67 protein-coding genes and 1 rRNA gene (1 of these 68 running past the window's edge) are annotated in these 57,671 nt (G+C 37.1%); 4 read left to right on the top strand and 64 right to left on the bottom strand.

The annotated features are described in order from the left end of the window. Both EFD62_RS13375 and EFD62_RS13370 read left to right on the top strand, forming a co-directional pair. Window positions 1–1,261, top strand: partial view of a pectinesterase family protein gene (locus tag EFD62_RS13375; protein ID WP_128706271.1) — the 3' portion only. It extends 434 nt beyond the left edge of the window; the window shows 1,261 of its 1,695 coding nt (coding positions 435–1,695); its start codon lies beyond the left edge, outside the window; its stop codon occupies window positions 1,259–1,261. A 161-nt stretch (window positions 1,262–1,422) separates the two neighbouring features. Continuing rightward, window positions 1,423–3,075: a pectate lyase family protein gene (locus EFD62_RS13370; protein ID WP_128706270.1), complete on the top strand. Its 1,653-nt coding sequence runs from the start codon at window positions 1,423–1,425 to the stop codon at window positions 3,073–3,075. Window positions 3,076–3,258: 183 nt separating this feature from the next. Here EFD62_RS13370 and EFD62_RS13365 read toward each other — a convergent pair whose 3' ends face one another. Continuing rightward, window positions 3,259–4,104 (bottom strand): CAP domain-containing protein, encoded by an 846-nt coding sequence (locus tag EFD62_RS13365; RefSeq protein ID WP_069194955.1) that lies wholly within the window; start codon window positions 4,102–4,104, stop codon window positions 3,259–3,261. Between the two features lie 226 nt (window positions 4,105–4,330). Beyond that, window positions 4,331–6,049, bottom strand: coding sequence for a proline--tRNA ligase (locus EFD62_RS13360; RefSeq protein ID WP_128706269.1), 1,719 nt, complete (start codon window positions 6,047–6,049; stop codon window positions 4,331–4,333). 536 nt (window positions 6,050–6,585) lie between these two features. Here EFD62_RS13360 and ispF point away from each other — a divergent pair. Further along, window positions 6,586–7,056: a 2-C-methyl-D-erythritol 2,4-cyclodiphosphate synthase gene (ispF, locus tag EFD62_RS13355; protein WP_069194957.1), complete on the top strand. Its 471-nt coding sequence runs from the start codon at window positions 6,586–6,588 to the stop codon at window positions 7,054–7,056. 7 nt (window positions 7,057–7,063) lie between these two features. On the opposite strand, the gene EFD62_RS13350 is transcribed toward ispF, so the two are convergent. From EFD62_RS13350 to EFD62_RS13210, 28 genes are all read right to left on the bottom strand, one after another. Then, window positions 7,064–8,896 (bottom strand): sensor histidine kinase, encoded by a 1,833-nt coding sequence (locus tag EFD62_RS13350; RefSeq protein ID WP_128706268.1) that lies wholly within the window; start codon window positions 8,894–8,896, stop codon window positions 7,064–7,066. A gap of 22 nt (window positions 8,897–8,918) precedes the next feature. Beyond that, window positions 8,919–10,745, bottom strand: a complete 1,827-nt coding sequence (locus EFD62_RS13345) for a sensor histidine kinase (protein WP_128706267.1) — start codon at window positions 10,743–10,745, stop codon at window positions 8,919–8,921. A gap of 223 nt (window positions 10,746–10,968) precedes the next feature. Further along, window positions 10,969–12,186, bottom strand: coding sequence for an ABC transporter permease (locus EFD62_RS13340; RefSeq protein ID WP_128706266.1), 1,218 nt, complete (start codon window positions 12,184–12,186; stop codon window positions 10,969–10,971). Next, the gene (locus tag EFD62_RS13335; RefSeq protein ID WP_128706265.1) at window positions 12,176–12,907 is read right to left on the bottom strand and encodes an ABC transporter ATP-binding protein; all 732 of its coding nucleotides are present in this window, start codon (window positions 12,905–12,907) and stop codon (window positions 12,176–12,178) included. Before EFD62_RS13335 ends, EFD62_RS13340 begins: the two co-directional genes overlap by 11 nt. Before the next feature lie 34 nt (window positions 12,908–12,941). Beyond that, complete coding sequence (gene ispD / locus EFD62_RS13330; RefSeq protein WP_069194962.1) at window positions 12,942–13,655, bottom strand: 2-C-methyl-D-erythritol 4-phosphate cytidylyltransferase; 714 nt, start codon at window positions 13,653–13,655, stop codon at window positions 12,942–12,944. 140 nt (window positions 13,656–13,795) lie between these two features. Further along, a complete protein-coding gene (locus EFD62_RS13325; protein WP_069194963.1) occupies window positions 13,796–14,275 on the bottom strand; it encodes a CarD family transcriptional regulator in 480 nt (159 codons plus the stop codon). Between the two features lie 282 nt (window positions 14,276–14,557). After that, window positions 14,558–15,292 (bottom strand): tRNA pseudouridine(38-40) synthase TruA, encoded by a 735-nt coding sequence (truA, locus tag EFD62_RS13320; protein ID WP_069196346.1) that lies wholly within the window; start codon window positions 15,290–15,292, stop codon window positions 14,558–14,560. 143 nt (window positions 15,293–15,435) lie between these two features. Next, a complete protein-coding gene (locus EFD62_RS13315; protein WP_069194964.1) occupies window positions 15,436–16,389 on the bottom strand; it encodes an ROK family protein in 954 nt (317 codons plus the stop codon). Window positions 16,390–16,684: 295 nt separating this feature from the next. Next, the gene (locus tag EFD62_RS13310; RefSeq protein ID WP_172406050.1) at window positions 16,685–17,755 is read right to left on the bottom strand and encodes a bifunctional 3-deoxy-7-phosphoheptulonate synthase/chorismate mutase; all 1,071 of its coding nucleotides are present in this window, start codon (window positions 17,753–17,755) and stop codon (window positions 16,685–16,687) included. Between the two features lie 138 nt (window positions 17,756–17,893). Next, a complete protein-coding gene (locus EFD62_RS13305; RefSeq protein ID WP_128706264.1) occupies window positions 17,894–18,631 on the bottom strand; it encodes an SDR family NAD(P)-dependent oxidoreductase in 738 nt (245 codons plus the stop codon). A gap of 65 nt (window positions 18,632–18,696) precedes the next feature. Continuing rightward, a complete protein-coding gene (locus EFD62_RS13300) occupies window positions 18,697–18,945 on the bottom strand; it encodes an acyl carrier protein (protein WP_069194966.1) in 249 nt (82 codons plus the stop codon). Between the two features lie 36 nt (window positions 18,946–18,981). Beyond that, complete coding sequence (locus tag EFD62_RS13295) at window positions 18,982–19,881, bottom strand: GNAT family N-acetyltransferase (RefSeq protein ID WP_128706263.1); 900 nt, start codon at window positions 19,879–19,881, stop codon at window positions 18,982–18,984. Between the two features lie 31 nt (window positions 19,882–19,912). Next, window positions 19,913–21,370 carry a class I adenylate-forming enzyme family protein gene (locus tag EFD62_RS13290; RefSeq protein WP_069194968.1) on the bottom strand — a complete coding sequence of 486 codons (1,458 nt, stop codon included), beginning with the start codon at window positions 21,368–21,370 and terminating at the stop codon, window positions 19,913–19,915. A gap of 57 nt (window positions 21,371–21,427) precedes the next feature. Next, a complete protein-coding gene (locus EFD62_RS13285; RefSeq protein ID WP_069194969.1) occupies window positions 21,428–23,644 on the bottom strand; it encodes a DUF4082 domain-containing protein in 2,217 nt (738 codons plus the stop codon). 50 nt (window positions 23,645–23,694) lie between these two features. After that, window positions 23,695–24,786 carry an aldo/keto reductase gene (locus EFD62_RS13280; protein ID WP_069194970.1) on the bottom strand — a complete coding sequence of 364 codons (1,092 nt, stop codon included), beginning with the start codon at window positions 24,784–24,786 and terminating at the stop codon, window positions 23,695–23,697. A gap of 68 nt (window positions 24,787–24,854) precedes the next feature. Next, entirely contained in the window at window positions 24,855–25,283 is a 429-nt protein-coding gene (locus EFD62_RS13275; RefSeq protein WP_235832654.1) for a GNAT family N-acetyltransferase, read from the bottom strand. A 112-nt stretch (window positions 25,284–25,395) separates the two neighbouring features. After that, a complete protein-coding gene (gene lysA / locus EFD62_RS13270; protein ID WP_069194971.1) occupies window positions 25,396–26,619 on the bottom strand; it encodes a diaminopimelate decarboxylase in 1,224 nt (407 codons plus the stop codon). A 117-nt stretch (window positions 26,620–26,736) separates the two neighbouring features. Further along, window positions 26,737–27,762, bottom strand: a complete 1,026-nt coding sequence (locus EFD62_RS13265; RefSeq protein ID WP_069194972.1) for an adenine nucleotide alpha hydrolase family protein — start codon at window positions 27,760–27,762, stop codon at window positions 26,737–26,739. Window positions 27,763–27,805: 43 nt separating this feature from the next. Next, window positions 27,806–28,687, bottom strand: coding sequence for a 2,3,4,5-tetrahydropyridine-2,6-dicarboxylate N-succinyltransferase (locus EFD62_RS13260; protein WP_083225178.1), 882 nt, complete (start codon window positions 28,685–28,687; stop codon window positions 27,806–27,808). A 34-nt stretch (window positions 28,688–28,721) separates the two neighbouring features. Next, window positions 28,722–29,864, bottom strand: coding sequence for a M20 metallopeptidase family protein (locus EFD62_RS13255; RefSeq protein ID WP_069194973.1), 1,143 nt, complete (start codon window positions 29,862–29,864; stop codon window positions 28,722–28,724). A gap of 15 nt (window positions 29,865–29,879) precedes the next feature. Further along, window positions 29,880–30,848, bottom strand: coding sequence for a radical SAM/SPASM domain-containing protein (locus tag EFD62_RS13250; protein WP_128706262.1), 969 nt, complete (start codon window positions 30,846–30,848; stop codon window positions 29,880–29,882). 13 nt (window positions 30,849–30,861) lie between these two features. Beyond that, window positions 30,862–32,145 (bottom strand): prephenate dehydratase domain-containing protein, encoded by a 1,284-nt coding sequence (locus EFD62_RS13245; RefSeq protein WP_162302515.1) that lies wholly within the window; start codon window positions 32,143–32,145, stop codon window positions 30,862–30,864. Between the two features lie 120 nt (window positions 32,146–32,265). Beyond that, window positions 32,266–33,252, bottom strand: a complete 987-nt coding sequence (locus EFD62_RS13240) for a hypothetical protein (protein ID WP_069194976.1) — start codon at window positions 33,250–33,252, stop codon at window positions 32,266–32,268. Further along, window positions 33,246–34,058, bottom strand: a complete 813-nt coding sequence (locus tag EFD62_RS13235) for a class I SAM-dependent methyltransferase (RefSeq protein ID WP_128706260.1) — start codon at window positions 34,056–34,058, stop codon at window positions 33,246–33,248. Before EFD62_RS13235 ends, EFD62_RS13240 begins: the two co-directional genes overlap by 7 nt. 28 nt (window positions 34,059–34,086) lie before the next feature. After that, the gene (locus EFD62_RS13230) at window positions 34,087–35,067 is read right to left on the bottom strand and encodes a hypothetical protein (protein WP_069194978.1); all 981 of its coding nucleotides are present in this window, start codon (window positions 35,065–35,067) and stop codon (window positions 34,087–34,089) included. Window positions 35,068–35,126: 59 nt separating this feature from the next. After that, window positions 35,127–35,465 (bottom strand): cupin domain-containing protein, encoded by a 339-nt coding sequence (locus tag EFD62_RS13225; protein WP_069194979.1) that lies wholly within the window; start codon window positions 35,463–35,465, stop codon window positions 35,127–35,129. Window positions 35,466–37,035: 1,570 nt separating this feature from the next. Further along, window positions 37,036–37,845 carry an energy-coupling factor transporter transmembrane component T family protein gene (locus tag EFD62_RS13215; RefSeq protein ID WP_128706258.1) on the bottom strand — a complete coding sequence of 270 codons (810 nt, stop codon included), beginning with the start codon at window positions 37,843–37,845 and terminating at the stop codon, window positions 37,036–37,038. A gap of 8 nt (window positions 37,846–37,853) precedes the next feature. Next, window positions 37,854–38,699 carry an energy-coupling factor transporter ATPase gene (locus EFD62_RS13210; RefSeq protein ID WP_128706257.1) on the bottom strand — a complete coding sequence of 282 codons (846 nt, stop codon included), beginning with the start codon at window positions 38,697–38,699 and terminating at the stop codon, window positions 37,854–37,856. Window positions 38,700–38,912: 213 nt separating this feature from the next. Between EFD62_RS13210 and EFD62_RS13205 the strand changes: the two genes are divergently transcribed. Then, window positions 38,913–39,503 carry a class I SAM-dependent methyltransferase gene (locus EFD62_RS13205; protein ID WP_069194981.1) on the top strand — a complete coding sequence of 197 codons (591 nt, stop codon included), beginning with the start codon at window positions 38,913–38,915 and terminating at the stop codon, window positions 39,501–39,503. Window positions 39,504–39,548: 45 nt separating this feature from the next. On the opposite strand, the gene EFD62_RS13200 is transcribed toward EFD62_RS13205, so the two are convergent. The 34 genes from EFD62_RS13200 to rrf form a co-directional block, all read right to left on the bottom strand. Beyond that, complete coding sequence (locus EFD62_RS13200) at window positions 39,549–40,406, bottom strand: energy-coupling factor transporter ATPase (protein ID WP_128706256.1); 858 nt, start codon at window positions 40,404–40,406, stop codon at window positions 39,549–39,551. An 81-nt stretch (window positions 40,407–40,487) separates the two neighbouring features. After that, entirely contained in the window at window positions 40,488–41,012 is a 525-nt protein-coding gene (locus EFD62_RS13195) for a bL17 family ribosomal protein (protein WP_069194983.1), read from the bottom strand. Between the two features lie 85 nt (window positions 41,013–41,097). After that, window positions 41,098–42,045 (bottom strand): DNA-directed RNA polymerase subunit alpha, encoded by a 948-nt coding sequence (locus EFD62_RS13190; protein ID WP_069194984.1) that lies wholly within the window; start codon window positions 42,043–42,045, stop codon window positions 41,098–41,100. Window positions 42,046–42,190: 145 nt separating this feature from the next. Then, entirely contained in the window at window positions 42,191–42,817 is a 627-nt protein-coding gene (gene rpsD / locus EFD62_RS13185) for a 30S ribosomal protein S4 (protein WP_069194985.1), read from the bottom strand. A 53-nt stretch (window positions 42,818–42,870) separates the two neighbouring features. Next, the gene (gene rpsK / locus EFD62_RS13180; RefSeq protein ID WP_069194986.1) at window positions 42,871–43,275 is read right to left on the bottom strand and encodes a 30S ribosomal protein S11; all 405 of its coding nucleotides are present in this window, start codon (window positions 43,273–43,275) and stop codon (window positions 42,871–42,873) included. A 21-nt stretch (window positions 43,276–43,296) separates the two neighbouring features. After that, window positions 43,297–43,668: a 30S ribosomal protein S13 gene (rpsM, locus tag EFD62_RS13175; protein ID WP_069194987.1), complete on the bottom strand. Its 372-nt coding sequence runs from the start codon at window positions 43,666–43,668 to the stop codon at window positions 43,297–43,299. 327 nt (window positions 43,669–43,995) lie between these two features. Next, entirely contained in the window at window positions 43,996–44,109 is a 114-nt protein-coding gene (gene rpmJ / locus EFD62_RS13170) for a 50S ribosomal protein L36 (protein WP_010246774.1), read from the bottom strand. 19 nt (window positions 44,110–44,128) lie between these two features. Next, window positions 44,129–44,347, bottom strand: a complete 219-nt coding sequence (gene infA, locus EFD62_RS13165) for a translation initiation factor IF-1 (RefSeq protein ID WP_069194988.1) — start codon at window positions 44,345–44,347, stop codon at window positions 44,129–44,131. 38 nt (window positions 44,348–44,385) lie between these two features. Next, on the bottom strand, window positions 44,386–44,667 hold the full coding sequence (locus tag EFD62_RS13160; protein ID WP_069194989.1) for a KOW domain-containing RNA-binding protein: 282 nt from the start codon (window positions 44,665–44,667) through the stop codon (window positions 44,386–44,388). Between the two features lie 27 nt (window positions 44,668–44,694). After that, entirely contained in the window at window positions 44,695–45,465 is a 771-nt protein-coding gene (gene map, locus EFD62_RS13155; RefSeq protein WP_069194990.1) for a type I methionyl aminopeptidase, read from the bottom strand. After that, window positions 45,462–46,115, bottom strand: a complete 654-nt coding sequence (locus tag EFD62_RS13150) for an adenylate kinase (protein WP_069194991.1) — start codon at window positions 46,113–46,115, stop codon at window positions 45,462–45,464. The genes map and EFD62_RS13150 overlap by 4 nt, the downstream gene beginning before the upstream one ends. Before the next feature lie 65 nt (window positions 46,116–46,180). Further along, on the bottom strand, window positions 46,181–47,464 hold the full coding sequence (gene secY, locus EFD62_RS13145) for a preprotein translocase subunit SecY (RefSeq protein ID WP_069194992.1): 1,284 nt from the start codon (window positions 47,462–47,464) through the stop codon (window positions 46,181–46,183). A 1-nt stretch (window position 47,465) separates the two neighbouring features. Then, a complete protein-coding gene (gene rplO / locus EFD62_RS13140; protein WP_069194993.1) occupies window positions 47,466–47,906 on the bottom strand; it encodes a 50S ribosomal protein L15 in 441 nt (146 codons plus the stop codon). 14 nt (window positions 47,907–47,920) lie between these two features. Continuing rightward, entirely contained in the window at window positions 47,921–48,100 is a 180-nt protein-coding gene (gene rpmD, locus EFD62_RS13135) for a 50S ribosomal protein L30 (protein ID WP_069194994.1), read from the bottom strand. A 12-nt stretch (window positions 48,101–48,112) separates the two neighbouring features. After that, the gene (gene rpsE / locus EFD62_RS13130) at window positions 48,113–48,613 is read right to left on the bottom strand and encodes a 30S ribosomal protein S5 (RefSeq protein WP_069194995.1); all 501 of its coding nucleotides are present in this window, start codon (window positions 48,611–48,613) and stop codon (window positions 48,113–48,115) included. A gap of 19 nt (window positions 48,614–48,632) precedes the next feature. After that, window positions 48,633–49,001 (bottom strand): 50S ribosomal protein L18, encoded by a 369-nt coding sequence (gene rplR, locus EFD62_RS13125; RefSeq protein ID WP_069194996.1) that lies wholly within the window; start codon window positions 48,999–49,001, stop codon window positions 48,633–48,635. A 15-nt stretch (window positions 49,002–49,016) separates the two neighbouring features. Further along, entirely contained in the window at window positions 49,017–49,568 is a 552-nt protein-coding gene (gene rplF / locus EFD62_RS13120) for a 50S ribosomal protein L6 (RefSeq protein WP_069194997.1), read from the bottom strand. 73 nt (window positions 49,569–49,641) lie between these two features. Then, window positions 49,642–50,040: a 30S ribosomal protein S8 gene (rpsH, locus tag EFD62_RS13115; RefSeq protein ID WP_069194998.1), complete on the bottom strand. Its 399-nt coding sequence runs from the start codon at window positions 50,038–50,040 to the stop codon at window positions 49,642–49,644. Between the two features lie 26 nt (window positions 50,041–50,066). Further along, window positions 50,067–50,252, bottom strand: coding sequence for a type Z 30S ribosomal protein S14 (locus tag EFD62_RS13110; RefSeq protein ID WP_069194999.1), 186 nt, complete (start codon window positions 50,250–50,252; stop codon window positions 50,067–50,069). Window positions 50,253–50,268: 16 nt separating this feature from the next. Then, window positions 50,269–50,811, bottom strand: a complete 543-nt coding sequence (gene rplE, locus EFD62_RS13105) for a 50S ribosomal protein L5 (protein ID WP_069195000.1) — start codon at window positions 50,809–50,811, stop codon at window positions 50,269–50,271. Window positions 50,812–50,843: 32 nt separating this feature from the next. After that, complete coding sequence (rplX, locus tag EFD62_RS13100; RefSeq protein ID WP_069195001.1) at window positions 50,844–51,188, bottom strand: 50S ribosomal protein L24; 345 nt, start codon at window positions 51,186–51,188, stop codon at window positions 50,844–50,846. Between the two features lie 18 nt (window positions 51,189–51,206). Continuing rightward, on the bottom strand, window positions 51,207–51,575 hold the full coding sequence (rplN, locus tag EFD62_RS13095) for a 50S ribosomal protein L14 (protein WP_069195002.1): 369 nt from the start codon (window positions 51,573–51,575) through the stop codon (window positions 51,207–51,209). Between the two features lie 24 nt (window positions 51,576–51,599). Next, complete coding sequence (gene rpsQ, locus EFD62_RS13090; protein ID WP_069195003.1) at window positions 51,600–51,857, bottom strand: 30S ribosomal protein S17; 258 nt, start codon at window positions 51,855–51,857, stop codon at window positions 51,600–51,602. 26 nt (window positions 51,858–51,883) lie between these two features. Next, a complete protein-coding gene (rpmC, locus tag EFD62_RS13085) occupies window positions 51,884–52,087 on the bottom strand; it encodes a 50S ribosomal protein L29 (protein ID WP_069195004.1) in 204 nt (67 codons plus the stop codon). Continuing rightward, a complete protein-coding gene (gene rplP / locus EFD62_RS13080; protein ID WP_069195005.1) occupies window positions 52,077–52,514 on the bottom strand; it encodes a 50S ribosomal protein L16 in 438 nt (145 codons plus the stop codon). Before rplP ends, rpmC begins: the two co-directional genes overlap by 11 nt. Beyond that, entirely contained in the window at window positions 52,514–53,182 is a 669-nt protein-coding gene (rpsC, locus tag EFD62_RS13075; protein WP_069195006.1) for a 30S ribosomal protein S3, read from the bottom strand. The genes rplP and rpsC overlap by 1 nt, the downstream gene beginning before the upstream one ends. Before the next feature lie 19 nt (window positions 53,183–53,201). Then, window positions 53,202–53,678, bottom strand: coding sequence for a 50S ribosomal protein L22 (rplV, locus tag EFD62_RS13070; RefSeq protein WP_083225179.1), 477 nt, complete (start codon window positions 53,676–53,678; stop codon window positions 53,202–53,204). Between the two features lie 30 nt (window positions 53,679–53,708). Further along, a complete protein-coding gene (gene rpsS / locus EFD62_RS13065; protein ID WP_069195007.1) occupies window positions 53,709–53,993 on the bottom strand; it encodes a 30S ribosomal protein S19 in 285 nt (94 codons plus the stop codon). Between the two features lie 57 nt (window positions 53,994–54,050). Then, window positions 54,051–54,878: a 50S ribosomal protein L2 gene (gene rplB, locus EFD62_RS13060; RefSeq protein ID WP_069195008.1), complete on the bottom strand. Its 828-nt coding sequence runs from the start codon at window positions 54,876–54,878 to the stop codon at window positions 54,051–54,053. Window positions 54,879–54,921: 43 nt separating this feature from the next. Then, window positions 54,922–55,275 carry a 50S ribosomal protein L23 gene (gene rplW / locus EFD62_RS13055; protein WP_069195009.1) on the bottom strand — a complete coding sequence of 118 codons (354 nt, stop codon included), beginning with the start codon at window positions 55,273–55,275 and terminating at the stop codon, window positions 54,922–54,924. Then, complete coding sequence (gene rplD / locus EFD62_RS13050) at window positions 55,275–55,898, bottom strand: 50S ribosomal protein L4 (RefSeq protein ID WP_069195010.1); 624 nt, start codon at window positions 55,896–55,898, stop codon at window positions 55,275–55,277. The genes rplW and rplD overlap by 1 nt, the downstream gene beginning before the upstream one ends. A 24-nt stretch (window positions 55,899–55,922) precedes the next feature. After that, window positions 55,923–56,561 (bottom strand): 50S ribosomal protein L3, encoded by a 639-nt coding sequence (rplC, locus tag EFD62_RS13045; protein WP_069195011.1) that lies wholly within the window; start codon window positions 56,559–56,561, stop codon window positions 55,923–55,925. Between the two features lie 90 nt (window positions 56,562–56,651). Further along, window positions 56,652–56,963 (bottom strand): 30S ribosomal protein S10, encoded by a 312-nt coding sequence (gene rpsJ / locus EFD62_RS13040; protein ID WP_038289980.1) that lies wholly within the window; start codon window positions 56,961–56,963, stop codon window positions 56,652–56,654. 584 nt (window positions 56,964–57,547) lie between these two features. Beyond that, a 5S ribosomal RNA gene (gene rrf / locus EFD62_RS13035) occupies window positions 57,548–57,664 on the bottom strand. Window positions 57,665–57,671: the final 7 nt, after the last annotated feature.

Genomic DNA, 57,671 nt, shown 5'->3' with positions numbered 1-57,671 from the left:
AAACGATAAACAAGCTGTAGCTGCTTATATTCGCGGTGACAGGCAAATAATCAAAAACTGTATTTTTATTGGAAATCAGGATACTTTGTATGCTCATTCAGGCAGACAGTATTATACGAACTGTAAGATTATAGGCGATACAGATTTTATATTTGGCGGTGCAACAGCTGTGTTTGACAATTGCGAAATTGTTTCAACACCAAAAGGCGGATATGTCACTGCTGCAAGCACTGATATCGCAGATTACGGATTTCTGTTTTTAAACTGCACATTAACAAGCAGTGCTCCCCAAAATTCAACATATCTTGGAAGACCTTGGCGTCCCAATGCATATGTAGTTTACAAAACATGTTATTTAGGAGCACATATAAGGCAGTCCGGTTGGACTAGCATGAGTGGTAACCCACCTGAAAATGCACGTTTTTTTGAGTACAAAAATACAGGTCCGGGGGCAGTAGTTAATTCATCCAGAAGACAGCTTTCAGATGCTGAAGCTGCAAAATTCACTCCAGAAAATCTATTAAAAGGTACTGACAATTGGAATCCGGTTGCGATTGTATCTCAAACACCCGTTCCGACACCACCTCCGACACCGGTACCAACGCCCATAGAGGGAGAACTCATAAAATCGTTAACAGTAAGGGATTCGGCAAATTCGTCCAATTGGTCTATACAATCGAATTTACAGGTTGGAGATAATGTGTTTGGCGACAGGACCTACAAGTTTGTCACAATCCCAAAGGAGCTTCTGGGCTCCGAACGGATCAGAACAGCCTGTGATTCAAAAACCTTCACAACAGACCTTGCATATTTCACAACCAAAGCTGATGTAACCGTATACGTAGGCCTAGACTCAAGAGTTGCAAATGTACCGTCATGGCTGAGCAATTGGACTAAAACCACTGAATCCATAACTGATGATGGCACACCATCAGTTACCTATAACCTTTATAAAAAGGATTTCAGTTCAAATACTGTTGTGACTCTTGGTGCCAATGGAACCTCATCTGGAGTCGTAAATTATATTGTGATAATTAAACAAAGCAATCAAAAAAGCATTATATATGGTGACTTGAACGGAAATGGAACTGTAGATTCAACTGACTATACATTATTAAAAAGATATATTCTTAAGCAAATAAATTTGCCCCAGGATAAAATTGAGGCAGCCGACTTAAACAGGAATGGCTCTGTTGACTCAATAGATTATTCTATACTAAAAAGATTCTTGTTGAAAATAATTACACAATTACCTTTATGAAGTAATTGCGTAATTATCCATACCCAAAGTGAATAAGAAATATTCTGCCCAGTTTCTAAAATTCCCGATGAAATATTATTTAAGGTTCGAATCTTAAATATTCTAGGTTCGAACCTAGAATATAAAGAATATCAAAAAAAGACAGAACGGGAGGATTAATCATGTCAAGAAGTTTCATAAAACATATGTCTTTACTGCTAATGGCTTCAATAATAATAACAGCCTTTTTGCTTACAACCGCTACGTATGCAGAGACCATATCACCTTTAGATAGGCCTATAGGATGGGCATCGGAAGCAGGAGGAACCACCGGTGGTGGAAATGCCACTCCTGTGATTGCAACGAGTTCAAGTGAGCTTCAAAAACTTGTTAGCGGAGACACCCCAAGGGTTATTTATGTGCAAGGAAATATCGGCGGCAACTATAATGTAGGATCCAACAAAACCATCATCGGTTTTCCTGGTGCAACCACAGGCAGTTGGTCCTTTAACGGCTCGTCCAACGTTATATTGAGGAACCTTATAATAAAAGGCAACGGTGCAGATGGTGATGCGATAGGAGTCTCGAATGGATCTCATCATATTTGGTTTGACCATCTTGATTTATGCGACTCAACTGACGAAAACCTTAGCATAAAACGCGGTAGTGATTACATAACCATATCCTGGTGCAAATACTGGTTTTCAAGAGACGGAGGCCACACATTCGGTGGACTGATTGGACACAGCGACAGCAACGCATCCCAAGATGCAGGAAAGCTTAGGGTAACTTATCATCACAACTGGTATTCAAAGGGAGTAACAGAGCGTATGCCCCGTGTTCGCTTCGGAAAGGTTCATATTTTCAACAACCTGTTCGATGCCCCCGGCAATAATTATGCCATTCGCTGCGGCTACGATGCAAACATCCGCTCCGAAGGCAATGTCTTTGTAAACACAAAAAAATGCTTTGACTTCAGTACTTCCTCCCCAGCCTCTGTGCTCCAGAGCATTAATGATCTGTTTATAGGAAACTGCACCGGAACAACTGGAAAGGGTACTGCTTTCACTCCTCCCTATAAATACAATGTTGAATCAACTTCAGGACTTAAGGAAAGGATTGAAGCAGGTGCAGGAGCAACATTAGGTAGACCGGAAACGCCCCCGCCTACAACACCTCCTACCAATACCCCTACAAATACTCCTTCAAATACTCCTACACCACAACCTACTCCAATAGACTTAGTATATGGGGATTTGAATAATGACGGTAAGGTAAATTCAACTGACTATTCTATAATGAAAAGGTTCCTCCTTAATGTTATCCGCCTAACAAATGATCAGCTTAGAGTTGCAGATCTAAATCTTGATACTAAAGTAAATTCAACTGATTTTGCAATATTGAAAAGATTCATACTGGGTTTGATTGACTCATTACCATATGGCGAAACCAAAACTTACCAAGCAGAAGATGCAGCTTTTAGCGGTGCTGTAACTGAAACAAAGAATGCAGGATATACAGGAACAGGCTATGTAAATTATGATAATGTAAGCGGTGGATATATTGAATGGACAATAAACGTGTCTAGTGCAGGGACAAAGTCATTGATCTTTACATATGCAAATGGAACTTCATCAAATAGAACGGTTGATATTAGTGTAAACGGTAATGTTGTTGCATCCGGCGTGGTGTTTGGAGGAACAGGGTCATGGACACAGTGGCAGACAAAGAGCATAACTGCTTCATTAAATCCTGGAATTAATAAGTTCAGGGCTACTGCCACATCATCAGATGGAGGTCCTAACATTGATAAACTCGAAGTAACTGGCAATTAATAAAGGTCAATCTCTGTGAAACCTTAGGAATGCATACAATGACTATAAGCACCAATATAAAACCCTATGCAAAGCTCTTCTTATTTAAATTACGGGAAAAAAGATTTTTTCGTCGGGAATACGCAAAAAACTGCAGGACTTACCTTCCTGCAGTTTTTTGTCTTCTCACCTTTATTTCTTACCTTATTTACCTATAAACATTTGCACAAACATCTTGCCATATTGAGGACTTTCCACAACACCGATTCCGGTGTAATTGAAATTGGCATTTAATATATTCTTTCTATGGCCTTCCGAGTTCATCCAAGCCTGAACAGCTCCCTCTACCGTACGATTTCCTGCAATATTTTCTCCTGCTGTCCTAAAGCTTACGTTAAACTGTCTCATCATATCAAAAGGAGAACCGTATGTCGGCGACTGATGGGAGAAATAGTTCTTTTCAACCATATCCTGCGCCTTGAGTCTTGCTACCTTCTGCAGCTCCATATCAATCTTAAGCGGCTCGAGGCCAGCTTTTGCTCTCTCCTTGTTGATGAGATCCAATGTCAGCTGTTCATCGGCACTTAAGCCTGTAACCGGTGTTGAAGGTGCCTGTGAAGTAGGACTTGGCTTAACTGCAGTAGTCGGTGCGGGTGAAGCCTTGACCGGTGTTGGTGCCGGTGCCTTAGGTGCAGAGGTTTTTTTCGGACTTTTTGTTGTTGGAGTACCGGTAGTAGTACCCTGCTGCTTGATATACTTTGAAGAAACTGCCCCCACACATCCGGTTGCGGGTTCATATACTGCGTACCAATCCCCCAATTTCCCAAATACATTAACAGTTTGTCCTTTCTTAAGTACACATACTACAGGAAATTTGGTAGATGGCCCCTGCCTTACATTTAAAGTGTCTGCAGTCACCACGCCAGTTACAAAGTTTACCTTTTGAAATGTTGTGGCTGCCGAAACATTTTGGAAGCTAAGTCCAGAAAGACCCATACCCCCTGTCAGAACAAGAGCGAGAACAATTAGTAAGACTATCTTCCTTTTCATGAAAATCCCTCCAAGTCATCAAATTAAACATGCAATAAAATAAGATTATATTTGGTTATACAGTGTTGATTATAGTATTGACAAATTTAAATGAATTATTTACATAAGCAAACTATAAAATTAAAAACTTTATATTTTATATAAAAAAAGGAGTACTGCATGGTCAACACGCAATACTCCTTTTTTAAGCATCAGAAACTAAGCCGTTAAGCTTATAATTCTTCTATTATTTTTTAAGGCCTTTGGCCACTTCCTCTTTAGCCTTTGCAATTGCTTCCTCATAAGGAATTGCAGCAAAGTCCTTCTCACATCTTAGCTTATATTCTACAATGCCATCCCCTGCTTTTTTACCTACAGTTATCCTTATTGGAATACCTGTAAGGTCGGCATCCTTGAATTTAACTCCCGGTCTTTCATCCCTGTCATCTAACATTACCTCAATGCCTAATTCCTCAAGCTGGGCATATATCTTTTCCGCCAGCTCCATCTGGACACTGTCGGTGGTGTTCACCGGTATTACGATTGCATGATATGGTGCAACAGATATAGGCCAAATTATACCGTTCTCATCGTTATTCTGTTCGATTACGGCAGCCATACTCCTGTTTACTCCTATGCCGTAGCAACCCATAATCATTGGATTTTCCTTGCCTGTCTCATCAAGATATACGCAGTTTAAAGCTTCTGAATACTTGGTTCCAAGCTTGAATATGTGACCAACCTCAATACCGAATTCAACCTTCACGCCAGCTCCGCATTTAGGACATGCATCTCCCTCTTTAATAGTCCTAATATCCTTCACATATTTGGCTTTGAAATCCCTGTTTATATTAACATTCTTGTAGTGAAAACCTGTCTCATTTGCTCCCACCACAAAGTTCTTCATGCCTTCAACCTCAAGGTCAACCACAACATCAATATCAAGGCCTATAGGACCTGCAAATCCCACTGCGGCACCTGTGACCTTCTCTACTGTTTCAGCATCTGCCATTTCAAGCTCTATGCAGCCCAAGAGATTCTGAAGCTTTGTCTCATTTAGCTCCCTGTCTCCCCTTACCATGGCAGCAACCACTTTATCGTCTGCTTTATATATAAGGGTCTTTGCAAATTCCTTTGCAGAACAGCCGAAGAACTCCATAAGCTCCTCAATGGTCCGGGCGTTCGGGGTGGCAACCTTCTCAAGTTCCAGTTCTTCGCAGCAGTTTTTGCCATCGCAGCACTTTTCAGGTATACACTCTGCCTTTTCATCATTGGCTGCATAACCGCAGGCATCACAATATGCAATACGGGATTCGCCGATTGCCGATTTTACCATAAACTCCTGGGAGCCCGAGCCTCCCATTGCTCCGGTATCTGCATCCACAATGATGTAATCTAGACCCAGACGGTCAAATATCCTGCAGTATGCATCATACATCTTTTTGTAGGATATATCGAGACCTGCCTCATCCCTGTCAAAGCTGTATGCATCCTTCATCACGAACTCTCTTGATCTCATGACGCCAAACCTTGGTCTTCTCTCATCCCTGTACTTTGTCTGAATTTGATAGAGGGTAAGGGGAAGAGACCTATATGACCTTGTGGCACTTTTAACAGTCTCAGTAAATATTTCTTCATGGGTTGGTCCAAGACAAAAATCCCTGCCGCCTCTGTCCTTGAGTCGGAACATTTCTGATCCAAATACCTCCCATCGGCCCGATGCCTGGTACGCTTCAGCAGGCAAAAGTGCCGACATTATCAATTCCTGAGCACCAGCTCTGTCCATTTCCTCCCTTACAATCTGCTCAACCTTTCTGAATACCCTGTAACCCAAGGGTAAAAAGGAATAAATTCCCGATGCCAGCTTCCTCATAAGACCAGCTCTCAGCATAAGCTGATGGCTTGCTATTTCAGCTTCCGCCGGCACTTCTCTCAATGTTTGAAAAAACATATTGGAAACTCTCATAAATAAAAACCTCCTTAAAAATCAAGAAATATATAACCGGAATAATTTCCTTAACATTAAAAAAACCCGTCCACTACTATGGGACGGAGTGTTGTTTTCCGCGGTACCACCCAAATTGGTAAAACCCTACTCTATATACCTATAACGGAGTATATCCGGCAGTCTCATAAACCGCATCTCCAGGGTGGGAAGAAAGTTTTATTGCTTAGGAACCCTCTCAGCCATGAGTATATCAGTCCTTTATGTAAGCAGTTTGATTACTCATGAAGCTCCTTCTCTAAAAGCCTGCCCTTTCGCAGCCCCTTCATAGACCATACAATCCTCTATTCATTTTGCTATTCGCCTTGCATATATTCGAATTACTATATTTTATATATTAATATACCTGCCATACTATGTCAATATACATAAAAAGCACAAAAAACTTGGTTCGTCTTGCCTGTTATTGATTAGTAAGATATAATCTTGAAAGAATACTAAAACTAAAATCTAATTAATAATAAAAGATAATAACAATATTAAAGGAATGATTATAGATGAGAGTTGGGATAGGACAGGACAGCCATAGATTCGATTTTGATGACAAGAATAAAAAGCTTGTGCTTGGAGGAGTAGTACTTGAAGGATACCCTCCCTTAGCCGGCAACAGCGATGCGGATGTTATACTGCATTCCATTACAAATGCGATTTCAGGAGTTACCTGCGTAAACATACTCGGAAAAATCAGCGATGAACTCTGTCTTGAAAAGGGTATAACAGACAGCAGAGTTTATCTTAAAGAAGCACTCAAGTATTTAAACGGCAAAAAAATAGTTCATGTATCAATATCCATAGAATGCCTTACCCCTAAAATCACTCCCCATATTCCCGCAATTAGAAGCAGTATTTCAGAGCTTTTAGATATACCGGAAGATTCCATAGGAATAACTGCCACCACCGGGGAGGGCCTTACCCAATTCGGCCAAGGCCAAGGTATTCAGGTATTTAGCTGTGTTACCGTAGAGTAAAAACCTTTTATCCTTTTAAGGGTATGCTGATATTTACGGAGGTTCCCATCCCTTTTTCGCTGTCAATTGTCATGGTTCCTCCAAACTTTCCTTTTATAGTTGAATACGACATATAGACACCTATTCCTGTACCACTTGCCCCCTTGGTTGTCACCATTTCTTTAAACAACTTGTCTTTTATGCTCTCAGGGATCCCGCATCCATAATCCCTAACATTAATTTCCAGGTTGTGTCCTTTTTTGCTGAAAATGATATCAATTTTTCCTCCACTTTCGTTATACGACTCAATAGCATTGGTAATTATGTTATTCATTACCTGAGTCATATTGTTTATTTCTCCCTTTATTGACGTATCTTCGCTCACCTTCATGTCCACGTTCATTTCGCAGTGGTGGCGTTCAACCTCATGGCTCATAAGTATTTTTACGTTCTTAAGCAATTCGCCAACAGTGAAGCTTCCATCGGTGGATTCATTGAAATTAACAGCCTGTCCCTTTACGGTAGATATTTCATCCGAAATATACGAACAATAGGGTTTTATGTTATCCACGCATTTTTTCATCCTTAAAGCAATTTCATGCTGCATCGAATCCGATACATTGCCGTCTTCAATAGATTTTTCATATTCGACTACAAGATTATTTAATTCATCCAATCCTTCAGATATTGACATAATAGGGGTCTTAAAATTCTGTGCTATTCCTCCCATAAGCTGCCCTAAGGATGCAAGTCTTTCTCTCTCCATAATAATAGAGTGTTTTTTGTCATAACTTTTTTCCAGATATGCATTATAAAAACGTGTAAACAATAAAGAAATCCCAAACCCGATAATAACGCATATTAAACCGATCTTATACAAACTGACTCTGGTACTGTCTATGCCCGATGTTACGACATCAATCGGAATCATTCCAAATACTGTCCACCCCAGTTCAATCCCGTTTATATTGTCAATTGTCTGGTAAGCCAGTATGTATTCTCTTCCGTTTATGTTTTTAATAGAGGTTCCGTTTTTTTGCTTTAATATTTCCTGAATGTATAATTCATACTTTACATAATCCACTTTTCCATTCTGAATTCTGTTTAATGGATTCATTACATAGTTGCCATCTTTTCCTACGATATACAGCTGCCCTTCATCAGGAATTTTTATATCGGATATGAGGCTATATATGTATGATTCCTTTATATTGAGCATAAGTATGCCAATTTCCTCATTGTTCTCGCCCTTAATGCTTTTCATATTTGATATAACCAGTTTGTTGCCTGTATGAGTACCTGTAGTTGCCACCTCAGTCTGATATGTATCAATCCACAATGAGTCTCTTTTGCTTTGTTTAAATCTCCGTACCGCATAATATGCAAGCGCATTGTCCGTGGTTAGCGGTTTTGTCTCTCCCGAAGTAATGTATTCCCCGATATTTGTAATCACTGCTATATCTGCTATATCTGTTCTTGTTTTTGTGAGTGTGTTCAGGATATCTTCTATATTTCTTCCGTTTGTCGCCCTTTTATGTTCATTATCCAGTTGTCCATGCATTTTTACAAGATTATCAAAGCCTTCATTCCTTAGAATCCCGTTTGAAATATCGTCAAATCCAATCATTATTGTTTCGATATTATTGCTGATTTGCTTTATAAGCTCAAGGGAATCCGCACTGGCATGGTTTATCATAGCATTGGATATCATATTAAAGGATAGGTAACCCAATAATGTAGTCAAAATCAATATAATCAAAGCAAAGGCAGCATTGAACCTCATCTGCTTTTTTATTATTAACATATTTAATTTCTTAAAAACACTTTTTATATATCTTGGCACTTTTATCACTTTTGACATTTTACACGCCTCCACCTGTTCGCTAAGCTTTAGCAATATAAGGAATGGAAATTAATATTTCGGTACCCTTCCCTTCCTCACTCTTTATTTTCATTGTCCCTCCAAACTTACCCTTAATCGTTGAGTGAGACATATATAGGCCAAGCCCTGTTCCGTTCTTTCCCTTGGTTGTAATCATTTCTTTTAAAAGCTTCTTTTTCACATTTTCCGGTATTCCGCTTCCATAATCCCTTACGACTATTTCCAATTCCTGGTCGTTTTTGCCGATTAACAGGTCGATTTTTCCTTCATTTCCGCTATAGGATTCAATAGAATTAGATATAAGATTGTTCAGTACTTGTATAAGATTATTTATTTCTCCTCTTATAAGTGTGTCCTTATCCACTTTTATATCCAGTCTCAACTCACAGGAAAACTTCTTTAGCTCGTGGTTCATTAGAATGTCAACTCTTTTTAATAGTTCTCCCACCGAAAAGCTTGCATTGTTTGATTCATTCATATTGCCGGCCTGTCCCTTTACTGTGGATATAATATCCGACATGTATCCGCAGTAGGGCTTTATCTTACCTATCCAATCCTTCATCTCAGCCGCAATTTCAAGATGGTCCTCACTGGTTACCTGAGGGTCTCCGATAGAAATATCATACTCTTCTATTAGATCCTTTAATGCCTCTAGTCCGCCTGCTATCGACATTATGGGCGTTTTGAAATTGTGGGCAATTCCTCCTATTAGCTGTCCTAGGGAAGCAAGCCTTTCTCTCTCTAGCGCAATGGAATGTCTTTCCGAATAGCTTCTATTAAGGTATCGGTTATAAAAGGCCGTTGCCATCCCTATAAGAATGAAGCCTATGACAACACATGCAATACCTATGAAAAACAGACGCGTACCCGCTTCGGTGACACTGGTCCTAATCTCCGAAACCGGTGTAATTTCAACTATTATCCATCCCAGTTCTGTGCCTTTTATATGTTGAATGGTATTATAAGTCACAAGGTACTCCTCACCGTCTATCTCCTCTATGTCTACATTGTTATCCCTGCCCAACATATCCTCAACGAATTCCAGATCCGCCCTTTTACCATTCTTAAGTCTTTCAAAGGGGTTTAAGACATAATTTCCATCGCTGCCAATTATATAGATTTTTCCGTTGTCACTGGGCTTAATGTCTGCAATAAGACTGTAAAGATACTCTTCCGTAATGTTTATAATCAGGGTTCCCTGACTCTTAAGGCTACTGGAAGCATATATTCCCTTTATTATTGAAAAAACCTGTACTTTTTCGGAATTTTTAAGATTTGAATCAATATCCAATGTATATGTATTTAGCCATAATGACTGCTTATTGCTTTCATTGAACGCTTTTACTGCATAGATGTTATTTATATTCTCATGAGCATCCGGTCTCACCGTTCCCGATGTTATGTAAGCTCCTCCATTTGATACCACTGCAATATTAGCGATATCTTTTCTTTCCCCCGCATAATTATTTAGAATATTCTCAATTCTTTGGACATTCTCGGCTCGTAACTGAATATCCTCTATGTTATCGTGCATACTTATATACTCTGCCAGTGTATTATCCCTTGACAGAGTCATCGCCATCTCGTCAAAACCTGTGAGAATCACCTCTATGTTATTGGATGTTTGCTTGATAAGCTCAGTAGAACTGACCTTTGCATGGCTTAGCATGGAATTTGAAATCATGCCGAAACAAGCTATACCCACCGCAAATATGGAAAGTATAACTATTACTGCGAACCCAAGGTTTAACCTCCATGCTGTACTGACTTTCTCCTTTTCAAGTCCATTTATAATATCGGGCATTCCCTTTTTGCGTCCAAAAAGCATAGAATAATCCCCCAATGCAGAATTATAGAGTCCGGTACACAGAAATATCAGATGCTGATTTAACATTTAGCGGAAATTGATTTGCATGTAAATAATTACGTGAATTCAATGGAATTATTAATGACTGTCAAATGAATATCATATTATAATTCTACATCAGATAAGGATATTCCTCTTTGATTGTTATTATTTGCATTGATAATTTTATGCTTATTCGTAGCTTTTAGCTTCTGAGAATCACATTCTCTTTTTTAAATAGCGTGGCCGCTAGACACAACGTAATAACAACATACACCACTGATGACCCTAAAGCCATGAGTAAATAAGCATAGTTGATGCTGCCTCCAAGCACTATTTTGAAGGCTGATAATGTGTTCATAACAGGTACAAGAAACATATATACCGGGATGTCATTTGGCTGCATAAGCATTGTGGCAAAAGCCGGTATCATAACTATTATCATTAGAAAAGACATATACGTCTGTGCCTCTTTAAAGGATTTGGCATAGCTGCTGAGGGCTATCTGCAGACCTGAAAAAGTCATTCCCAGGGTTATTGAAATTACAATGACCATAAAAAATGCCAACGGCTGTATGCTAAAACCGGTAATGTCAGTACCTACTCCCATACCCATGCTGGACGGATCAATCACAAATCCTATAATCGCACCTATCATTGTTGCAACAACTGATACAAAAGAAAATAGTGTTACTGCCAGATATTTGCCCAAAAGAAGAGAAGACCTGCCGGGTTTGGTGGTAAGCAAAGGTTCAAAGGTATTCCTTTCCTTTTCACCTGCCACAAGGTCTGTAGCCGCAGCAATGCCCCCGGATGCCATCAAGACCACAAGCATCATTGGAAGGGATACTGCTAGGATGCTTCCGCTGGTTTTTTCCTCATTGGCTATATTGCTTTCTTCTATCATCGCAGGTGTCAATATCTCCGGGTTCACTCCAAGAGAATCAAGCCTCTGCTTTACAATTCTATCATTGTAGTCTCCAATAGCATTCCACAATATACCAAGGCTTCCCTGGGATTTGGTTTGGGACTTGTCATATATGAGCTTTATAGCAAAGGGCTTTCCCTCAGCCAATTTGGAGGCATAATCCTTCTCAAAATCCAGTACCACCCTCACCTTTGATTCATTAATGGCCTTTATAGGGTCATCTGTATCAATAAGGCTTATGTTGGGATAGTCCTTGATTATCTGATTTTCTACTATATCCCTAATCTCATCGGTGTTCGATTCCTGTGTCAGGGCTATGGTAACGTTTTCATTTATATCCCTGCTAAGGTCCTCTATACTTCCCCCTACAAGCATGCTTAAAATGGGGATTAGCAACATTGGAACAAATATACTGGTAAGAAGCGTCTTTTTATCCCGTACAATATCCTTTACCTCTTTTTTGAATACAATCCAAACGTGCTTGCTAGCGTTCACTTCTGTCACCTACCAGTTTAATAAATATATCTTCAAGGCTCTGATTGCCATATCTTGACTTAATTTCATCAATATTACCGACTTCCACCAAATTCCCCTTGTGAATTATACCTACACGATCACAAAGTTTTTCTACCTCGCTCATGCTGTGACTTGAAAAAATCACCGTTTTCCCTTCTTTTCTGCAGCTTGCAATAAATTCATGCACATCTCTTATGGCACTGACATCAAGTCCTGAGGTGGGCTCATCCAAAAGCATTATTTTTGGGTCATGCACTATGGCTCTCGCAAACGCCACCTTCTGTTTCATCCCTTTCGAGAGCTTTCCTGCCCTTCTCGTCAAATACTCCTCCATATTGAAGACTTTTGCAAGCTCTTTAATTCTTTCTTTTATTTGAGCCCTGCTCATATCATTCAATTCTCCGAAATATGCTATGTTTTCTTCACATGTCAACCTATCATAAAGTCCGGTCTCTCCTCCAAAAAGGATTCCTATGCTACTCCTGACCTTTTGGGGCTCCTTTACAATATCCCAACCTGCCATTGTTGCAGTACCGGAAGTAGGTCTAAGCATGGTCGCAAGCATTCTTAGTGTCGTGGTTTTTCCAGCTCCGTTCTCCCCCAGTAATCCGAATACCTCGCCCTTTTTTACTTCAAAGCTGATGCCGCAGACTGCAGCAATATTGCCAAAATGCTTGGATAGACAATGTATTTTGATCACGCAAATTACCCTTACCTTTCTTTATTGGTTAAAGTCAGTATACTTCAGCATTGCCAATTACTGCTTCGGCAAATGTCAGGTCTTCCCTTGTTGTAATTTTTATGTTGTTGTAGCTTCCCATAACCAACTTAGTACGTATACCCATTCTCTCCGCAAGAACAGTATCGTCAGTGCCATAAAACCCGTCATCGGCAGCTTTTTCGTGAGCCTTTATTATGACATCCTTTAAAAAGGCCTGGGGCGTCTGAATAGCCCAGAGCGTGCTCCTTTCCAATGTTTCCTTTACAAAGCCCCCACTATCTGCCGACTTTATCGTATCCTTAACAGGCACTGCTACGGTAGAAGCCCCATATTCTTGCGCTGCCTCAATGCAGTTTTCGATAATTTCGTCATTTATAAACGGCCTTGCACCGTCATGTATAATAATAATGTCCGATTCGTTATTTACTTGTATAAGGCCATTATACACAGAATCCTGCCTTTGCTCCCCACCTGCCACCAGCATCTTTACCTTTTTTAGTTCATAGGCCTCTACAACATTTTGCTTGCAGTAAAACATGTCGCTATTGCTTACTACCAAAACCACCTCGTCAATCAAGGAGCAGTCTTCAAAAACCTTAAGGGTCCTAGCAAGTAAAGGTATTCCGCATACCTTTATGTACTGCTTGTTGATATCCATATTCATACGAGTCCCTTTTCCGGCTGCCACAACAACCGCACTTACCCAAAGCTTTCTACTCTTTTTCATTATCAAACTCTCCTGGCAGATGTTCTAATGTTTTTAAAATTATATCATATTATTCTTTTGATTGTAATAATTATGAAAAAAATTAGGGCAAAAAAAAAGCTGTGATAAACAGCTTTATTATGAGTTTTGAAGAATCTCGATTAAATCTTTATAAACTTGTTTATGATGCCCTCTATCTCCATTGCATTCATATTTTTCGCCAGTACCAGCTCACTAATGAGAATCTGCTTTGCACTGTTTAGCATTTTCCTCTCGCCGGTCGAAAGTCCTTTTTCCCTATCCCTCAGCATCAGGCAGCGAACAACGTCTGCCACTTCATAAATATTACCGCTTTTAATCTTACCCATGTTTTCCCGGTATCGCTTATTCCAGTTTGAATTTGAAGGAATAGCTTTATTTCTCAGTATTAAAAAAACCTTTTCTGCATCCTCTTCACTTATTACTTCCCTTATGCCAATACCATCCACATTTTGAGTTGGTATCATTACTTTCATTTCTCCAATAGGAATTTTTACTACGTAATAGCTTTGTTTGTTTCCTAAAATTTCCTTTTCCTCGATAGATTCTATTACACCTGCACCATGCATTGGATACACAATTTTATCACCGATATTATACATATACACTCCTCCAATAAAACAAAAAAACAAAATAGTATCAGAATTTCTAATATATCTTCTAATTTTGATTTCATTTGTGAAATTTTGATATTAAAATTAAGAATAATGATGTTCTATCAAATGGTACATCCCTATATATTTAGTATACTACAAAGTCATTTTATTGTCAAAATATTTTATTGTAGCATGGGACAGAGCGTGTGTCAATAATATTTTTTTGCCATATAACAAAGTATACCAAAAATGGGGGAGTATATATTATTGGTGTTACCATATATTAATTCAGTAATAGACCTCTACCAGATACAAACCTTCTGCCGGAGCTGTTCTTCCTGCTCTCTTTCTATCCAGGCTTTCAATAATCTTCGGTATATCATCGGCATCTATCCTTCCCATACCTACATCCACTAAGGTTCCGACTATTATCCTCACCATATTGTACAAAAAGCCATTACCGGATATTTCAAAGCTTATTATTTTATCGTCCCTTTCAAGCACTGCTTCCGTAATGGTCCTGACAGATGTTTTGACACTGCTGCCGCTCGCCCTAAAGGAGGAGAAATCGTGGGTGCCGGGAAAGTATGACGCTGCCTTTTGCATGCTTTCAAAATCCAGTTCGTAGGATACATGATAGGCTCTGTTTCTTAGGATCGCAGATGGAAATCGGGAGTTGTAAATTAGATATCTGTACTTTTTGCCTTTTGATCTAAACCGGGCATGAAAATCTAAGCTTACTTCCTGGGAGTCTTTTATTACTATGTCATCGGGAAGTAGTCTGTTTAGAGCATAAGAAAATCTGTCCCCGGGTATACTGGAATTCGTCATAAAGTTTGCTACCTGCCCCAGTGCGTGCACTCCAAAGTCAGTCCTGCTTGAGGCTGTAAGTTCAACCATCTCTCCAGTAAGCCCTTTTATCGCCCTTTCAATTGTGTCTTGGACTGTTTTTGCATTCTTCTGCGTTTGCCAGCCATGATAATTCGTACCGTCGTATTCAATAATTAACTTTACATTCCTCATAATATCTTCCTTACACTTTTTTGCTTCTTTAAATATCAAAAGCCCGGGACATCAAGTCCCTTCGCTTTTGCCTCTTTCATTCCAAGAGGCCAAATTTAAGGGGGCAAAAGCCCGTCGCCTTTGCCCCCTCGCAGCCTTTTAAACTAGCATCCTTTTCCCAGCATTGCAGCACCGATTATTCCTGCGTCATTGCCCATTTCTGCCGTTTTAAGCACAGTTTGAGGTATGTCCTCTTTGCTGTAAACTCCCTGTCTTATAAGCTCCCTCAGAGGCTTTAAAAGATATTCGCCTTCCTTGCATATTCCTCCGCCTATTACCAGTACCTCCGGCATGAATATATTTATCATATTGATAAGTCCTTCGGCAATATATTTTATATACTGCTGTACTACCATCTCTCCGGTTTTGTCACCCTGCTTTGCTGCATCAAAAGCTGTTTTTGCATCAATTTTGGATAAGTCACCTTCAACAAGCTTGTTTATTAGTGACTCAGGATTTTCCTGTGCGGCCTTTTTGGTCTGTCTAATAAGGGCAGTTGCCGAAGCATATGCTTCCCAGCAACCCATTCTTCCACAAGAACACGCCTCACCATCCACCATTAAAACCGTGTGACCCAGCTCTCCTCCTGCATAGTTGAAACCACTGTATGTCTTGCCGTCTATCACAACTCCTCCGCCAATTCCAGTGCCCAGAGTAATGGTTACGGATATTTTTGCCCCCTTTGCCGCCCCGGCAACACTTTCAGCGAGTGCTGCACAGTTTGCGTCATTATCAAGATATACGGGCAAATCAATATATTTTTGCATCTCAGACCTTATAGGAACATTCCGAAAATTCAAGTTGTTGTTGTAGACAAGGATTCCATCCTTGCAGTTTGGCGTTCCGGGACTTCCAACCCCGATATTCTTGACCTGGTCAACACTGACACCTGCATCCTTTATTACCTTTTGGGTAAGCATTGCCATATCCTTAATTATCTCCTGGTATGGCCTTTCCCTCAATGTAGGAACACTGTCCTTATGCAATATTTTACCCTCTTCATTTACCAAGCCTATGGCAATATTCGTTCCGCCAAGATCAATCCCAATGTAATACATTTTATTCCTCCTAGTACAATATACTTGTAAGCAAATAACATACCATTACCTGCTGCAATTACCAAACCTTATTAAATTTGACCAACTTCGTTGTTTCAACATTCAATGTATATTATATACTAATTTTTTGCACTTGTAAAAGTACTTGTGCACCTTAAAAATATATTATACAGTAAAAACCTTGCGCAAACACCTTTAGCGAATCCAATAAAAATCAATTCGGAACATAATTGTGAGTAAAATTTATTATCGAAGTTATAAGTAATTTGGAAAAGTAATTAATTCTATTGGACAGTTATGTTTTTGTAGACTTTATATCCTTTATTAGACTAAGCATTTCATCAAATTCGCTTAAATTAAGCTGTTGTTTGCTATCGGAAAGGGCAAAAACAGGATTAGGATGCACCTCTATCATAATACCATCAGCCCCGGCCGAAAGAACTGCTTTCGCAATGCTATTAACAATATCTTTTCTGCCAAGTGAATGACTTAAGTCAGCTATGATTGGTAGCTTTGTTTCTTTTTTAATAATGGGGATTGAAGAAATATCAAGGGTATTCCTTGTTTTTGTCTCGCAAGTTCGGATTCCTCTCTCACACAAAATCACATTTTTATTACCTTCCAACACAATATATTCTGCAGCAAACATCAATTCTTCAATAGTTGCACTAAGCCCTCTTTTTAATAATACTGGACGATTAGTATGACCAACCTCTTTTAAAAGTTCAAAATTCTGCATATTTCTTGCCCCTATTTGCAGTATGTCTACATATTTTGAAACCAATTCCACATCTCTGGTATCAACAACTTCAGTTACACTTATCAATCTATATAGTTTAGACACTTCATGAAGTATCTTCAGACCCTCTTCTTTTAAACCTTGAAAGTCATATGGAGATGTTCTTGGCTTATAGGCGCCACCTCTTATAAATTTAAGACCTTTTTCTTTTAAAAATTTAGCTATGATTTCAAGATATTCAAGTCTTTCGACAGCACACGGCCCCGCAATTATAATGGGTTCGCTATTATCAAATCCAAACATTTCTCCAATACTACTAAAGCATTGATTGGAGCTGGAGCTGATTAATAACTTTTTTTGACGACTTATACCCATGAACTTCAACGAAGTAGAAAATATGATGGAGAATATTTCCTCAATAAGTTCATCATATAGCGGTCCATTATTTTTACTTAAGATTTTCTCCATCATTTCAGACTCATATTCCGGACTAAAATACTCTGTACATATTTCATCTTTCAATTCCGACATTTCCTTGATCAGTTTCATTCTTTTATTAACTATTTCAAGAATAGAAAGATTTAGATAATCAATTTCCTGTATTAAGCTTTTTAGTTCTTCACTCATAATCAAAACCCTCTTATGGTATAATTCAAATTATCCTTCCATTTTTCATTTCAATATTCCGACCTAGATATTGATATTTCAATGTAAGCCCCCCATTAAGCTGGGTATTAACTCATTATGTTAATACATCATATATTTCTAACGCAAATAACAGCCATTATTGATGTCAAAAACTGCTCCTGTATAATGTTTTGCCGCATCGGAAATTAGAAATATTGCAGTATTGGCCACTTGTTCTGGTGTAAGTGGCTCAGAAATAAGTTCTCTCTCCCTATATTGAGCTAATCTGCTACTTGAAATTGTCTTCATCATTGGGGTATCTATTATTCCAGGAGCTATAGCATTCACTCGAACATAAGGGGAAAAATTCATTGCATTGCTTTTGGTCAAACCGATCAGTGCTGCTTTCGATAAGCCATATATCGCATCGGAACTGCTTTCTTGTCCAGATACCGATGACATATTTATAATACAGCCGTGTTCTTTATTACGCATCTTGTATTGAGCGAATTTTTTAGAAAAGTAAACAGCGGACTTAATATTTACTTCCAACACCCTATCTATTTCTTCTTGAGTGTAATCTAAGATAGATTTGCCATAATAAATACCAACATTGTTTATTAAGCAATCCGGGTAACCCGTATATCCTTCAATTTCGCTAAAAAATAATTCCACCTGCTCCATTTTAGAAGCATCAAAAACAAAAGGAATGATATTGTTTTTACCCTTTTCTTTTTCCAAACGCTCTAAACCATCAGAATCAATATCCACTGCAATAACTATTGCTCCACAATCAACACTTTGTGCTGCTATTGCTTTTCCTATTCCCGAAGCGGCTCCTGTAATAATTATCTTCTTATTGCTTAAATTAAGCATAATCTATTTCCTTCCCTAAAATATGTATTCATAACATATAGCTTTGACCCAATTTAATGATATAGTTACTCCTCTTTTTGGTTTACACTCATTGCAATATAATCGGATATGCTTTTAACGTCAGATATAGCATCACTCATTAAGAAATCATTCTCAAATCGTATTTTAAATTTTCTTTCAAGAGACACAATAAGCATTGTATAGTCCAAAGAACTGATACCAATATCGTTTATCATATGACTTTCCAAAAATATATTTTCTTTTTTTGTTATTTTTTTTATAGTGTCAAGTACTTTTTTTTGAATATCGTCCACATTAATCCCCCTTAATATCGTTAATGAAACTATCCATCAGCTGTACCAAGCCCGCAGCACTACGAAGTAATCATTCTTGTGTAAATAGCCGGGATATTCCCCATCATTCAACAGCATTCTATTGATACTTTTTTTTATTCTATATCCACTGTCAATTAATACATTGACTACATCGTTATACACAGTATTTATTCCCAATAACAATTCCTTTTTCGGATTCAAACAGGCTAATTCAAAAATAGCCTTTCTAATTATGTCATTTCTATATTTATGCCTGCCAACTGCCCCCCACACATATGGAAAGCACAATTCACAGTAAGCAAAAAAGCCTATAGGGTTATCATTTTCTAAGGCAACAACAACATTCCCCTTTTCACCAACTGTAGTTCTAATATCATTTGAATAATCCACCCCATTTAGCTGTGTCAAAGTGCATTCCCTTATTTTATTTACTACAAAATCTTGCTCTGTTTGTGATAGCAACGATAAATTTATGGTTTTTACTCCCGGGATGTCAATATATTGTGAATTTCGTGAGGCTTCTAGCATTAGGGTAGGATAAACCGTCTTAAATCCCAGCCTATAATAAAATCCAATATTATCGCATTTTTCCGGAAGAACCTCCAAACCAATTACAGAGCATCCTTTTGCTTTAAGGTGCAAAACAGCAGCATCAAGCAGTTTTTTCCCGATTCCATATTTCCTGTACTCAGGAAGCACCCCTATCGGTCCTATATAGCTCTCTTTTCCAAAAGTTTTTGAAAACACATATCCAATAATATCATCACCTTTTTTAGCAACAAAACACCCTTCTAAATCATTAAAAGTTAGGAGTTGTAGATTTCTCATACTCCTAGAACTTTTTCTTTCAAAACATATTTTATCCACTTCAATAAGGGACTCAAAATCTTGAGGATGCATACATACAATATCCACAAAAACACTCCCATTAAATTAATAGCTTTTTTTATAGTACCTGCTTCAACTTCTCTTGCAATACTTTATAATTCACTTTTCCTAGTTCATTTTTAGGAATTATATCTATAAAAATTATTTTTTTAGGGCATTTTAGTTGAGAAATGTTTTGCTTAACGTATGATAAAACTTTTTCTTCGGAAATGTCTACATCCGGTGAAGAAACAACAAAAGAATATATTTCTTCACCATACATCTCGTCTTCAAATCCAATTGTCGCTACATCTATAATGCCAGGATATCTAAGAATGGTTTCACTTACTTCATTAGGATAAACTTTAATACCACCTTTATTTATTATCTCTTTTTTTCTCCCTGTCAAATAAAGGTAATTATCCTCATCTATATATCCTGTATCCCCTGTATAAAACCATTTCCCATCATACACCTTTGATGTGCTAATAGTATTATTATAATAGCCTCCAAACAAAAACTCACTGCTTACCAAAATTTCCCCGTCTTCTGCTATACAAACTTCCCTGTTTTTAGGAATTTTACCTACCGACCCACATCGATACTCAATTTTCGGGGAATAGTAAGCTATTAATAAAGTTTCTGTAAGTCCGTAATTGTCATAAACTTTTGTATTATATTCTGCTTCAAACCTAAAAAGTATCTCCGGATCTAATCTTGCCGAGCCACACAGCACATGTTTCAACATTCCCTTAATTTTGTCATCAAATCGATCTTTGACCGCAATTAGCAAAGATAACATAGATGGCACACATATCATTGTATTGCCCTTAAAATCGCAAACCAATTTATCAAAATTCAGTGCTACATAAGTGCCGAAATCTGGAGCAAGAATAACAGTAGAACCAAAAAGGAAAGGCAATAACGTTGAAAAACACCATCCATCCGCATGATATACCGGCATTGGCTGAATTATACGGGTATTTGCATCAAAATCAAAGTCTTCCCCAAATTCACGAAAACCGTTTAGAACAGCTTTTAGCTTTAGAACTACACCCTTAGGCTTCCCGGTAGTGCCGGATGTGTACATTATTGCGGCTGTCTCAGAATATTCAAATTCTGTATTTATAGTGTCTTCAGCGTGCCTCTCTCTATTTAAAAAACTCTCCATCTCAACATAGTGAACTAAAGAGCTTAAACTGTGACTTTTTTCTTCTTCCCTAGACCTAGTTAATATTATTGAAGCCAAAGTATCTGACACTATCGATTGTATTTCAGTACTTTTGACATCAGGATTCACCGGTACAGGTATTGCACCTAAACAAAGTACTGAAAAGTACGAAATAACATACTCTATTTCATTCCTAAAAGATAATACTATTCTATCTCCTTTAGATACACCCATTTGAGTTAATTCATCTTTCAATATCATGCAGCAATTCAAAAGCTGTCCATATGTAACGGTTCTTTGTGTAAAAGGCTCAATGATAAAAATGTGTTCTCTGTTTTCCTCACATTTTTTAATAAAGTCAAGCATTTCCAAGTTCCCCCACCTACTTACCAAATGGCATATTCGTATTTATAAAAATAATTCTTAAATTATTGCTTTAAAAACAATGTCACGAAAAAATGAGCTTTGAACCTCTTTGTTTTCAGACATTGTTTGAAAATTGCTCAAATAAACTCCACTGTCAGTTACAGTTCTTAAATACTCTCTATTTAACGCCGAACAAAAATATCCAGGTGCTGAAACATAAATATATTTGTCGGTTTTATCTAATGAGGTACTTATAAAAACAATGTACTCAGTATTTGAAGATATCTTCAGAGGTTCTGATAATTTGAATTCCATCCAACCACTTGCACTGCATTCGATATTCCAATAAATTGGACCTAGCTCCACTTCACCAGTTCTACAATTCAAAATCTGTATTTGATGCAACCCGCTTTCATTTGATGCAGAATAAAATCTCACTCTTTCAATCTCTCCCGGGACAACCGAATAAAACTTTGTACCCAATAATAGAGGCTCCTGAGATATATTCTCGCGAACTGGAAATTCCCTTGTAAATATTGTATTATATTCAGGTAATCTTTCTTTTTTTAACTTTATATTAATTTCTTTTGCTAAATCTTTATTTTCCAATGGATAACTAGATTCCAGTATAAACCCGCTATACTCTGAAAAAACTGTAACTTCCGTCGGGTAATTGGAGCTTCTTATAGTTATTCTAACTATATCCTCTTCTTGAAAATATTCTGCCCTCTCGATATAAGATTGACTGAGCTCTCTAACATACATAGCAGCTTCATCTAATGTAGGAAATCTTAATTCATAGCTCGATAAATTGGATACAACTCCTGCAATTATGGTTCTCCAATCTTTGGGGGTAATATTTGAAATAAACTTTCCTCTCCATGTGTCTTCATGCGTAAAAAGATTTGCAAATATCTTACTGTCAAAACAGCGTTTAAGAATTAAAGTCCCATTTTTGATTGCTTCATCAACATCAATATTTTCAGAATCATCTTTTTTGAAGTCAAACCATTCGTACCCATTTATATCTCTAATTTCAGTAATTATATTAAAAAACGAAGCTGACTCATTTGATTCTAAGAATCTGTCTGCATAATAAAATGGTCTATTAACTGTCGAAATCTCCATAGGATTTCCATCAACGCCTTCAAAATGTCTCCTATAAGGGCCGGCTTTCAACCAGGGATTGCCAATTCCACCGGCAGCCCCCCCACTATCCAATTCATATGGCAACCCTATAAATTCAACCCCTAAATACTTAAGAACAGGGATTGCATTAGAAGTCAAATCATACGCATGAGGAATGAAATATTTTGAAAGAGGAAATTCGCCTCCTACAGTTTCAAACCACTCTTTAATTGTTTTTAATATGCCATGGGTTGTCTCATCATCATTTGAAAAAATTCTTCCAAACAACTCAACTCCATGGAATTGAGCAGTTATTTTACCTTCAGTTATTAGCTCGCGCATTTTGTCCAAAGCTTTAGGTGAAATATCTTCATAAAAAAAACCAATCCATGGCTTAAATCCGTATTCTGAAGCAATATCCACCCATTGAAACGGATTCTCAGAGTAATACCCATGATCTCCACAACAATCATCTACTCTAATAGTAGCAAAATTAGGAATCATTCTTGCAACAAAGGGTTTCTTTGCAGCCCATACAATGCTCCTCCACAATAAATCATCCATATTCCATAAAGGTCCTCTTATCGAAGGGTCTATCCACTTATAACTTAGCCATTGTAAAAATCGGCCTTCAAAAGCGGATTTGCAAAATATAAAAGGCACATCATCGGCATAGGCTAAATTTTGGACATTTTCTGACAGTATTACCCTATGAATGCTCATAACGGCATTGTTATTTACTTCATTTTTAAATTCAATAACTTCTTCCGGAAATTTCAATGCAGTAACATAATGTGGCTCTGAGCTAATCACTATTTTGCTAGTATTAACAATAGAATCACTAAGGACAAAAAAATCATCTAAAATATTGGAGTATGCATCAAAACTTACTATACCAGTGCCCTTCTTTAACGATTTGAGCAACAATTCCTTCTCGGAAACAGTCCAACTCGAATCATTTGATAATTCGAGATGATTATGCCCTAAGATTATCAACTGATAATTACAATCAGATAATGTTCCATGAGCCCTATCATGTATGATATAAGGTATTCCAAAAACTTTAATATACGGCAAAATATATTTATCAAAATCATCAAAGCTTTCAGATGCCGAATTAACAATTATTAATACTCTTAAATCCATAAAAAACTCCTTACTGCCAATCCGCGATGACAATCTATAGTTCTAACCTATTAGTTGTTAACCCAATTTTGAATATCTTTTAATCGTTCGATAATCGGCAAATGCTGTGTACACTTATTCTCGCACACTCCACATCCGGTACAGAGGCTTGCATTTTCCGTACTCAATCCCCAGTCTAACCGTAAACAAACAAGACCTTGCTCAAGACCTTTTAACATCTTTTGATTATATGCAATCATCAGCTTTGGAATCTCAACACCTTGAGGGCACTTTTCGCAATATCTGCAACCGGTACAAAGCTCATTGAGTGTTTTAGACAACTTTTTTTCTATTGCTTGTAGCCTGCTTTCATCAATAGTTCTTATTTCATTGCAGTATCTTACGTTTTCATACAACTGCTCTAGATTAGAAAATCCAACCAGCACTGTTGTTATTTCTTTATGCGAAAGATTAAATCTTAATGCAGTCTCCACTACAGATTTATCGTTGTCGGATTTAATAAACTCAAAATAGTTGGCATTTAGGGGTATAATTCCCCCATCTAAAGGATTCATGGTCGCAACTCCCCATCCACTTTCATAAGCCGCTTTTAATCCATTCTTCCTATAAGGAAAGTTTAAAATATTATACCCTATAGTAATGCCGTCAAATAGATTATCCTCAATTATTGAAGCAATCTCATCTCCGTGGCAATGCGTAGAAATAACAATATGCTCAATCAGCCCTTCTTCTTTTGCCTTAAGTGCTGCTTCATAGGCTCCATTTTTTACAATTCTGCTTTTATAATCGTCCATATTAAGCACGCACCATATATGAAAAAAATTAATTTTGTCTACATTCATTCTACGTAAGGATCTTTCAAGATCCTTACGTAGTTCGAGTCCTGACTTGGCGATACTCTTTGTGGAGACATAAAATTCCTTTGTCATATTTTTGAATGCCTCCCCAAAGATATATTCACCTTGATCATCATTGTATCCCGGAGCAGTATCAAAGTAATTTATTCCAAGCTTGTTTGCTTCAGCTAAAAGCTCCACGCATTTATCAATATTATATCGCCCATTTTCTTTCTCAAACCTCATGCCCCCAAATCCAATAGCAGAAACAAGCTTTTTAGTTTTACCATATTCTTTATAAATCATCTCAATATCCCTTCCAAAACTGTTTATTCTCCTAGATTTTGCGTATGAGGTCCATTAATAATTCATGTTTAAGTTTTTAGTGTCGTAATAAACATAGGTATCTTCTCATCTGCCACATGAAAACCACATCTTTTATAAAACTCCAAAGCTTTCGGATATGCTATTAAAACTTTTCTTAAATAGTCTTTGTATTCCTCCAGCATCAGGGACATAAGTTTCTCACCAATTCCTTGTCCATGGTAATCTGCATGCACCAATAAAAAATGTATATACGCTGTCATCACACCATCTGATAAGCAATTTACCAATCCAACCAACTTATCTCCATCCCAAGCAGAGTATACGGAAGATGAATTTTTCATTGCAACTTTAAGCTTCTCAGGATAGTTTCCCGAATCCCATTTTACTGATAGAAACAAATCTCTTAGTTGCTCTACTTCAAAATCTTTTATGTTTTTATATTCAATGTTCATAGTAAACTTGTATGATATAGTCAATGACTAAACCATACTCTCCTTTCTTTTATTTTTTTATAATCCTATCGGTAAATCTTATTTAAGGCCAAAACACAATGATTATACATTGCATGCTTTTGCCCACACTATTATCCTATACTTCAAAATTTCTTATTAGATCTTCTAATGTATCCCTTCTTCTAATTAATCTATCAGTCCCATCAGAGCAAATCAAAACCTCTGCTGGTCTTAATCTGCAATTATAATTTGATGCCATTGCATACCCATAAGCACCTGCATTCAATACTGCAATTATGTCTCCCTCTTGAATTTTCTGCAGCTCTCTGTCTTTTGCAATTATGTCACCGCTTTCACAAATGTTACCGACAATATTGACAGTTTCTTTTATATCATCAAAGTCATTCTTACTAATAACTGCCACTTCATGATAGGAATTATACAATACAGGTCTAGAAAGTACATTAAATCCAAGATCGGTTCCCACATATTTAGTGCCATAATTATCTTTAACTGAATATACTTCACCTAATAGAATACAGCACTCTGCTACCAAGTATCTACCCGGCTCGACTTTAAAGATAATATCCTTGTTCTCATACTCAGCTACAAACTCAACTATCAATTCTTTAAGCTTTTCGCCCAGTTTTGCCAAGTCCAATCTTCCTTCATTATCTTTGTAGGGGACTCCAAACCCTCCTCCAAAATCTACAAATCTTAGATTTTCGAATTCCTTTGCTATGCTCAATAGTGTAATAGCAGACTCTATATATGCATCTCCTTCCAGAAACAACGAGCCTATGTGCTGATTTATTCCGACTAAGTTAAGGTTATATTTTTTCAAAATATCTTTGACCTGAGGAATAAAATCTCTTTGTACTCCAAATTTTGTCTTTTTGCCTGCAGTTACAACCTTTTCATGATGACCGGCACCCATTCCCGGATTGAATCTGACAGCTACATCCCCGCCGGCATTAATCTTTCCGAAAAGCTCCAATTGAGATAACGAATCTACGCTAACCAAAATATTCCTTTCAATTGCATATTTCATTTCATCGGCTGAAACATTATTCCCAATATAGAATATTCTTTCCGCAGGAAAGCCGGCTTTTTGTTGAATAAAGATCTCTCCAGGAGACATTGCATCTACATCAACCCCTTGCTCTTTTACTATTTTTAGTAGTTCAAGATTTCCATTCGCCTTTGCGGAAAAATTTACTCTAAAATTTTTAATGGGCATTAAATTTTTCATTTCAGAGCATCGCAACTTTAAAATATCTTCATTATAAACATATAAGGGACTGCCGTATTTCTCAATAAGTTCATAAGCTTTTTCTTTGCTAATAAATAGATTAGTCATTTTTATCCTCCAAACATTGTTTTTTCATTATAATAATATAATTTAACTATAAAAGTAAACTACTTCAAAAATTATATATCTTTATTACAAGTAGAAAAAACTATTTATGAACTAATACTATTTATTTAGAATTAACTCCATATCCAAGTCAAGTCTACTAATCACTTCATTAACATGTTCCATGTTTAATTCATAATCTTTCCCATAAAATAAATCATAGTACTTTTCCCTTGGTGCCTTACCAAACCTTATCAAGTCTGAAAAAGGTGCAACAAACCCATCATATCCCAACCTATGCTTATCCACATAGCACATAGTATCCAGTATCTTGCATCTGGTTTTTAATGGGTTGGAGTTTTTCACAGTAAGAAGGTCAAGCTCCTCGAGCTTTTTTACAACTTCATCTTCACTATAGTCCCAAACATGAAACGGTAGTATAACTTTCAGCTTCTTTTCCGAATCGTTCTTTGCATTCCACATATAAAGCTTATCGTTTTTATTAAAGCTTTCTGAATTTAAAAATTCCTTTTCCCAATTGGAGTTTATATGGTCATATGGAACTTCATAAAAATACCTATTTACTTGCTCAGGAGATAATCCTATGAATACTAGCGGAATATTAAATGATGCCGCAACCCTCATAACAGAACCTTCAAGTATATCTGAACAGTCTCCACACATCGAGTCAAACACCGCTTTTGATTTATAATTATAAAACTTGTATTTAAAGAATCTTTCCATAAAACCTGAATTTATCTTAAAAGTGACTAAATCTATGCCTAACTTCTGAGGAACAGTATTAATATTTTCTATAGTAACATTAGGCATAAAACCGTGATCAACAGCTATTGCCAGTACATTTAGTTTATACTTTTCTTTTAAAACCCATAGCAAGTACGTACTATCTTTACCACCGCTAAATCCAACAGCACAGTCATATTGCCCTTTTCCCCGAACCGATTCGATTATTTCATCGATTTCTTTTATACATTTCGCTTTATACTCCGGCGAAACATTCCTCTCCTTAGCCACTGTTTTATTGCTTGTACAATAACTACAGATACCATCTTCATTGAACTCAATATCTCTAAACGTCGTCGGTAAAATACATTTTTTGCATATAACAACTTCTTTTGCTTCCATAAGGAAACCTCCCCTTTTATGAATGTTTAGTTTTATTGGAATTCTAAATTTCTCTTAAGGCATCCTCCAACTGTAAATTTGCATTACCACTTTTTACGTATTTAATAATAATTGGAGTTTGCAGCGATAACTTAACGTTATCAAAAATCTGCTTTTCAATCATTCTCGCTCCCGGAACAACAACAGCACCCTCAGGTATTGTTAAAGGCTTTGAATCTGTTCTCGAATAAACTCTGTTATGTACTATATCAAAAACCCCTATGCTCCCGGTAATTATAGTACCTGCTCCAATTACTGCACCTTTTTTGATAATTGTGCCATCGTAAATCCCACAATTACCTCCGATAAAAACATTATCTTCAATAATAACCGGGAATTCTCCTACCGGCTCAAGCACTCCTCCTATCTGAGAGCCAGCACTCAAATGAACTCTTTTCCCTATCTGTGCACAAGAGCCAACTAATGTATTTGAATCAATCAAAGTATCCTCACTTACATATGCTCCAATGTTTATAAAACATGGTGGCATACATATGACGCCTGGCGCAATATACACACCATCTCGAATTGTCGCACTCTGTGATACAACGCGAACTCCATCCTCATACGTTAACTCTCTCTTTCCTAATGTACTTTTATCAAAATATCTATCCTCGCAATTTGATCCATATTCTTTAGTTGTTCCATATCGGAACCCATGAAGTATAAATTGCTTAACCCAGTAATTAACCTTCCATTTATTTTTAATCTTTTCTGCAACTCTAATTTTGCCCTTATTCAGTTCAGACTTGAAATCCGAAAAAAGCTTAGAAAACTCTTCCTGACTGTAACTCTCCGGATTATTTAGAAAATCAATATATTTCGTATTAGTAACTGTACCATCACTAATATCTTTTGTAATATTTATAACATTCTCAATAGCCATGCATAATCCCCCATGTTCTTTTCATTTATCACAGTTAGTCAGACAGATATTTTCTTGCAATCCCATATAATAATTCCAGCCCAATAAGCATTGGTTTTTCTCCTACATAAAAATTCGGACTATGCTGAGGCCAATATTCTTCACCTTTACATCCTACTAAAACCAAAGCTCCAGGAACCTTGCGTAAAAAGTGAGAAAAATCCTCTGTGCACATTGTACTATAGTTGGTTATTATATTCTCTTTACCTACAACAAGTTCTGCTATTTGGGCAACAAGATTCGATTCTTCCTTCCAGTTTACTACGGGCGGATGCTTGAATCTGTACTTCACTATAGCTTTTCCACCCAAACTCGAAGCAATCGATGTAGATATTTCTTTAATCTTTGACGCAATTAATTCTCTAGTCTCATTTCTAAAAGTTCTACAAGTACCCCTAATTGCAACTTTTTCGCATATTGTATTATAATTGCACCCCCCGTTAAAAGATGTTACAGAAACAACAGCAGTATCAATAGGACTAATATTACGACTAACTATTGACTGCAAAACTACCACTATCTGTGATGCAATGTATATAGAATCCGAACATTTTTCAGGTAGTGCTGCATGTCCGCCTTTACCATAAACTTCTATTTCAAACTCATCCCCAGACGCCATTATTGGACCATCTTTTATACCGATGCAATCCTCATCCAATTCACTCCAAACATGAAGAGCAAATGCTTTGTCGACTTTCGGATTATCGAGCACTCCTTCATGTATCATTGCCTCTGCTCCTCCAAACCCCTCTTCACCAGGCTGAAAAACTAGTTTTACAGTACCTTTAAAATTGTGTTTGTCTTTAGCTAGCAGAGAGGCCAAACCCAATAATATAGCCATATGTGCATCATGTCCACAAGCATGCATTATACTCGTCGTTTCTTCTGGTATGGTTAGAACAGCATCCATATCAGCTCTAAACATTATACATGGAGAATCTTGCTTCCCCTTTAGTACTGCAACTACTCCTGTCGTTGCTATGTTTTCCTCTACCTGAAAACCAATTTCCTTTAGTCTACTTGAAATATACTTTGATGTTTTAAATTCCTTATAACCAAGTTCAGGATTACAATTAAAAAAGTTTTTATCTCGTAATAATTCATCTCTTATACTATAAACTTCATTTGTAATCTTCATAGTTACTCCTCACATTTACACGTTAAAGGATGTCAACTCAACATTTTCATCAAGATGAATCTCCTTACTTCTGGCTTTTTTAAAATAGTCATTATTTAATATTGTCCGTAAAGAGTTATCTTTATAGTTAAAATTCCTTATTCTTATTGCTCCACATGGCTGGACATACCCTGCTACATTTAGATAAACACTATATAAATGCTGTAGGCAATGATTAGAACGATCAATTTGCTTAATTTGCTTTATCTGAAACTCTTTTTCATCAATTTCACTAATAGTTTTCATAATATTAGCCAACTTTTTGCTGTCAGGTAGCAACTCATCAATATTTTCTAAGGATCGGCCTGTGGGATTGAGCAGCTCGATGTTGGGATAAATATTATTCATTCTGCAAAATCGCCAAATATCACATACTTCATCAATGTTTTTTGAGGTAACAACAAAAGATATTCCAAGCCTTAAGTTGTTATCATCTGGAACAGATTTTGTAAATCCTGCTTCTATTAGAGATTTCAACCCATACTGTATTTTTTTGTATGCACCATCCATTCCTGACAAGTAATCTTGCACTTCAGCCTTAAATGAATCACATTTTATCAATACTGAGCAATTATTTTCAAAGAGAAACTTTGCCAACTCAATATCCGTTGTAAGACCATTTGTAATAACAACAGGAATTAAGTCCTCTTGGTTAATATAAGTTACGAGTTCTTTAAAATGTGTGTATATTGTAGGTTCTCCACCGCCGATAATTACCACAGATTTTGCTCCCATCTCTTTTGCTTCTGAGATAAAATTTATAAGAGTATCAAAACCGACTTCGTCATCTAACGGTATCCCGCTATTCCAACCGCAATACCTACATCTCATATTACACAAGAGACTTGTTTCCACTCTGACCGATAGAATCTGTCCATTATCTCTTGCTTTCCTGCCAATGTCGTGCGAATAACTATAGCCCTTCAGTCTACTTGCTTCTTTCACAAAACTCCATCTCCTAACTCTTTCTTTTTAATACATTCCACCCCATAGCAATTGCACCAAAATCATGTATAATGTCTAAGGAGTATTTTATAGCACAATTCATTGTAGTAATGCATGCATCTACTTCGTTTGCTATCAGCATTTCGGCAGAATTACTGTTACTCTTAGAAATAATTAATTCTGCATTAGGATAATATTCTTTGGCCAAACTGCTTGGAGAAGCATGAGTCGCTATTTTTTTAACCTCTTTATCTTTTCCCTTTCCTGCTATTACGAGACTTGGTGTTGCAAGCTTAAAAACATCATGTATTTCAATGTGACATTTCTCCTGAAAAATAATAGATGCAATATTCTGATAAGCTGAAGGAATAATTACATAATCTGATTTGCTCTCTTTTAAAGCCAACACAGCTTCTTCAAACGAAGAATACAAAACAACCTCCCCTGCATAATTATTCTTATTGATATAAAACAAAGATGCCTGTTCGCTGCAAGTGCCTGCTGGTCCTAACGTCGATATTATTACTTTTTTAGGTGTGTTAGACTGATTTTCAATACTCCCAATATTAAAAGTCCTAACACACTCTTGATTAACTTTGTTACCTTTCCTTTTTAAAACCCAAGGACAAGCTTTAATACATTCTCTACAATCCTCAACTTTCACGCCCCCAAGCGTAAAGCTGAAAAGATTTTTCCTGCATATAGACTGGGTACACTGTTTTTCAGTTTGCAGGGCATTTACAGGACATGCGTTTACACATAGTTTGCATTCTTCGGGGCAAGGATTCCAATCAGCTATTGGATCAGGCTCAATTTCTATATCTGTTAATACGCAGGCCATACGTGTTAGTATTCCATAGTCCTTCGAAATAAAAATTGCAGACTTGCTAATTTTGCCTAGTCCAGCTGCTTCTGCAGCATGTCTGATTGATAAATCTCCCATGGCATATTGATTTTCTTCATCCCAAAAATAATAAGGAGCATGTGAAGGTATAGGTACAGCCAATCCTCCGTTTTTTTCAATCTCCCAGCTAACTTTCATAGCTATTTGATCCAACTCTAAATGTGTCGCTTCAATCACTTTATGATACAAGGTTGACGGAGCAAATAAAGCCCCAGTAGGAACAATAATTCCACAAACAATAACCGAGCGAACTGTCTTTAATAAATCTTTAGGGTGGTGCCCCTCAGGTGAACCGTCAAATCTGTCAATTGATGCTATTCCTACAAAATCAGTCCCATTACTTAATGCGAATTTTTTAATATACTCCGCCGATATATTGATTATTGACCCCATTATTTCACCTTTTCCCCTCAACTGAGATATAATAGTGGCTACAATGCTTTTTCTAATATTTTTATAAGACATCAAGAATTTTAGTATTAGGCTTAGAAGCTCTTAATCTCAAAGCATAGTTTAATTTTTTTTAATTTCCAAAAAAACAGTTTGATAATTCATATCATTTGAAGCAATAATATCCTTACCATAAACCAACATATTTTCGTCTTTTTCACGATATAGGCATTTATCCATATAGTCTTTAATATTTCTGACAAAATCGACATCATTAACATGTCCACCATATCCAAAATTATCTAGATAAAACTTAGAAGAATCTATTTCCAGCAAATTACTATAAACCTTGTCCCAAACATCATAATAAGTATTAGGTGGAATAATAATATCTACATCATCTATACTAATACCAAACTGTTCTACGGATTTTAGTATGAAGCAAGCTCCATTCTTGATTATATTCGAGCGAATCTGTAGTAAGCTTATGGCATTGCCTAAATTTTCCCTTTTGCTAAAACTACTTATTCCATTATTCAAAGCGCACCAATCTTTTATATTAATTAGACCGGGTCGGTTCTCAACTAAAACTAGTGATATACCGTCTCCCATAACTGTTAACCCAATAAATCTGTCCTTTATATCTATTTCCTTATTTATGGATAAAATCAGCATATATTCTCTATCAATTGGATTTAGCAGTTTTCTAGACAACCCCATTGCAAAAAGTGTTGAAACACAAGGTTGAAATATTGGAAGGATAACCGCATTTTTTAGTTTAAATTTTTCATGTATGTAATGTATAATCGAAATATCTCCATCCATCAAGACTCTATTTCCACCTACTAAATAACTTACTTCTGACGGATCTATTCCTGTATCGCAAAAAAGTCGTTCAACCATTTCAGTAATAATTTTTATCAAGTCATCTTCTTGAGCAAATGATGATACCTCATCAATTCGACTTTCTCTTTTGAACTGCTTGCAGAACTCTTCTATATTATCGCCTGGAATAATATGCTTTTCTTCACTCTTAGCTATTACTTCCTCAACTGTGATACTAGTCTGCGGAATAAAATAATCCATATACTTTATGCTAGTATTTAGCATGGATTTACCTCTCCAATCATGATTAAAATGTTCAAATTATACGTGTCCGTACCTCGCTTAAGCATTTCATCTATTTTTTCAAGATGATAGCTTTTAAATTGCTCCAAATCCTCATAATCTAACTCTTCTAAGAAACTCCTAAAGCCCGTACCCCAAATAACCGTCCACCATTCTTCAGCCTTTTTTATTTTATATTGCATTCTTTTGTCAATTGTTTTCACATTACTAAACCCAGCTATAACCAAATCACTTACATACTTTTCATTTAAGCTGCTAAAGTCTTTAGGATAGTTTTGAATAATGCCTTTTTCTCTTAGGTTCGCAAAATACTCTACGCTAAAAGGCATGAACGACTCTTCTGCAAAACAAGTTAATACAAAACTTCCGTTTCTATTCAATTTTTGCAAGACATTTTTAAAAAGCCGTACAGTATCTTTAATAAAATATGTTCCAAACGAACAGGTAATAAGGTCATATTTATATTCTAAAAACTCCAATGCTTCAATATCATGTATCTTAAATTCTATATTGCTGTTCTTGCTTTTTTTCATTTCTGCTTTTTTTAGCATAGATTCAGAAATGTCAATTCCAATAATCTTTGAATCAGTATATTTTTTTGATAATTCAAAAGCAGTATGACCCGTACCTGTAGCCAAATCTAATATACTTTTCACTCCTGACAGTTTCAATTCATTAACCATCAGTTTGGAACTATCTAAAAAGAAGTTCAATTCATCAGAATCGTAGAATTCTGACAATACGTTGAATCCACCCTTTATTTCATAAATTCCATCATTTTTGTCCATAATCAATCGCTATCCGTTCTCTTATTTTTTATTTTTTCAATAAATTGAATATCTCTTCAAAGTTACTGTTATATGCGTCATACACCAAACTTTCAATTTCCTCAAGTGGAGGTATAAGTTCGATATCTTGCATAAATTTCAATAAAGTTCTGTAACTATATAGCATAGTATTTTCCGAAAGATTTAAATGCTTTTGGTTATTAGAAAAGATTTCGAGGTATTTTGATATTTTTCTTCTGTCTTGCTCGAATATGTCCCCATATAACTTAGCACAAATATCTTCTACTACCGGAATTTCCAGCTCCCGTGATAAAGCAAAAGTTTCACTGTCATCAAATTCTACCATTGGGTTAATTCTGTATATTTTCTTTCCCGGTATCCCCAAATCAACCTTTGTATATGCCGAAAACGAAGCAAGATATATGCAATCGGCCTTGTATTTTTTAGGATTCTTCTCTTTCACCTCATACCACTTTGAACCATCTGACTTTAATAAATGAGAAAGCAAAGTATAATGAGAATCCCATTTTGTCCATCCACAAGCAAATAAAGTGTTGTCTTCATGTGCTTCTTTAAGAAAATAATCGTTAAATGCTTTCATTTTCGTATTAAAGCACATCATACATGACCAATACATTTTCAGTATACGGTCTTCAATAAGCTCGTATTCGACAGGAATAACTTTACATTCCATGTATTGAGACCAGTATTCCAGAAAATTATCTATCACTTTTTTCTGTTCTATTAATAAATCTTTTTGAGTACTGTTAATTGCTGTATTGAATATTTTATCTGGTATATCATTCCAAAGCGGATAGGGAGTTGGTGCTATCAACATATCTAGTTTTATATCCGGACGTTCTTCTTTTTGGTATTCCATTAGGAAATGAGTCATAATCGCAGCATCTTTCCCACCTGACATACCTATTACAATCTTTTTCGTTTCTTTCGGGATAATATTAAAATCCGTTATCGTTCTTTTAAACTTTTGATATTTTTCATTAAACATATTTTTTAACCTTCCCCATATTCAAGAATCTATGCCCCTATATTAGTGGGCTAATTTTATCACTTTTCCAATAAATCTTCCCTTTTAGGGTAATAGGACTCAATTGACTCAAACGGTATCTCAACAATTTCAGCAGAATGTTTTACATTTTTCAATATAATATAAGCATCACCTGATTTCATGGAAATCAGCTCACCATCTACTACAAGATTCATTTTGCCATGGGACACATATATGCTTTGCTCATATTCATGCGAGTGTAGAGGTATATTGATTTTTTCGCTAATCTTATATCTACATAGTGTCATATGATCTCCAGATACCATTTCAACAATCGCCGCATCTCCTAAAAGTTGATTTTTTACTTCCTTCCACTTACTATTGCTTAATACTTCCATATTAATCCCCTTTTTGAAATTATGTAGCTTACATCAGGCAAAAAACTCAATTTACCTCTGCAAGCATTTTGCACGTCTTATTCCCTCTAGTAATATTTTTTCTACAAAAAGTTTTCAAAGTTATTTCAACATAAAAACCATTCAACGATAAATTTTGTGATACTTTGACAAAGTGCTGATAATAGGAGAAAAGAAAAACCTATACACCGTTTATTCTGAAATGTACTAACATAACACAAAGGTGTAAAATGTATAGAACTTTCACAAGGGTATTAATTATGCATGTAATCACATTCAAAATCATGTCCGAAAGCCAAGTAACAAGGACGAGGAATTCAAAATTCGTTAGACTCTTTTAAAGCATGCAGAAGTCTTAAACTTGAGGAAGACCTGCTCTTAATCTTTATCTGAATCAAATATCTTGTAATTGAGTAGTTGCAATACCTCAGAAAAGAACTTTAAATCTTGAATTAAATCAGATGTCATTTGCATCTATCGTATATTTTAAGGTTTTTGTTGCAATGTATGGTATTCCGGAACAAAACTTTTTTGTATGACTCTAGGCAATTGGTTGCCATACATCCTGCTCCACTTCGATTATTAGATATTTAACGGTCTTGCCATGAGTAACAACAACAAGGGAAAAAGATAAAACGTAGAGGTTATATATATCACAATGACAGGAGCTTCAATTCTTGGGTCAAACCTGAATTTGAATGTGCATATATATATTTAGATGTCAAAGTGCAGTAGAGATTGTATACTCTGTTGGTTTCCTGATTTACCCTAATTGAATAGTCCACCTTGCATAGGAGTTCTTTGGGAATAACAGAAGAACCCTCACTTCCACTTTGCTGCAAATAGTCTAACTATTATCAACATTCACTATCCGGATAGTGCTAACAATGCCATAACTTTCAATGACATTCAAAAGATATATTAGTTCGTCAAAATAAGTTTAATATATTCAGAAAATATTGTCAATACGTGAATTTTATGAGTCGAATAATAAGAAAGTTATTTTCACATTCTAGCTAATGTAATTAATAGCATTTCCCGGTATTTTACTTAAACTCAAAGGTTGTCGTTTTTTAATATAAATGAATATTCAAACTGGATTTTGATTTGATTTATTTTATAAACTTTGTGATTTGTTGAAAAACCTCTTCAAAGATCGACAGAATATTCTAATGATTTGTTGTCATATATTGCTATAACTACAAATAATCTTCATTCTAAATTGTCATAAAATCGACGGTATTTAGATGGACTTGATTTGGTTAATTATTTTTATAGTATCATGTAAGATATGGGCAGGAAATTGGGTATCAATTTTTATCAGAAGCTAAACTTTGGGATGCATTAAAACCAAAAATTACTCTAGAACCTTTTAAAAAAGTAAAGAGTCCCTTTTTTTGAATATTGACGGTTTCCGGAACATTTTAATTAGTTTTCTACAAACCCAGGATATTTTTCATTATATTTACTTTAAATGGCTAAATAATATAGAATCGTTCGTTAATAATGCAATAGTAGCAGAAATAGTACTTACTTAGAGAAGAAGTTTGATTTAAATATGAAATTTGAAATATTGTACATATATTAGAACAATTTCAAAAAGCAAAAAAGATAATGCAATTTTATAATCAACCTTGGACAGCTTCATCTGCTTCATCCTTGTCCTGCCCTCTCCACCTCTATAGCAGCGTGCTTCCATTGCCAATGCAAGGTCATCGGCCCTCCTGAATGCACTTACAAACAAGGGAATCAATACGGGTATAAAGCTTTTTGCCCTTTCGAACATGCTGCCTGTGTCAAAGTCAGCTCCCCGAGAGGCCTGTGCTTTCATTATTTTATCCGTCTCTTCAAGCAATGTGGGTATAAATCTTAATGCAACAGTCATCATCATAGAAAATTCATGTACCGGCACTTTCAGATGTTTTAGAGGGCTTAGAAGCCTTTCTAGGCCATCTGTTAGGGATATGGGGGTTGTTGTCAAGGTCATAATGGATGAGCTCATAATCAAAAGCACAAACCTTAAGCTCGTTTTGGCCGCTATATCTATTCCTTCATAGGTGATGCGGACTGGCCCGTATCCTGCAAATAAAATGCCCGGAGTAGTAAAAATATTAATAAGCGCCGTAAAAACAATTATAGGCATAATTGGCTTTAAGCCTTTTAATGTATAACCAAAAGGTATCTTGCCAATAAAAACAGCCATGACAATAAAGCCTGCAAATGCAGCAAAGGCAAGATATGAATCTATAAGAAATATATTTGTCATTATAACTAGTGTCAGGATAATTTTTACCCTAGGGTCCGCTCTGTGTATCAATGAATCCCCGGGAAAATACTGTCCTAGTGTTATATCCTTAATCATAAGCCCCATTACTCCTTTCTTATGTATTTTTCCAATTCCGCTTTTGCTTCAGCAACAGTCAGGATATTGTCATTTAATTCGGGAATTTTCTTTTTTAATCTTTTCATCAGATAAGTAATCTGGGGAGCAGCAAGTCCTATTCTCTCCAGTTCGTCAATCTTATTAAAAACACTCCGTACCGAGCCACACATTTCAATTCTGCCCTTATTCATGACTACCACCCGTTGAACAAACTTTGCAACATCCTCCATACTATGGGATACCAGTATCACCGTCATTTTGTTGTTTTTATGCAAACTTGAAATCAATTCAAATATCTCATCCCGCCCTGCGGGGTCTAAACCTGCTGCCGGCTCATCCAGAACAAGGGTAGATGGCTCAAGTGCGAGGATTCCTGCCATAGCCACTCGCCGCTTCTGTCCCCCTGATAGTTCAAAGGGGGATTTACTTAGGATGTCTTCGGAAAGTCCCATCATGCTTACAGTTTTTCTGACCTTCCTGTCTATTTCATCCGTTTCTTCTCCTCTTTTTATGAGGCCAAAAGCTATATCCTTGTATACAGTTTCCTCAAACAGTTGATGTTCAGGGTATTGAAACACAATCCCCACCTGACTTTTCAGCTTACTCGCTTTTTTCCCTGCCAATTCCTCGCCATTTATATACACACTGCCTGAGGTAGGTTTTAAAAGGCCATTAAAGTGCTGGACAAGGGTAGATTTACCCGAGCCTGTATGCCCGATAATACCGACAAATTCACCTGTTTCTATGCTTAAATTTATATTGTCCAGTGCTATTTTTTCAAATGGAGTGCCCTTCATATAGGTATATGTAAGGTTGCTTACTTTTATGGACATTTTTCCTCCCCAGTGAGATTTAATATTAATATGTAGTTTTATTATTTATATTAATAATATTTATACACTTTTTAACTGTCAACTTCAAGTATAGTTTTATCCTATATATTTTGCAATAAATCATTTTAATGAATCTCCCAACCCAGTTCTATGGTATAATTGTGATTGGGAAAACTAAAGATAAATATATATACATTTGAAAGGTGGCATTATATGAATCATTATTACACTGAGAGCCCCGATACTCCGCATGATATCGGCACAATTAATTATACCGTGAAGGACTCTGTCATAAAGCTCAATACCGATGCCGGGGTTTTTTCTAAGAAAAAGGTTGATTTCGGAAGCGACCTTTTAATCAGATCCATTCCGCCGATAGCCGGCAATATTCTTGACATTGGATGCGGCTATGGTGTTATAGGTATTTCTCTTGCCCTATTAAATCCTAATTCAAAAATAACAATGATTGATATTAACGAACGTGCTGTTGATCTGGCTTCAGAAAATATTCGGCTAAATGGCATTGCCAATGCTAATGTCCTAAAAAGCGATGGTTTTTCCAATGTTACGGGCACATTTGAGGCTATTGTAAGCAATCCCCCGATACGAACTGGAAAGAAAGTAATCTACCCTATTTTTGAAAACAGCATAAACTTCTTAAATCCCGGAGGATCTATTTATCTCGTAATACAAAAAAAGCAGGGAGCAAATTCTGCAATTGATTTTCTCAAATCGGTTTATGGAAATTGTGAGGTTATTAATAAAAAGGGCGGGTACTGGATAATAAAAAGTACCAAAGAATAGTTTCGAACTCCCAGATAAAGGTCATCCTAAATATACCCACAAATATCAGGCTTTAATAATTATGTCGGCAAGGCATTGAACTGCTTCTTCCACAGTAAGTACATTATCCGGCACATTATAGCCACTCTTCTTAAGTTCATAAAATAATTCTGCAACTTGAGGAACATCAAGTCCTAGGGCCTTAATCTTATTGACTCTTGAAAATATTTCATGGGGATTTCCGTCCATCACGATTTTCCCTTGGTCGATCACCAGAACCCTTTTGGCCAATACTGCCTCCTCCATATGGTGGGTGATGTGTATGATTGTTATATTTTCTTTGCGATTTAAGTCTTTAAGGACTGTCAGCACTTCTTTTCTTCCAATCGGGTCAAGCATGGAAGTAGCCTCATCAAGGACTATACATTTTGGTTTCATAGCTAAAATACCTGCTATTGCTACTCGTTGCTTTTGTCCCCCCGATAAATGGTGGGGTGATGCTTTTTCTAGCTCCTCCATACCAACATTCTTTAGTGCTTCTTTTACTCTTTTTACAATCTCGTTCGAAGGTATACCAAGATTCTCCGGGCCAAACGCCACATCCTCCTCAACAGATGTTGCAACAATCTGATTATCCGGATTTTGAAATACCATGCCTACCGTTCGCCTTACCTCCCATAAGTTTTCTTCATCCGAGGTTTTTTTACCACCTATATAGATCACTCCCTGGGAAGGAATCAAAATAGCATTAAGAAGTCTTGCAAAGGTTGATTTCCCAGAGCCGTTTCGGCCAATAACAACCACAAATTCGCCTTCATTAATTATTGTATTTAGTTCCCTCAGTACAGGTGCTGTTTGGGTATCGTCATTATTTTTTTTGTATTCGTATTCTATATTGCTGGCTTCAACTATTATATCCCTCATCCAAACTCTCCTAATAAAACAGGGATTAAGGTGAATACCTGTATCACCCAATCCCCGTTAATTATATAGCTTCATTTAATATTAAACCAATTGCAGAATAACCATCTCTGCAGCATCGCCTTTTCTTGGACCAATTTTGTAGATTCTTGTATATCCACCATTTACATCCTTGTACTTAGGCGCGATCTCATCAAACAGCTTATTTGCAAGATTGATTGAATTACCTTCAGCATCTTTGACTTTATACAACCAGTTCATTACTTTCCTTCTTGCATGAAGTCTTGAAGGATTGTCAACTCTTTGCATATCAGTCTTTACTTCTCTTTCTACAACAAGATACTCATTACCGTTTTTAGACTTTTTAGTATTTGTAATCTTGTTACCCTTTGAATCCAGCCTAACTGCACTGACTTTTACCTGCTTTGATGTGAAGTTGTCACATTCCTTAACAGCTATTGCAATAAGCTTTTCTGCTATATTCTTAACTTCCTTAGCTCTCGCTTCAGTCGTTTCGATTTTACCATTTTGGAATAAAGACGTTACAAGACCCTTCAAAATCACTTTTCTCTGGTCGGTAGCACGTCCGAGTTTCCTTTGTGCTGGCATTCTTATACCTCCTTTGCTTAAGTCTGCTATGATCAGACCAAAAGGCCCTAATCATAGACATACTCGTTATTTAATTTATTCATGGTTAGTCTTCACTTGGAGCTAATGATAATCCCAAACCTTTTAACTTGTTCAGAACTTCCTCAAGAGACTTTCTTCCAAGATTTCTAACCTTCATCATGTCTTCCTCAGTTCTGTTTGTAAGATCTTCAACAGTATTTATTCCGGCTCTCTTCAAGCAGTTGTAGGATCTTACGGACAGATCAAGCTCTTCAATGGTCATTTCAAGGACTTTTTCCTTTTTGGTCTCTTCCTTTTCAACCATTATCTCAGCATTTTTAGCATTATCAGACAGGTCAATAAATAAGTTGAGATGCTCACTCATTATTTTTGCGCCCAGACTGATTGCCTCATCCGGTTTAATACTTCCATTTGTCCAAACTTCCAAAGTCAGCTTATCATAGTCTGTAACCTGACCGACACGCGTGTTCTCCACTGTATAGTTAACCTTATTTACCGGCGTAAAAATTGAATCAACAGGTATAACCCCTATTGGCTGACCGGGATGCTTATTCTTGTCGGCTGATACATATCCTCTGCCTCTATCAATGGTTAACTCCATATATAGTCTGTGCTCACCGCTCAATGTCGCAATCTTATGGTCCGGATTAAGAATTTCAACATCAGAATCTGCTTTAATATCCGATGCCTTTATCTCTCCTTCTCCCTCAGCATCAATATATACAACCTTTGGTCCGTCACTGTGAAGATTTAACGATAGCTCTTTAATATTAAGGATTATTTCGGTTACATCCTCAACTACACCAGGTATTGTTGAAAACTCGTGCAGTACGCCATCTATCTTGATTGAGGTTACAGCTACACCGGGCAAAGATGAAAGCAATATTCTTCTTAGTGAATTACCAAGAGTGATACCATATCCTCTTTCCAACGGTTCTACTACAAATTTCCCATATTTGTTGTCTTCACTAGATATTATACATTCTATCTTCGGCTTTTCAATTTCTATCATCAAAAACCCTCCTTTGAACTATTATATTTTTTGAGGGCAACTGATTCAAAGTTCTTTATCTCTCAATTTAACTATAATTAAACCTTCATCTCTATTGTTAGAATCCTCAGTTGCTGAACCAGAAATATACACTCAAACCTCTTTATTACTTGGAGTACAACTCAACTATGAGACTTTCCTTAAGTGGAAGGTCAATATCTTCTCTTGCCGGAAGAGCTACTACCTTTGCGGACATCTCTTCTGCATCATATTCCAGCCACTGCGGACTTGGCTTTGAAGCTGCAAGTTCTTTATTGTCCTTCATCTTCGGTGAGCTTTTGCTCTTTTCGTTTAATGCGATTACATCTCCAAGCTTTATAAGATATGATGGAATATTTACTCTTTTTCCGTTAACATTAAAATGACCATGTCTTACCAGCTGTCTTGCTTCAGGCCTTGAAGCTGCAAGACCCATTCTGTAAACAACATTATCCAGTCTCAGCTCGAGAATCTGAAGAAGGTTCTCACCTGTTATTCCTTTCTTTTTAACAGCCATATCAAAGTACTTTCTGAACTGGCTTTCAAGAACTCCATAGTATCTTCTGGCCTTTTGCTTTTCACGAAGCTGGAGACCATATTCTGACAATTTCTTTTTGTTTTGGCCGTGTTGTCCTGGAGCATATCCTCTCCTGGAAACCGAGCATTTATTTGTAGTGCATCTTTCACCCTTGAGGTAGAGTTTTTCACCCTCCCTGCGGCAGAGTCTGCAAGATGCGTCGGTATATCTTGCCATTTAGTTTTACACCTCCAACGAAAATATTAAAACTTTATATTTAATCTCGTCTATTATACTCTTCTTCTCTTAGGTGGCCTGCAGCCATTGTGAGGAATAGGAGTCACATCTTTAATAAGACTAACTTCAAGACCTGCTGCCTGCAGTGCCCTTATTGCAGCTTCTCTGCCGGATCCAGGACCTTTTACATAAACCTCAACAGTTTTGAGGCCATGCTCCATAGCTCCTTTAGCTGCAGTCTCTGCAGCCATTTGAGCCGCAAAAGGCGTACTCTTTCTTGAGCCTCTGAAGCCTAAGCTTCCGGCGCTTGACCAGGAAAGGGCATTTCCTGACACGTCAGTTAATGTGACTATTGTATTATTAAATGTTGAACGTATATGTGCTGCTCCACGTTCAATATTTTTACGCTCTCTTCTTTTTCTAGTAGTTCTCTTGCCACTAGTTGCTTTACTAGCCATTTGATCCCATACCTCCTTTTACTATTTCTTTCTTTGAGCTCCAACAGTTCTCTTCGGACCTTTTCTTGTCCTTGCATTGGTCTTGGTTCTTTGACCGCGAACCGGAAGACCCATTCTATGTCTTCTACCTCTGTAGCATCCAATTTCCATTAACCTTTTAATGTTGAGGGCAATTTCTCTTCTCAAATCACCTTCAACCTTATATTCTTTATCTATTGTTTCCCTTAGCTTGTTGATTTCATCATCGGTCAGATCTCTAACTCTTGTATCGGGGTTAATACCAGTCTTCTGTAAAATCTGATTTGACAAAGTTCTGCCAATTCCATAGATGTAGGTTAACCCGATTTCTACCCTTTTTTCTCTGGGTAAATCGACTCCGGCAATACGTGCCATCTTTCTTTACACCTCCAATAAATTACTATAAATTCTTCACATATTTTTTTATTTATAAAATAAACAATCCAGGTTATGATTGTAGGCATATAAATAATACATACAATCATACAGCCGCTCCTGTATGTTATTTTTAATGTAAAACTGTGCTAGATGACAGTTGACAAAAGACAGTTGCCATAGAATTCAAAGCTTATAGAATTACATTTATCTTAATATATTATACCGTCAATGTAATCCAATCCCATTATTCAATAAAAAAACAACTGTAACTATTTAATAATAGGCAAACTACTGTCCATTGTCAACTGTCATCTTTAAAATTTTTTAGCCCTGCCTTTGTTTATGTTTAGGATTCTGGCAAATTACCATTACCCTTCCTTTTCTTCTGATTATCTTGCATTTTTCGCAAATAACCTTTACAGATGGTTTTACTTTCATTTCTTTTTCCCTCCTTAAATTACTTAGCCCTCCATGTTATCCTACCCCGGGTCAGATCATAAGGAGATAGTTCAACTGTAACCTTATCCCCTGGTAAAATCCTTATAAAATTCATCCTGAGTTTACCGGATATGTGGGCCAGTATTTTATGTCCGTTATCCAATTCCACTTCAAACATTGCGTTTGGCAATGCTTCTACAACTCTACCTTCTACTTCAATAACATCTTCCTTAGACAAGTCAAATCCTCCTTACTTCTGATACCAAACCCTTTATTTCAATTAAATTCAACTTCCGCATCACCGATTTCGGCCAATGCTTTTCGAATTTCCGAATTTGAAACTCTAATTCCATTTTCAAATTTATCACTTAAAGGTAGTATAACTTTTTCGGTAATTGTCAGGTGCTTTATCTTCTTAGTCTTTGGCTTTTCTACTCTCCTAAGGTCACCATCTGATACCAATACGCTGTTATCATTTATTATGCCGATGACGACAAGTTTACGTCCGGCATCCCGCCCGGCTTTTGAGTAAACTACCTGCCCCACGCTAACTTTCATCAACTCACCTCTGTTCTTTTTCATACCCTAACTTAGCATGGTCAAAATTATAGGTTCGTTTTCCGTTATCGCTATCGTGTTCTCATAATGGGCTGAAAGTTTACCGTCTGCTGTTATGACTGTCCATCCGTTTTGGAGTATCTTAACCATATGCGTTCCTTCGTTCACCATAGGTTCTATGGCTAGTGTCATACCAACTTCCAGCCTGCTTCTTTGTCCGCTGCATCTATAGTTCGGTATCTGGGGTTCTTCATGCATTTCTCTTCCTATACCGTGACCTACAAACTCGCGAACAACTGAAAAACCATTCTCCACTACATAGTCTTCCACAGCGCCGGAAATATCAATTATTCTGTTACCCTTAACCGCTTTCTCAATTCCCTTAAAAAAGCTTTCTTTCGTAACATCAATCAGCCTCTGGGCTTCATTGGAAATCTGCCCTACAGCAAAGGTCCTGGCAGCATCACCATGAAAGCCGTTTATATAAGCACCAATGTCGACACTAATAATATCGCCATCTTTAAGCACTCTTAAACCCGGTATCCCGTGAACAACTTCATTATTTACTGAAGCACATATGCTTCCAGGAAAGTCTGCAACATTCTTGAAAGCTGCCTTATAGCCCTTAAAAGATGGAATAGCTCCACACTTCCTGATAGTCTCTTCTGCAATTCTATCAAGTTCTATAGTGGAAACACCGGGTTTAACGGCTTCCTCAACATTTTTAAGGGCTAATGCAACTATTTCGCCAGCTTTCTTCATTAATTCAATTTCTCTTTTTGATTTAATTGATATCATAATTTAGCTCCACTCAAAGCATTTAAAACCTCTTTTTTTGTATCATCCACACTGTCCTGTCCATGTACCAATAAAAGTTTACCCTTCTTCTCATAATACTCAATTAGAGGTTCCGTCTGCTTATGATAAGTGCTCAACCTTTGGATGACTGTTTCTTCTTTGTCATCCTCTCTTTGAATCAATTCACTGTTGCAGCTGTCGCAAAGATCTTTCTCTTTCGGCTGATTATATAGTATATGGTAGCTCATGCCACATTTTGAACAGACCCTACGTCCTGACATTCTCTTGATTATTTCTTCATCAGGAACATGTATATTTAAAGCATAGTCCAATTCAATAGCCAGGTCTTTCAGAATTTCGTCAAGCTTCTCTGCTTGATATATTGTTCTAGGAAAACCGTCCAGTATAAAGCCACCTTTGCAGTCAGGTTGGGCAATTCTGTCTTTAACGATGTCCACAGTCAATTCATCCGGGACCAGTAACCCTTTATCGATATATTCCTTAGCCTTTTTACCAAGCTCTGTACCGTTTTTTATATTTGAGCGGAACATATCTCCCGTCGATATATGCGGTACACTATACTTTTCTGATATAACAACTGCCTGCGTTCCTTTTCCTGCGCCAGGTGCTCCAAGCAGAATAAGTCTCATAAATCATCCCCCTCACCTGCTACCAATCAGTTACCAATTCTAAGCGTATTCCAATTTGCAATGTATTATTCTAAGAATCCTTTGTAATGTCTCATTAACATTTGTGACTCAATCTGCTTCACTGTTTCTAGGGCAACACCAACAAGAATAAGTACACTGGTTCCTGCAAACCATATTCCGCTGATTCCAGTTATCGCCTGCAATATCGAAGGGAATATTTGAATCACAGCAAGGAACAAAGCAGAAAACCAAGTTATTCTGCTGATTACCTTATAAATATAATCAGATGTTGGTTTTCCCGGTCTTATTCCCGGTATAAATCCACCGTTTTTCTTAAGGTTGTTTGAAAGTTCAACAGGGTTGAACTGAATAAATGTATAGAAAAACGTAAAGAACATAATTAGCAGACCGGACAAAATTGAAATTTCAATCCTGCTCTGGAAGCCTCTAAAGTACTCAGCTACAGGATGGGTCGAGTTCGGGAAGAAAAACCCTACTACTGTTGCAGGCAATGCAACAAAGGATGTTGCAAATATAATAGGCAAAACTCCCGCCATATTTACTTTTATTGGAATATGAGTGCTCTGCCCACCATACATTTTCCTTCCAACAACACGTTTTGCATATTGTACAGGTATACGCCTTTCAGCCTCAGTAACCCATACAACTGCAGCTATAATAGCTACAAATAAACACAATACACCTACTAAACCAAGAACTCCGAAGAAGCCCTTTCCTAATTTCTCTAACTTGAACTGACTATACAGATATGCTACTCCCGAAGGTCCTCTTGATACAATACCAGCAAAGATTATCAAGGATATTCCGTTTCCTATGCCATATTCTGTGATTTGTTCACCGAGCCACATCAGGAAAGCTGTACCTGCTGTAAACGAAAAAGCTATTGTAATGAATGACAATATATTTCTTTCATTTACAGCCTCACCTAATCCAAAGTAAAATGCTGTTGCTTGGAGGAATCCGAGGATAACCGCTCCATATCTTGTATACTGTGCTATAATCTTCCTACCTTCTTCTCCTTCTTTCGCAAGAGCTTCAAGTTTAGGAATTGCTACTGTTAAAAGCTGTATAATGATCGAAGCATTAATATAAGGTGAAATACTCATGGCGAAGATTGTTGCTTTCTCAAACGCTCCACCAGACAAAATATTAACAAAGCCGAAGATTGTTCCTTGACCTATCATACCTTTCAGTACATCAGGATTCAAGCCAGGCACCGGTATAAAAGAACCTAACCTGAATATGACTATCATCAGTAAAGTAAAAAACATCTTTTTTCTCAAGTCAGCTATCTTCCAGGCGTTTCTTACAGTCGTAAACAACCCCATATTATATCACCTCGACCTTTCCTCCCGCAGCCTCAATTTTTTCTGAAGCCGTCTTAGTAAATCTTGCTGCCTTAACAGTAAGCTTTTTTGTTAGATCGCCATTACCTAAGATTGCTACACCATCATTTATCTTCTTAATAATGCCCTTTTCTTTCAAGAGCTCCTGGGTTACTACTGTTCCATTATCAAACGCATTTAAATCCGACACATTAACTTCAGCATATACTTTTGCAAATATATTATTGAATCCCCTCTTTGGAACCCTTCTGTAGAGAGGCATCTGTCCACCTTCAAATCCGGGTCTTACACCGCCTCCGGCACGTGAATTCTGACCTTTATGTCCTCTACCAGCCGTTTTTCCATTACCGGTTCCGTGTCCTCTGCCTTTTCTTTTAGGCATTCTCGCTGAGCCTGGAGCAGGTTGTAATTCAAACAACTTCATGGATTACACCTCCTTTATATTTCTTCTACTGATAAAACATGTTCAACTTTCTTAATCATACCTCTAATCTGAGGGTTATCCTGCTGTTCAACACAGGCGCCGATTTTCCTTAAACCTAAGGCTTTAACCGTTGCCGCCTGTGCCTCTTTTAATTTATTGGTACTCTTAACCAAAGTTATTTTTAGCTTTGCCACTAGAGTTCCCTCCTAACCTAATACTTCTTCAACAGTTTTATTACGAAGCTTAGCCACTTCTTCTACAGTCTTTAGCTGAGAGAGACCTTCAATAGTTGCGTTAACCATATTTATAGGGTTATTTGTCCCTAAGGACTTAGTCCTGATATCTTTAATACCTGCTAATTCCAGAACCGCTCTAACCGGACCTCCAGCTATAACTCCAGTACCGGCTCCAGCCGGTTTAAGAAGTACCTTTCCTGCTCCAAATTCCCCAATAACCTCATGAGGAATTGTAGTATCAACTAATGGAACCTTTATAAGATTCTTTTTGGCGTCTTCTATACCTTTTCTTATTGCATCAGGTATTTCTGCAGCCTTACCCATACCGCTGCCAACATGGCCATTTTCGTCTCCTACAACAACAAGGGCACTGAAACGGAAATTTCTACCACCTTTAACAACCTTGGTTACACGCCCGATATTTACTACTTTCTCTTTAAGATCCAAAACACTGGCATCTATACGTTGCAAATTTTTCTCCCTCCTTCTATTAAAACTCTAAACCTGCTTCCCTTGCACCTTCAGCAAGTTCCTGGATTCGTCCGTGATATATATATCCACCTCTGTCGAATACAACACTCTTTATACCGCTGGCCAAGGCTTTTTTAGCAACAAGCTTGCCAACTTCTCTGGCAGCTTCCTTGTTTCCGCAATAGCCTAACTTGCTTTTTATGTCCTTGTCAAGCGACGAAGCAGAAACAAGAGTTTTTCCAGCTGTATCATCAATCACCTGAGCATAGATATTTGTTAAGCTTCTGTATACATTCAAGCGTGGACGTTCTGCTGTACCGACAACCTTTTTCCTTACTCTCGCATGCTTTCTAACTCTGGCAACATTTGATCCGGGTTTTTTTATCATTTATTTCACTCCCTCCTATTTCTTACCTTTGCCGCCTGTTTTACCTTCTTTGCGTCTTATAATTTCATTCTCATACTTAATACCTTTTCCTTTATAAACCTCAGGCTCTCTCTTGCTTCTAATCTTTGCAGCGAATTCACCAACAGCCTGCTTATCGATACCTTTGACAACTATTTTGTTAGGAGCAGGCACTTCCACGGTTATACCCTGAGGCTCTTCCATCTCAACGGGATGGGAATATCCAAGAGTCAGCACCAGCTTTTTTCCCTGTTTCTGTGCTCTGTATCCCACACCATTTATTTCTAAAGCTTTTTCATATCCCTCAGTAACTCCAACAACCATGTTGTTTATAAGAGTTCTGGTTAGACCATGCAAAGCTTTGTGCATTTTTTCATCAGAAGGCCTTTGAACTAAAACGTTACTGCCTTCAACCTTAATAATCATGTCTTTGTGGAACTGTTTTGACAAAGTTCCTTTTTGTCCTTTAACAGTCAAAGTATTGTTATCTCCTAACTTAACATCAACACCCTTTGGAACTGCTATCGGCAATCTTCCTATTCTTGACATTGTGGCACCTCCAGTCCTTAACATTGAGAGTTTAAGTTACTTTTCCCTAAACTCTTTTCAGAAACTTTTTACTTTACCATACAAACGCTATAACTTCTCCGCCAACGCCTTCCGCTCTTGCCTTCTTATCTGTCATGATTCCCTTTGACGTAGAAATTATTGCAATTCCAAGGCCTCCAAGCACTTTAGGTATTTCACTCTTTCCAGCATATACCCTAAGTCCCGGTTTGCTGATTCTCTTTAAGCCTGAAATAACGTTTTGCTTGTTGTTTGTATATTTTAATTTTATTCTTATTACACCCTGCTTACCGTCATTTACTTCCTCTATGCCCTTTATATAACCTTCTTCCAACAATATGTTTGCTATTGATCTTTTGATGTTGGAAGCTGGTATATCAACAGTTTCATGTTTTGCAGAACTAGCATTTCTTATTCTGGTCAACATATCTGCGATTACGTCCGTTACCTGCATATGTTTAACCTCCTTTCACAAGATACCTACCAACTTGCTTTACGAACACCGGGTATTTGACCCTTATAAGCCAATTCTCTGAAGCATAAACGACAAATTCCGAACTTTCTCATATAGGAATGTGGCCTTCCACAAAGTTTACATCTGTTGTATGCTCTTGTCTTATACTTAGGTGTTCTCTGCTGTTTTAGAATCATAGCTTTTTTTGCCACGCAAAAATCCCTCCTTTTAGCTTTGGCTAAACGGCATTCCCATTAATTTGAGGAGTTCTTTAGCCTCTTCATCGGTATTTGCCGTTGTGACAAATGTTATATCCATCCCTCTTATCTTATCGATCTTATCATAATCAATTTCAGGGAATATAAGCTGTTCCTTTACACCCATCGAATAATTTCCTCTTCCGTCAAAAGAGTTTACAGGTACACCTCTAAAGTCTCTTACTCTTGGAAGGGAAATGTTTATGAGTTTATCAGCAAACTCGTACATCTTATCCCCTCTTAATGTTACTTTACAACCGATATTCATTCCTTGCCTTAGCTTAAAAGCAGCAACAGATTTTTTGGCTTTTGTTACAACGGGCTTTTGTCCGCTTATCAGTGCCATATCATTAACTGCCGCATCCATAGCCTTGGCATTTTCCTTTACATCACCAACACCCATGTTCAAGACAATCTTCTCGAGCTTTGGTACTTGCATTGGACTTTTATATTTAAATTTAGCCTGTAAAGCTGGCACAACTTCATTTTTATATTTGTCTTTTAATCTTGGCATCAACATTTACCTCCTTTCTTAGAGAGCCACAATTACTTTTTAGCTTCCTTTATTACATCTATTGTAGCGTTACATTTCTTGCACTCTCTATCTTTTTCTCCATTTTCAAGAATTCGTCTTCTAACCTTTGTTGGCTTTCCGCATTTCGGGCAAACAAGCATAACATTTGAAGCATGTATGGGCGCTTCCTGTTGGATTATGCCGCTTTGTTGATATTGTGACCTTGCTTTTTTATGCTTCTTTACAATATTCATTCCTTCAACGATAACAGTTCCGTCCTTAGGATTAACATCTAAAACTTTACCCTTTTTTCCTTCCTTTTTTCCGGTTAGAAGTACAACAGTATCTCCTTTTTTTACATGAACCTTGTTATTCAATTTAAGCCGCCTCCTCCCTTATAAAACTTCTGGTGCGAGGGACAATATCTTCATATATTCCTTATCCCTTAATTCTCTTGCAACAGGCCCAAATATACGAGTTCCTCTTGGGTTTTTATCCTCTTTGATCAAAACTGCCGCATTTTCATCAAACTTTATATACGAACCGTCTGCTCTTCTAACTCCTCTTTTAGAGCGGACAATTACACATTTCACAACATCACCTTTTTTAACAACGCCACCGGGTGTTGCATCTTTAACAGAAGCTACTATAACGTCACCAATGTTTGCATACTTTCTTTTAGATCCACCAAGAACCTTTATGCACATAAGTCTTTTTGCACCGGTATTGTCGGCAACCTTAAGTGTTGTTTGTACCTGAATCATAATAGAACCTCCTTTCAGCTAACATTAACGGGCTCTTTCAATAATCTCAACGAGTCTCCACCTTTTATCCCTGCTAAGTGGGCGTGTTTCCATAACCTTGACTTTATCACCGATTTTGCACTCATTATTTTCATCATGAGCCTTTAATTTATAAGTTCTTTTAACAAACTTCTTATAAAGCGGGTGTTTTTCAGAGCTTTCTATAGACACAACTATCGTTTTATCCATCTTATCGCTGGTAACCTTACCAACTTTGACTTTTCTCAATCCTCTGTCAGCCAACTAAAACTACCTCCTTTCAAGGTATATCAAACCTGTATACCCTTAAGTTCTCTTTCCTTTAATATAGTCTTTATACGAGCAATGGATCTCTTAACATCCTTTAACTTCATAGGATTTTCAAGTTGATTGGTAGCGTGCTGAAACCTAAGCTTAAAAAGCTCTGACTTCAACTCTACGAGTTCCTTTTGCAATTCCTCTTGCGATTTATTTCTTATATCTTTAGCTTTCATTTGCTTCACCACCCATTTCATCTTCACGTGTTACAAATTTACACTTAATGGGAAGTTTATGCATAGCAAGCCTTAGAGCTTCCCTTGCAACTTCTTCCGACACACCGGCAATTTCAAACATTACCCTTCCTGGTTTAACAACAGCTACCCAATACTCAGGAGAACCTTTACCGCTTCCCATACGAGTTTCGGCAGGTTTCTCAGTTACAGGCTTGTCTGGAAATATTTTTATCCAAACTTTTCCGCCTCTTTTTATAAAACGCGTCATTGCTATTCTGGCTGCTTCTATTTGATTACTTGTTATCCATGCTGGCTCAAGAGCCTGAAGTCCGAAATCGCCATGAACAACCTTGTTTCCTCTGGTTGCTACACCTTTCATTCTTCCTCTCTGAACCTTTCTACGTTTTACCCTTTTAGGCATTAACATTACTTATCTCCTCCTTCCTGCTTCTTATCCTTCTTAACAGCTGGAAGAACTTCTCCTTTATATATCCAAACCTTAACGCCTAGTTTTCCATAAGTTGTATTAGCTTCAGCAAAACCATAGTCAACATCTGCTCTTAATGTCTGGAGAGGAATTGTTCCTTCATGATAATGCTCTGTTCTAGCTATTTCAGCACCACCGAGACGTCCGGATACGGCTGTCTTTATTCCTTTAGCTCCAAGTCTCATAGCTCTTGACATTGCCTGTTTCATTGCTCTTCTGAAAGATATTCTCTTCTCAAGCTGAGAAGCAATGTTTTCAGCAACAATCTGAGAATCAAGCTCCGGTACTTTTATCTCTGTTATATTTATCAATACACTTTTTTGAGTCATCTTTTCGAGCTGCTTTCTTAACTCTTCAATACCAGCTCCACCCTTACCTATTACAAGTCCAGGTTTTGAAGCATTAACATTAATCTTCACTTTGTTTGCAGCTCTTTCTATTTCAATTCTTGAAATACCTGATGTATAAAGTTTATTCTTAATGAACTTTCTTATTTTGAAATCTTCTACCAAGAATTCGCTGAAATTCTTGTTACTAGCATACCATTTTGTATCCCAGTCTTTAATAATTCCTATTCTTAATCCATGGGGATTAACTTTTTGGCCCATTATCCACCCTCCTTTTCTTTTAGCTTCTTTCCTTAACTACCAAAGTAATATGACTGGTTCTTTTCCTAATTCTATCTGCACTACCTTTAGCCCTAGGCATTATTCTTTTCAATGTAGGACCCTGATTTGCAAATGCCTCAGCAACATAAAGATTGTCTCTATCAAGTCCATTGTTGTTTGTTGCATTTGATTCAGCAGATTTCAGCAACTTATACAATATATCTGACGAAGCTTTTGGAGTATATCTCAATATACCGTATGCTTCATCAATGCCCTTACCTTTTATAAGATCCAATACAATTTTTACTTTCCTTGAAGATATTCTTGCATATCTTACAACAGCTTTGCCCTGGTCTTTTCCAATTCCAAGCTTCTTTCTTTCGCTTTTAGTAAGCAAAGCCGGCTTTTTTGATCTTCTATGTTTAGCATTATAAGCTTCTATGGCTTTCTGATTTTCTTCAAGATTATCTTGTTTTACTTTTGCATCCTGTGCCAAGCGGATCTCCTCCTTTCAGTTAACCTAACTTTATCTTAACCCTGACGATCTTTCAGTATGAGAACCATGTCCTTTGTAAGTCCTTGTAGGCGCAAATTCTCCTAACTTATGACCAACCATTTCTTCCGATATATAAATCGGTACATGCTTTCTTCCATCATGTACTGCAATTGTATGTCCTACCATCTGTGGAAATATTGTAGAAGCTCTAGACCATGTTTTTAACACTTTCTTTTCGTTTTTAGTGTTCATATCTTCTATTCTCTTAAGAAGCTTTGGATCTACAAATGGTCCCTTTTTTACTGATCTACTCATCTGTCCGTGTCCTCCTTTCATTTACCGCTTAAAAACCTCTGACAAAACAATTACAAATTATTTTCTTCTCTTAACAATAAACTTATCAGATGCTTTATTCTTCTTTCTTGTCTTATAACCCAATGTCGGTTTACCCCACGGAGTTACAGGACTTGGTCTACCAATCGGTGATTTACCTTCACCACCACCATGAGGGTGATCAACCGGATTCATTACAACACCACGAACTGTAGGCCTTACTCCCATCCATCTCTTTCTTCCGGCCTTACCTATTGAGACATTCTCATTCTCAACATTTCCTACTTGACCTATGGTAGCTTTACACTTTATGCTTACCATTCTTACCTCACCGGAAGGAAGTCTTACTTGAGCATATGCCCCTTCTTTTGCCATCAGCTGTGCAACATTTCCTGCTGCTCTAACCAATTGCCCACCTTTGCCCGGCTTCAACTCAATATTATGGATTTCCGTACCTACCGGGATATTCTCCAGTGCCAATGCATTTCCCGGCTTAATATCAGCGTTTTCGCCCGATTCTACTATGTCTCCAACTTTCAATCCGTCAGGAGCAAGTATATATCTCTTTTCACCGTCAACATAATTGAGAAGTGCTATATAAGCAGTTCTGTTTGGGTCATATTCTATAGCCGCAACCTTTGATTTTATTCCATCCTTGTCTCTCTTAAAGTCAATTATTCTATATTTTTGTCTTGCTCCCCCTCCATGGTGGCGAACCGTGATCCTTCCATATGAGTTCCTGCCGCCAGTCTTCTTAAGGGGTGCCAATAATGATTTTTCTGGTTCTTTCTTAGTTATCTCCTCAAAGGTAGATACAGACATAAACCTAGTTGCAGGAGATGTTGGATTATACTTCTTAACTGGCATTTCTTTTCACTCCTTAATCTATCTTACTGCTGGTAAGATCTTCTTATTGTGCAGCACCAAATTCTTCAATGCTTGATTTATACTTCTTGGTTGTAGTGGTTGTTTTACCACCGTCTGTTAAATATGTTACCGGTTTTGGATCTGTATCAATCTTTACAACTGCCTTTTTCCAATCCGGTCTGTTACCTTCATGTACTCCCATTCTCTTTTGTTTTCCTTCATACTTTACTGTGTTTACTTGAAGAACCTTTACCTGAAACAACTTTTCAACTGCGTGTCTAATCTCAGTTTTTGTTGCTTTTACATCTACAATAAAGGTGTACTTGCCGTTTGCTATCTCAGCATTACTTTTTTCAGTAATATACGGCCTTTTAATTATATCTTCAGCAGCTCTCATTATGCGTACACCTCCTCAACTTTTGATACTGCATCCTTGGTTATAATAAATTTGCTGTGCTTCATTATGTCATACACATTCATTGTGTTAACAAACAAAGTCTTCAAACCTGGAATATTTCTTGCCGATAATTCTACATTTTCATTCTTCTCAGCCAGAACCAGTACAGCAGTTTGATCAATCTTGAGATTCTTTAAAACATCTGCCATCTGTTTTGTCTTTATTTTATCGAAGCTTAAGTTATCAAGTACAAGCAATTCGTTTTCATTAACCTTTGATGATAACGCCGACTTCAATGCGAGCCTTCTGACCTTTTTAGGAAGCGTATATCTGTAGCTTCTTGGCTTTGGTCCGAGTGCTATTCCACCTTTTATCCATTGTGCAGAACGAATACTACCTTGTCTTGCTCTTCCAGTACCCTTCTGTCTCCAAGGCTTTCTGCCTCCTCCGCGCACTTCACTTTTTGTCTTTGTTGACTGAGTACCTTGTCTCTTATTTGCCAGCTGATTCACCACAACCTGATGAATAGCGCTTTTATTGATATCAATTCCGAAAATGTCATCATTTAAATTTATGTCACCTACAACCTTACCATTTATATCATATACATCAACTTTCGGCATTTTAAATCCTCCTTTCATTCTTTTTTATCTACGGGACTTTACTGTATCTTTTATTATCAACAATCCGCCTTTAGCTCCCGGTACTGCTCCTTTTACAAGCAGAAGGTTTCTTTCAGCATCTACCTTTACAACATCAAGATTCTGGACTGTTACTCTATCTACACCCATATGTCCCGGTAACTTCTTGCCTTTAAATACTCTTGCAGGGTTTGTATTCGCTCCCATAGAACCTACTCTTCTATGATACATGGAACCATGTGTTTCCTTACCTCTTGCATGTCCATATCTTTTAATTACACCTGCAAAGCCTTTACCTTTTGAAATTCCTGTTACATCTATTCTGTCACCATCTTGGAACATGTCTGCAACTTTAATTTCTTGCTTTACATCATATTTATCAGGCTCATCAACTCTAAATTCCCTAATGTACTTTTTAGGCGCTATGTCCAATTTTGAGAATAATCCCTTTTGTGGTTTATTCAATCTCTTTTCTTTAACATCGCCAAATCCAACTTTTAATGAATTATATCCATCTGTTTCTGGATTTTTCTTCTGGATAACCGTTATTGGACCTGCTTCTATAACAGTAACAGGAATTAACAATCCATCTTCATTAAAAATTTGTGTCATGCCTACTTTTTTGCCAAGCATAAATTTTTTCATCTATTATCCCTCCTATGGTTATTGGTTCACATCATGCGATGCCTTCATCCATAATATGTGAACATGACCTTTTATACAGTTGCTATACTATTATAATTTTATCTCAATATCTACACCTGCTGGCAAATCCAATCTCATTAACGCGTCTACCGTCTTTGGTGTAGGAAGCAGAATATCAATAAGTCTCTTGTGGGTTCTCATTTCAAACTGCTCACGAGAATCTTTGTACTTATGCGGAGCTCTAAGTATTGTTATTATCTCCTTTTCAGTAGGTAACGGCACCGGCCCCGACACCTTAGCTCCTGTCCTCTTGGCTGTTTCAACTATTTTTTCTGCCGATTGGTCAAGAACTTGATGATCAAATGCTTTCAACCTGATTCTGATTTTTTGTTTGTTTGCCATACATAATCCTCCTTATTATTGTTACGTACAACAAGCAGATTTCTGTACACTATGCCGGGTGTTTCCTATTAGGTTATATTAAAACCCAGGAATATAACTTTATATTTGCCTGGGCTGTACTCATCCAAATCATATGCATACTAATATGCATAGCAAAATGTACAGTGACTTGTCGCCCGGTTTCTAGAATCGGACATTCTCCATGAAAGTTACCTGCATCTTACTTAGCAGCAATCTCCCACTTCATCGTATGCCTCGCCACAACATTCAATATTTTACTACATGATAAGTAATTTTTCAAGTATTTTTTTAATTTTATTTTCTTTCTAAATTGTAAAGTTCATTGTAAAATCAAATGCAACAAATTTATAGTATTACCCTCCACAATTTGTAATATTTCCTTAATTAAACTTGATAAAAATATATATGGCCAAATCCTAGCAAGTTTATTCATCTTTATATGGTGAAGCATAAACTACTTTAAACTTCCCTATCGAGTCCCTTCGCTTTAGCCTCTTTCATTTCATTCCAAGAGGCTAAAACACAACAAAGCCCTACGGGATAACCATAGGACTTTGATATAAATCTGGCAGCGACCTACTTTCCCGGGACGTCTCCATCCAAGTATCATCGGCACTGAGAAGCTTAACTACCGTGTTCGGTATGGGAACGGGTGTGTCCTTCTCGTCATAGCCACCAGAAGATTGT

Source organism: Acetivibrio mesophilus (assembly GCF_004102745.1).
Taxonomy (GTDB): domain Bacteria; phylum Bacillota; class Clostridia; order Acetivibrionales; family Acetivibrionaceae; genus Hungateiclostridium; species Hungateiclostridium mesophilum.
This window is presented reverse-complemented; position numbering and strand designations above follow the sequence as displayed.

What these genes read in the sequence shown, in the direction of transcription:
- EFD62_RS13360 (WP_128706269.1), bottom strand. Translation starts at nt 6,049, where the DNA reads ATGAGAGTTTCCAATATGTTTTTTCAAACATTGAGAGAAGTGCCGGCG.
- EFD62_RS13265 (WP_069194972.1), bottom strand. Translation starts at nt 27,762, where the DNA reads ATGGAAGCAAAAGAAGTTGTTATATGCAAAAAATGTATTTTACCGACG.
- rpsC (WP_069195006.1), bottom strand. Translation starts at nt 53,182, where the DNA reads ATGGGCCAAAAAGTTAATCCCCATGGATTAAGAATAGGAATTATTAAA.
- rplB (WP_069195008.1), bottom strand. Translation starts at nt 54,878, where the DNA reads ATGCCAGTTAAGAAGTATAATCCAACATCTCCTGCAACTAGGTTTATG.
- rplN (WP_069195002.1), bottom strand. Translation starts at nt 51,575, where the DNA reads ATGATTCAGGTACAAACAACACTTAAGGTTGCCGACAATACCGGTGCA.
- EFD62_RS13195 (WP_069194983.1), bottom strand. Translation starts at nt 41,012, where the DNA reads ATGCCAGCACAAAGGAAACTCGGACGTGCTACCGACCAGAGAAAAGTG.
- rpsK (WP_069194986.1), bottom strand. Translation starts at nt 43,275, where the DNA reads ATGGCTAGTAAAGCAACTAGTGGCAAGAGAACTACTAGAAAAAGAAGA.
- EFD62_RS13160 (WP_069194989.1), bottom strand. Translation starts at nt 44,667, where the DNA reads ATGAAAGTTAGCGTGGGGCAGGTAGTTTACTCAAAAGCCGGGCGGGAT.
- EFD62_RS13255 (WP_069194973.1), bottom strand. Translation starts at nt 29,864, where the DNA reads ATGAAGATTACAAATGAAGTTTATAGTATAAGAGATGAATTATTACGA.
- EFD62_RS13350 (WP_128706268.1), bottom strand. Translation starts at nt 8,896, where the DNA reads ATGTCAAAAGTGATAAAAGTGCCAAGATATATAAAAAGTGTTTTTAAG.
- rpsM (WP_069194987.1), bottom strand. Translation starts at nt 43,668, where the DNA reads ATGGCACGTATTGCCGGAGTCGATTTACCCAGAGAAAAAAGGGTAGAA.
- EFD62_RS13205 (WP_069194981.1), top strand. Translation starts at nt 38,913, where the DNA reads ATGAATCATTATTACACTGAGAGCCCCGATACTCCGCATGATATCGGC.
- EFD62_RS13365 (WP_069194955.1), bottom strand. Translation starts at nt 4,104, where the DNA reads ATGAAAAGGAAGATAGTCTTACTAATTGTTCTCGCTCTTGTTCTGACA.
- EFD62_RS13290 (WP_069194968.1), bottom strand. Translation starts at nt 21,370, where the DNA reads ATGCTTGACTTTATTAAAAAATGTGAGGAAAACAGAGAACACATTTTT.
- rplW (WP_069195009.1), bottom strand. Translation starts at nt 55,275, where the DNA reads ATGAGAGCTGCTGAAGATATAATTAAAAGGCCGTATATTACTGAAAAA.
- rpsH (WP_069194998.1), bottom strand. Translation starts at nt 50,040, where the DNA reads ATGCAGGTAACGGACGTAATCGCAGATATGTTGACCAGAATAAGAAAT.
- EFD62_RS13280 (WP_069194970.1), bottom strand. Translation starts at nt 24,786, where the DNA reads ATGATTTATAAAGAATATGGTAAAACTAAAAAGCTTGTTTCTGCTATT.
- rpsS (WP_069195007.1), bottom strand. Translation starts at nt 53,993, where the DNA reads ATGAGTAGATCAGTAAAAAAGGGACCATTTGTAGATCCAAAGCTTCTT.
- EFD62_RS13215 (WP_128706258.1), bottom strand. Translation starts at nt 37,845, where the DNA reads ATGATTAAGGATATAACACTAGGACAGTATTTTCCCGGGGATTCATTG.
- lysA (WP_069194971.1), bottom strand. Translation starts at nt 26,619, where the DNA reads ATGACTAATCTATTTATTAGCAAAGAAAAAGCTTATGAACTTATTGAG.
- EFD62_RS13315 (WP_069194964.1), bottom strand. Translation starts at nt 16,389, where the DNA reads ATGTATTACATTGGGATTGATCTTGGCGGAACGAATATTGCCATAGGC.
- EFD62_RS13305 (WP_128706264.1), bottom strand. Translation starts at nt 18,631, where the DNA reads ATGCTTAATTTAAGCAATAAGAAGATAATTATTACAGGAGCCGCTTCG.
- EFD62_RS13245 (WP_162302515.1), bottom strand. Translation starts at nt 32,145, where the DNA reads ATGGGGTCAATAATCAATATATCGGCGGAGTATATTAAAAAATTCGCA.
- ispF (WP_069194957.1), top strand. Translation starts at nt 6,586, where the DNA reads ATGAGAGTTGGGATAGGACAGGACAGCCATAGATTCGATTTTGATGAC.
- rplC (WP_069195011.1), bottom strand. Translation starts at nt 56,561, where the DNA reads ATGAAAAAATTTATGCTTGGCAAAAAAGTAGGCATGACACAAATTTTT.
- EFD62_RS13285 (WP_069194969.1), bottom strand. Translation starts at nt 23,644, where the DNA reads ATGGATTTAAGAGTATTAATAATTGTTAATTCGGCATCTGAAAGCTTT.
- rplF (WP_069194997.1), bottom strand. Translation starts at nt 49,568, where the DNA reads ATGTCAAGAATAGGAAGATTGCCGATAGCAGTTCCAAAGGGTGTTGAT.
- EFD62_RS13230 (WP_069194978.1), bottom strand. Translation starts at nt 35,067, where the DNA reads ATGTTTAATGAAAAATATCAAAAGTTTAAAAGAACGATAACGGATTTT.
- EFD62_RS13310 (WP_172406050.1), bottom strand. Translation starts at nt 17,755, where the DNA reads ATGAGTGAAGAACTAAAAAGCTTAATACAGGAAATTGATTATCTAAAT.
- EFD62_RS13190 (WP_069194984.1), bottom strand. Translation starts at nt 42,045, where the DNA reads ATGATAGAAATTGAAAAGCCGAAGATAGAATGTATAATATCTAGTGAA.
- EFD62_RS13225 (WP_069194979.1), bottom strand. Translation starts at nt 35,465, where the DNA reads ATGGAAGTATTAAGCAATAGTAAGTGGAAGGAAGTAAAAAATCAACTT.
- map (WP_069194990.1), bottom strand. Translation starts at nt 45,465, where the DNA reads ATGATATCAATTAAATCAAAAAGAGAAATTGAATTAATGAAGAAAGCT.
- rplE (WP_069195000.1), bottom strand. Translation starts at nt 50,811, where the DNA reads ATGCCAAGATTAAAAGACAAATATAAAAATGAAGTTGTGCCAGCTTTA.
- secY (WP_069194992.1), bottom strand. Translation starts at nt 47,464, where the DNA reads ATGGGGTTGTTTACGACTGTAAGAAACGCCTGGAAGATAGCTGACTTG.
- rplR (WP_069194996.1), bottom strand. Translation starts at nt 49,001, where the DNA reads ATGATAAAAAAACCCGGATCAAATGTTGCCAGAGTTAGAAAGCATGCG.
- rpmC (WP_069195004.1), bottom strand. Translation starts at nt 52,087, where the DNA reads ATGAAAGCTAAAGATATAAGAAATAAATCGCAAGAGGAATTGCAAAAG.
- rpsD (WP_069194985.1), bottom strand. Translation starts at nt 42,817, where the DNA reads ATGGCAAGATATACCGACGCATCTTGCAGACTCTGCCGCAGGGAGGGT.
- rplO (WP_069194993.1), bottom strand. Translation starts at nt 47,906, where the DNA reads ATGAAGTTGTTTGAATTACAACCTGCTCCAGGCTCAGCGAGAATGCCT.
- ispD (WP_069194962.1), bottom strand. Translation starts at nt 13,655, where the DNA reads ATGAAAAAGAGTAGAAAGCTTTGGGTAAGTGCGGTTGTTGTGGCAGCC.
- rpsJ (WP_038289980.1), bottom strand. Translation starts at nt 56,963, where the DNA reads ATGGCAAACAAACAAAAAATCAGAATCAGGTTGAAAGCATTTGATCAT.
- EFD62_RS13235 (WP_128706260.1), bottom strand. Translation starts at nt 34,058, where the DNA reads ATGGACAAAAATGATGGAATTTATGAAATAAAGGGTGGATTCAACGTA.
- EFD62_RS13200 (WP_128706256.1), bottom strand. Translation starts at nt 40,406, where the DNA reads ATGAGGGATATAATAGTTGAAGCCAGCAATATAGAATACGAATACAAA.
- EFD62_RS13210 (WP_128706257.1), bottom strand. Translation starts at nt 38,699, where the DNA reads ATGTCCATAAAAGTAAGCAACCTTACATATACCTATATGAAGGGCACT.
- EFD62_RS13370 (WP_128706270.1), top strand. Translation starts at nt 1,423, where the DNA reads ATGTCAAGAAGTTTCATAAAACATATGTCTTTACTGCTAATGGCTTCA.
- truA (WP_069196346.1), bottom strand. Translation starts at nt 15,292, where the DNA reads ATGAGGAATGTAAAGTTAATTATTGAATACGACGGTACGAATTATCAT.
- EFD62_RS13260 (WP_083225178.1), bottom strand. Translation starts at nt 28,687, where the DNA reads ATGGCTATTGAGAATGTTATAAATATTACAAAAGATATTAGTGATGGT.
- EFD62_RS13345 (WP_128706267.1), bottom strand. Translation starts at nt 10,745, where the DNA reads ATGCTTTTTGGACGCAAAAAGGGAATGCCCGATATTATAAATGGACTT.
- EFD62_RS13325 (WP_069194963.1), bottom strand. Translation starts at nt 14,275, where the DNA reads ATGTATAATATCGGTGATAAAATTGTGTATCCAATGCATGGTGCAGGT.
- rplP (WP_069195005.1), bottom strand. Translation starts at nt 52,514, where the DNA reads ATGTTAATGCCTAAAAGGGTAAAACGTAGAAAGGTTCAGAGAGGAAGA.
- EFD62_RS13240 (WP_069194976.1), bottom strand. Translation starts at nt 33,252, where the DNA reads ATGCTAAATACTAGCATAAAGTATATGGATTATTTTATTCCGCAGACT.
- rpmJ (WP_010246774.1), bottom strand. Translation starts at nt 44,109, where the DNA reads ATGAAAGTAAAACCATCTGTAAAGGTTATTTGCGAAAAATGCAAGATA.
- EFD62_RS13150 (WP_069194991.1), bottom strand. Translation starts at nt 46,115, where the DNA reads ATGAGACTTATTCTGCTTGGAGCACCTGGCGCAGGAAAAGGAACGCAG.
- rplD (WP_069195010.1), bottom strand. Translation starts at nt 55,898, where the DNA reads ATGCCGAAAGTTGATGTATATGATATAAATGGTAAGGTTGTAGGTGAC.